This window comes from Oceanobacillus sp. FSL K6-0118 (assembly GCF_038006665.1).
In the GTDB taxonomy this organism is placed as follows: domain Bacteria; phylum Bacillota; class Bacilli; order Bacillales; family Amphibacillaceae; genus Oceanobacillus; species Oceanobacillus caeni.
In genome coordinates this window covers 1,581,544-1,639,214 of the sequence record NZ_JBBOVR010000001.1, presented here as the reverse complement: position 1 = coordinate 1,639,214, position 57,671 = coordinate 1,581,544, and the positions used below count along the sequence as shown (strand labels likewise).

The 57,671-nt window shown below is 36.8% G+C and carries 50 protein-coding genes, 18 tRNA genes, 3 rRNA genes, 2 pseudogenes and 1 riboswitch (2 of these 74 only partly in view); of the genes and pseudogenes, 12 read left to right on the top strand and 61 right to left on the bottom strand.

Going from position 1 to position 57,671, the window contains the following annotated elements; genetic code table 11:
* The 27 genes and pseudogenes from MHI02_RS08525 to MHI02_RS08395 all read right to left on the bottom strand — a co-directional run.
* On the bottom strand, positions 1-467 hold the 5' portion of the coding sequence (locus MHI02_RS08525; protein ID WP_047185744.1) for an SDR family NAD(P)-dependent oxidoreductase. The gene continues 325 nt to the left of window position 1, outside the view; the window shows 467 of its 792 coding nt (coding positions 1-467); the start codon lies at positions 465-467; its stop codon lies beyond the left edge, outside the window.
* Between the two features lie 143 nt (positions 468-610).
* Complete coding sequence (locus tag MHI02_RS08520; protein ID WP_047185743.1) at positions 611-901, bottom strand: HesB/YadR/YfhF family protein; 291 nt, start codon at positions 899-901, stop codon at positions 611-613.
* Between the two features lie 138 nt (positions 902-1,039).
* Positions 1,040-1,549, bottom strand: coding sequence for a peroxiredoxin family protein (locus tag MHI02_RS08515; RefSeq protein WP_047185742.1), 510 nt, complete (start codon positions 1,547-1,549; stop codon positions 1,040-1,042).
* A 535-nt stretch (positions 1,550-2,084) separates the two neighbouring features.
* Positions 2,085-2,199 (bottom strand): 5S ribosomal RNA (gene rrf / locus MHI02_RS08510).
* Between the two features lie 68 nt (positions 2,200-2,267).
* A 23S ribosomal RNA gene (locus MHI02_RS08505) occupies positions 2,268-5,184 on the bottom strand.
* Between the two features lie 313 nt (positions 5,185-5,497).
* Positions 5,498-7,063 (bottom strand): 16S ribosomal RNA (locus tag MHI02_RS08500).
* Together the 16S, 23S and 5S rRNA genes with 17 tRNA genes alongside form the textbook arrangement of a ribosomal RNA operon.
* Positions 7,064-7,302: 239 nt before the next feature.
* A tRNA-Ile gene (locus MHI02_RS08495) sits at positions 7,303-7,376 on the bottom strand.
* Positions 7,377-7,389: 13 nt separating this feature from the next.
* Positions 7,390-7,463, bottom strand: a tRNA-Gly gene (locus MHI02_RS08490).
* Positions 7,464-7,647: 184 nt separating this feature from the next.
* Positions 7,648-7,724: transfer RNA gene (locus tag MHI02_RS08485), tRNA-Ile, on the bottom strand.
* Between the two features lie 10 nt (positions 7,725-7,734).
* Positions 7,735-7,808, bottom strand: a tRNA-Met gene (locus MHI02_RS08480).
* 10 nt (positions 7,809-7,818) lie between these two features.
* A tRNA-Ala gene (locus MHI02_RS08475) sits at positions 7,819-7,891 on the bottom strand.
* 15 nt (positions 7,892-7,906) lie between these two features.
* A tRNA-Pro gene (locus MHI02_RS08470) sits at positions 7,907-7,983 on the bottom strand.
* A gap of 6 nt (positions 7,984-7,989) precedes the next feature.
* A tRNA-Gln gene (locus tag MHI02_RS08465) sits at positions 7,990-8,061 on the bottom strand.
* Positions 8,062-8,085: 24 nt separating this feature from the next.
* Positions 8,086-8,161, bottom strand: a tRNA-His gene (locus tag MHI02_RS08460).
* 10 nt (positions 8,162-8,171) lie between these two features.
* Positions 8,172-8,245 (bottom strand) — tRNA-Trp (locus tag MHI02_RS08455).
* Positions 8,246-8,262: 17 nt separating this feature from the next.
* Positions 8,263-8,335, bottom strand: a tRNA-Phe gene (locus MHI02_RS08450).
* A 12-nt stretch (positions 8,336-8,347) separates the two neighbouring features.
* A tRNA-Ser gene (locus MHI02_RS08445) sits at positions 8,348-8,440 on the bottom strand.
* A gap of 16 nt (positions 8,441-8,456) precedes the next feature.
* Positions 8,457-8,533 (bottom strand) — tRNA-Asp (locus MHI02_RS08440).
* A gap of 59 nt (positions 8,534-8,592) precedes the next feature.
* Positions 8,593-8,669: transfer RNA gene (locus tag MHI02_RS08435), tRNA-Met, on the bottom strand.
* 29 nt (positions 8,670-8,698) lie between these two features.
* Positions 8,699-8,774, bottom strand: a tRNA-Val gene (locus MHI02_RS08430).
* 74 nt (positions 8,775-8,848) lie between these two features.
* Positions 8,849-8,920: transfer RNA gene (locus MHI02_RS08425), tRNA-Glu, on the bottom strand.
* Between the two features lie 10 nt (positions 8,921-8,930).
* Positions 8,931-9,021, bottom strand: a tRNA-Ser gene (locus MHI02_RS08420).
* Positions 9,022-9,025: 4 nt separating this feature from the next.
* Positions 9,026-9,100 (bottom strand) — tRNA-Asn (locus tag MHI02_RS08415).
* Positions 9,101-9,347: 247 nt separating this feature from the next.
* Positions 9,348-9,668, bottom strand: coding sequence for a hypothetical protein (locus tag MHI02_RS08410; RefSeq protein WP_047184028.1), 321 nt, complete (start codon positions 9,666-9,668; stop codon positions 9,348-9,350).
* A gap of 128 nt (positions 9,669-9,796) precedes the next feature.
* Entirely contained in the window at positions 9,797-12,346 is a 2,550-nt protein-coding gene (locus MHI02_RS08405; RefSeq protein ID WP_341165847.1) for a tetratricopeptide repeat protein, read from the bottom strand.
* 122 nt (positions 12,347-12,468) lie between these two features.
* On the bottom strand, positions 12,469-12,609 hold the full coding sequence (locus MHI02_RS08400; protein ID WP_068677526.1) for a YpzI family protein: 141 nt from the start codon (positions 12,607-12,609) through the stop codon (positions 12,469-12,471).
* A 49-nt stretch (positions 12,610-12,658) separates the two neighbouring features.
* Positions 12,659-15,857 (bottom strand): annotated as a pseudogene (locus tag MHI02_RS08395) (DEAD/DEAH box helicase).
* 187 nt (positions 15,858-16,044) lie between these two features.
* Between MHI02_RS08395 and MHI02_RS08390 the strand changes: the two are divergent.
* Complete coding sequence (locus MHI02_RS08390) at positions 16,045-16,839, top strand: MBL fold metallo-hydrolase (RefSeq protein WP_341165846.1); 795 nt, start codon at positions 16,045-16,047, stop codon at positions 16,837-16,839.
* Here the strand turns inward: MHI02_RS08390 and MHI02_RS08385 are convergent.
* A complete protein-coding gene (locus tag MHI02_RS08385; RefSeq protein WP_047184025.1) occupies positions 16,807-17,496 on the bottom strand; it encodes an NUDIX hydrolase in 690 nt (229 codons plus the stop codon). The two genes, MHI02_RS08390 and MHI02_RS08385, sit on opposite strands and share 33 nt — an antisense overlap.
* A gap of 184 nt (positions 17,497-17,680) precedes the next feature.
* Between MHI02_RS08385 and MHI02_RS08380 the strand changes: the two genes are divergently transcribed.
* Complete coding sequence (locus MHI02_RS08380; protein WP_047184024.1) at positions 17,681-18,328, top strand: YjbE family putative metal transport protein; 648 nt, start codon at positions 17,681-17,683, stop codon at positions 18,326-18,328.
* 45 nt (positions 18,329-18,373) lie between these two features.
* Here MHI02_RS08380 and MHI02_RS08375 read toward each other — a convergent pair whose 3' ends face one another.
* The gene (locus MHI02_RS08375; protein WP_047184023.1) at positions 18,374-20,740 is read right to left on the bottom strand and encodes a polyprenyl synthetase family protein; all 2,367 of its coding nucleotides are present in this window, start codon (positions 20,738-20,740) and stop codon (positions 18,374-18,376) included.
* A 467-nt stretch (positions 20,741-21,207) separates the two neighbouring features.
* Here MHI02_RS08375 and MHI02_RS08370 point away from each other — a divergent pair, with 467 nt between their 5' ends.
* Complete coding sequence (locus MHI02_RS08370) at positions 21,208-21,744, top strand: HD domain-containing protein (RefSeq protein WP_047184030.1); 537 nt, start codon at positions 21,208-21,210, stop codon at positions 21,742-21,744.
* A gap of 132 nt (positions 21,745-21,876) precedes the next feature.
* Complete coding sequence (locus MHI02_RS08365) at positions 21,877-22,146, top strand: DUF1292 domain-containing protein (protein ID WP_047184022.1); 270 nt, start codon at positions 21,877-21,879, stop codon at positions 22,144-22,146.
* A gap of 60 nt (positions 22,147-22,206) precedes the next feature.
* On the opposite strand, the gene MHI02_RS08360 is transcribed toward MHI02_RS08365, so the two are convergent.
* On the bottom strand, positions 22,207-22,338 hold the full coding sequence (locus MHI02_RS08360; RefSeq protein WP_255449126.1) for a hypothetical protein: 132 nt from the start codon (positions 22,336-22,338) through the stop codon (positions 22,207-22,209).
* A gap of 150 nt (positions 22,339-22,488) precedes the next feature.
* Here MHI02_RS08360 and MHI02_RS08355 point away from each other — a divergent pair, with 150 nt between their 5' ends.
* Positions 22,489-22,944: a hypothetical protein gene (locus MHI02_RS08355; RefSeq protein ID WP_047184021.1), complete on the top strand. Its 456-nt coding sequence runs from the start codon at positions 22,489-22,491 to the stop codon at positions 22,942-22,944.
* A gap of 58 nt (positions 22,945-23,002) precedes the next feature.
* On the opposite strand, the gene hmpA is transcribed toward MHI02_RS08355, so the two are convergent.
* From hmpA to gdhA, 6 genes are all read right to left on the bottom strand, one after another.
* Positions 23,003-24,220 (bottom strand): NO-inducible flavohemoprotein, encoded by a 1,218-nt coding sequence (gene hmpA / locus MHI02_RS08350; protein WP_341165845.1) that lies wholly within the window; start codon positions 24,218-24,220, stop codon positions 23,003-23,005.
* 160 nt (positions 24,221-24,380) lie between these two features.
* The gene (gene mqo, locus MHI02_RS08345; protein WP_047183617.1) at positions 24,381-25,883 is read right to left on the bottom strand and encodes a malate dehydrogenase (quinone); all 1,503 of its coding nucleotides are present in this window, start codon (positions 25,881-25,883) and stop codon (positions 24,381-24,383) included.
* 371 nt (positions 25,884-26,254) lie between these two features.
* Positions 26,255-26,857 (bottom strand): DedA family protein, encoded by a 603-nt coding sequence (locus MHI02_RS08340; RefSeq protein ID WP_047183622.1) that lies wholly within the window; start codon positions 26,855-26,857, stop codon positions 26,255-26,257.
* 193 nt (positions 26,858-27,050) lie between these two features.
* Complete coding sequence (locus MHI02_RS08335; protein ID WP_047183616.1) at positions 27,051-27,440, bottom strand: RDD family protein; 390 nt, start codon at positions 27,438-27,440, stop codon at positions 27,051-27,053.
* A 72-nt stretch (positions 27,441-27,512) separates the two neighbouring features.
* Positions 27,513-28,040 (bottom strand): DUF1648 domain-containing protein, encoded by a 528-nt coding sequence (locus MHI02_RS08330; RefSeq protein ID WP_047183615.1) that lies wholly within the window; start codon positions 28,038-28,040, stop codon positions 27,513-27,515.
* A 105-nt stretch (positions 28,041-28,145) separates the two neighbouring features.
* Entirely contained in the window at positions 28,146-29,510 is a 1,365-nt protein-coding gene (gdhA, locus tag MHI02_RS08325; protein ID WP_445668987.1) for an NADP-specific glutamate dehydrogenase, read from the bottom strand.
* Between the two features lie 151 nt (positions 29,511-29,661).
* Here gdhA and MHI02_RS08320 point away from each other — a divergent pair, with 151 nt between their 5' ends.
* Complete coding sequence (locus MHI02_RS08320; RefSeq protein ID WP_047183614.1) at positions 29,662-30,570, top strand: LysR family transcriptional regulator; 909 nt, start codon at positions 29,662-29,664, stop codon at positions 30,568-30,570.
* Between the two features lie 68 nt (positions 30,571-30,638).
* On the opposite strand, the gene MHI02_RS08315 is transcribed toward MHI02_RS08320, so the two are convergent.
* Positions 30,639-30,845, bottom strand: coding sequence for a cysteine-rich CWC family protein (locus MHI02_RS08315; RefSeq protein ID WP_052771601.1), 207 nt, complete (start codon positions 30,843-30,845; stop codon positions 30,639-30,641).
* 130 nt (positions 30,846-30,975) lie between these two features.
* On the opposite strand from MHI02_RS08315, the gene MHI02_RS08310 reads away from it, so the two are divergent.
* Positions 30,976-32,208 carry an aminopeptidase gene (locus tag MHI02_RS08310; RefSeq protein WP_047183620.1) on the top strand — a complete coding sequence of 411 codons (1,233 nt, stop codon included), beginning with the start codon at positions 30,976-30,978 and terminating at the stop codon, positions 32,206-32,208.
* Positions 32,209-32,278: 70 nt separating this feature from the next.
* Here the strand turns inward: MHI02_RS08310 and MHI02_RS08305 are convergent, their stop codons facing one another.
* Entirely contained in the window at positions 32,279-33,064 is a 786-nt protein-coding gene (locus MHI02_RS08305; RefSeq protein ID WP_052771600.1) for a DUF4097 family beta strand repeat-containing protein, read from the bottom strand.
* A 250-nt stretch (positions 33,065-33,314) separates the two neighbouring features.
* Here MHI02_RS08305 and MHI02_RS08300 point away from each other — a divergent pair, with 250 nt between their 5' ends.
* Complete coding sequence (locus MHI02_RS08300; protein ID WP_204798602.1) at positions 33,315-34,199, top strand: DUF1002 domain-containing protein; 885 nt, start codon at positions 33,315-33,317, stop codon at positions 34,197-34,199.
* Between the two features lie 73 nt (positions 34,200-34,272).
* Here the strand turns inward: MHI02_RS08300 and MHI02_RS08295 are convergent, their stop codons facing one another.
* The 8 genes from MHI02_RS08295 to MHI02_RS08260 all read right to left on the bottom strand — a co-directional run bounded on the left by MHI02_RS08295 (position 34,273) and on the right by MHI02_RS08260 (position 39,883).
* Positions 34,273-34,815: a GNAT family N-acetyltransferase gene (locus MHI02_RS08295; RefSeq protein ID WP_047183611.1), complete on the bottom strand. Its 543-nt coding sequence runs from the start codon at positions 34,813-34,815 to the stop codon at positions 34,273-34,275.
* Between the two features lie 69 nt (positions 34,816-34,884).
* Positions 34,885-35,436 (bottom strand): 5' nucleotidase, NT5C type, encoded by a 552-nt coding sequence (locus MHI02_RS08290; protein WP_047183610.1) that lies wholly within the window; start codon positions 35,434-35,436, stop codon positions 34,885-34,887.
* A gap of 112 nt (positions 35,437-35,548) precedes the next feature.
* The gene (locus tag MHI02_RS08285; protein ID WP_052771599.1) at positions 35,549-36,421 is read right to left on the bottom strand and encodes an ABC transporter ATP-binding protein; all 873 of its coding nucleotides are present in this window, start codon (positions 36,419-36,421) and stop codon (positions 35,549-35,551) included.
* Between the two features lie 12 nt (positions 36,422-36,433).
* Complete coding sequence (locus tag MHI02_RS08280) at positions 36,434-36,820, bottom strand: GntR family transcriptional regulator (RefSeq protein WP_047183609.1); 387 nt, start codon at positions 36,818-36,820, stop codon at positions 36,434-36,436.
* 18 nt (positions 36,821-36,838) lie between these two features.
* Entirely contained in the window at positions 36,839-37,594 is a 756-nt protein-coding gene (locus MHI02_RS08275; protein ID WP_128715700.1) for a hypothetical protein, read from the bottom strand.
* A 10-nt stretch (positions 37,595-37,604) separates the two neighbouring features.
* The gene (locus tag MHI02_RS08270) at positions 37,605-38,090 is read right to left on the bottom strand and encodes a small multi-drug export protein (protein WP_047183607.1); all 486 of its coding nucleotides are present in this window, start codon (positions 38,088-38,090) and stop codon (positions 37,605-37,607) included.
* 168 nt (positions 38,091-38,258) lie between these two features.
* Positions 38,259-39,257 carry a biotin synthase BioB gene (gene bioB, locus MHI02_RS08265; RefSeq protein ID WP_047183606.1) on the bottom strand — a complete coding sequence of 333 codons (999 nt, stop codon included), beginning with the start codon at positions 39,255-39,257 and terminating at the stop codon, positions 38,259-38,261.
* 47 nt (positions 39,258-39,304) lie between these two features.
* Positions 39,305-39,883 carry a biotin transporter BioY gene (locus MHI02_RS08260; protein WP_047183605.1) on the bottom strand — a complete coding sequence of 193 codons (579 nt, stop codon included), beginning with the start codon at positions 39,881-39,883 and terminating at the stop codon, positions 39,305-39,307.
* Positions 39,884-40,287: 404 nt separating this feature from the next.
* Positions 40,288-40,389, top strand: a riboswitch (SAM riboswitch).
* 199 nt (positions 40,390-40,588) lie between these two features.
* Here MHI02_RS08260 and MHI02_RS08255 point away from each other — a divergent pair.
* Positions 40,589-41,704: a methionine biosynthesis PLP-dependent protein gene (locus tag MHI02_RS08255; RefSeq protein WP_047186622.1), complete on the top strand. Its 1,116-nt coding sequence runs from the start codon at positions 40,589-40,591 to the stop codon at positions 41,702-41,704.
* A gap of 191 nt (positions 41,705-41,895) precedes the next feature.
* Here MHI02_RS08255 and MHI02_RS08250 read toward each other — a convergent pair whose 3' ends face one another.
* The 6 genes from MHI02_RS08250 to MHI02_RS08225 all read right to left on the bottom strand — a co-directional run bounded on the left by MHI02_RS08250 (position 41,896) and on the right by MHI02_RS08225 (position 47,866).
* On the bottom strand, positions 41,896-42,084 hold the full coding sequence (locus MHI02_RS08250) for a hypothetical protein (protein ID WP_047186623.1): 189 nt from the start codon (positions 42,082-42,084) through the stop codon (positions 41,896-41,898).
* Positions 42,085-42,163: 79 nt separating this feature from the next.
* Positions 42,164-42,556, bottom strand: coding sequence for a hypothetical protein (locus MHI02_RS08245; protein ID WP_047186624.1), 393 nt, complete (start codon positions 42,554-42,556; stop codon positions 42,164-42,166).
* Between the two features lie 15 nt (positions 42,557-42,571).
* On the bottom strand, positions 42,572-43,729 hold the full coding sequence (locus MHI02_RS08240) for an MFS transporter (RefSeq protein WP_341165843.1): 1,158 nt from the start codon (positions 43,727-43,729) through the stop codon (positions 42,572-42,574).
* A 410-nt stretch (positions 43,730-44,139) separates the two neighbouring features.
* Positions 44,140-45,252: a transposase gene (locus MHI02_RS08235; protein WP_341165842.1), complete on the bottom strand. Its 1,113-nt coding sequence runs from the start codon at positions 45,250-45,252 to the stop codon at positions 44,140-44,142.
* Between the two features lie 11 nt (positions 45,253-45,263).
* Positions 45,264-45,662, bottom strand: coding sequence for an IS200/IS605 family transposase (tnpA, locus tag MHI02_RS08230; RefSeq protein WP_216883782.1), 399 nt, complete (start codon positions 45,660-45,662; stop codon positions 45,264-45,266).
* 164 nt (positions 45,663-45,826) lie between these two features.
* Positions 45,827-47,866, bottom strand: a complete 2,040-nt coding sequence (locus MHI02_RS08225; protein ID WP_047184240.1) for a catalase — start codon at positions 47,864-47,866, stop codon at positions 45,827-45,829.
* 178 nt (positions 47,867-48,044) lie between these two features.
* On the opposite strand from MHI02_RS08225, the gene MHI02_RS08220 reads away from it, so the two are divergent.
* Positions 48,045-49,454: an ISLre2 family transposase gene (locus MHI02_RS08220; protein WP_341165841.1), complete on the top strand. Its 1,410-nt coding sequence runs from the start codon at positions 48,045-48,047 to the stop codon at positions 49,452-49,454.
* A gap of 222 nt (positions 49,455-49,676) precedes the next feature.
* Positions 49,677-49,749: transfer RNA gene (locus tag MHI02_RS08215), tRNA-Val, on the top strand.
* Between the two features lie 178 nt (positions 49,750-49,927).
* On the opposite strand, the gene MHI02_RS08210 is transcribed toward MHI02_RS08215, so the two are convergent.
* The 9 genes and pseudogenes from MHI02_RS08210 to MHI02_RS08170 all read right to left on the bottom strand — a co-directional run bounded on the left by MHI02_RS08210 (position 49,928) and on the right by MHI02_RS08170 (position 56,606).
* The gene (locus MHI02_RS08210) at positions 49,928-50,362 is read right to left on the bottom strand and encodes a hypothetical protein (RefSeq protein ID WP_047186222.1); all 435 of its coding nucleotides are present in this window, start codon (positions 50,360-50,362) and stop codon (positions 49,928-49,930) included.
* Positions 50,363-50,878: 516 nt separating this feature from the next.
* Positions 50,879-51,061, bottom strand: coding sequence for a hypothetical protein (locus MHI02_RS08205; protein WP_047186223.1), 183 nt, complete (start codon positions 51,059-51,061; stop codon positions 50,879-50,881).
* Between the two features lie 629 nt (positions 51,062-51,690).
* A pseudogene (locus MHI02_RS18555) lies at positions 51,691-52,411 on the bottom strand (transposase).
* Positions 52,412-52,720: 309 nt separating this feature from the next.
* On the bottom strand, positions 52,721-52,984 hold the full coding sequence (locus MHI02_RS08195) for a hypothetical protein (RefSeq protein ID WP_047186225.1): 264 nt from the start codon (positions 52,982-52,984) through the stop codon (positions 52,721-52,723).
* Between the two features lie 121 nt (positions 52,985-53,105).
* Positions 53,106-53,378: a hypothetical protein gene (locus MHI02_RS08190; RefSeq protein ID WP_047186226.1), complete on the bottom strand. Its 273-nt coding sequence runs from the start codon at positions 53,376-53,378 to the stop codon at positions 53,106-53,108.
* Between the two features lie 200 nt (positions 53,379-53,578).
* Complete coding sequence (locus MHI02_RS08185; protein WP_047186227.1) at positions 53,579-54,271, bottom strand: amino acid ABC transporter permease; 693 nt, start codon at positions 54,269-54,271, stop codon at positions 53,579-53,581.
* Between the two features lie 4 nt (positions 54,272-54,275).
* Positions 54,276-54,980, bottom strand: coding sequence for an amino acid ABC transporter permease (locus MHI02_RS08180; protein WP_047186228.1), 705 nt, complete (start codon positions 54,978-54,980; stop codon positions 54,276-54,278).
* A 34-nt stretch (positions 54,981-55,014) separates the two neighbouring features.
* Entirely contained in the window at positions 55,015-55,839 is an 825-nt protein-coding gene (locus MHI02_RS08175) for a transporter substrate-binding domain-containing protein (protein WP_084824108.1), read from the bottom strand.
* A 23-nt stretch (positions 55,840-55,862) separates the two neighbouring features.
* The gene (locus tag MHI02_RS08170; protein WP_047186229.1) at positions 55,863-56,606 is read right to left on the bottom strand and encodes an amino acid ABC transporter ATP-binding protein; all 744 of its coding nucleotides are present in this window, start codon (positions 56,604-56,606) and stop codon (positions 55,863-55,865) included.
* A gap of 261 nt (positions 56,607-56,867) precedes the next feature.
* On the opposite strand from MHI02_RS08170, the gene MHI02_RS08165 reads away from it, so the two are divergent.
* Positions 56,868-57,671, top strand: partial view of an acyl-CoA dehydrogenase family protein gene (locus MHI02_RS08165; RefSeq protein WP_047186230.1) — the 5' portion only. Its footprint extends 354 nt past the window's final position; the window shows 804 of its 1,158 coding nt (coding positions 1-804); it begins with the start codon at positions 56,868-56,870; its stop codon lies off the right edge, out of view.

Below are 57,671 nucleotides of genomic sequence, written 5' to 3'. Positions count from 1 at the left end.
TATCCACTTGTTTTTGGCGTCGCTAGTTTACCTGCCTGAGACGCTATATTGACGATATGGCCCATGTTGCGTTCAATCATACTAGGAATTACTTGTTTTGTACAATTCATTAATCCAATGACATTAACATGAAACATCTTTTCCAAATCGTCTAAATTAGCCTCATGAAAAGCATCAAAAACACCAAATCCAGCATTATTTATTAACACATCGATGTTCCCAATATCTTTAATTATTTCAACAAATACCCTTTCTACTGCATCCCTATCACTAACATCAAGTTTAAAATAGTAAGGTTGTACCGAAGTTTCTTTTTTAATTTTCTCAGAGATTGTTTTTAATTTCACCTCAGATCTTGCCAATAAAATGGGATGCGCTCCTTTTTCAGCTACCTTTATAGCGAGTTTTTCTCCAATACCTGATGACGCCCCTGTAATCACTATTATTTTATCTTTTAATCTATTCATACCTCACCCCAAGACTTGCAAATCCATTTTTCTTAATCATACCAAATAAATCAAAATAAATGCCCAGGAAATATTTTAAAAAAAGAAAAAACCACAAACCCGTCCGTGGTTTTCTCACCTTATCATATTAATAACAAAAACTTTTATTTTTCTTCAAAATGATATTCAGGCTCTTCCTTTCCTAACTCCACTTTCATATTATATTCATCTAAAAACCAAGCGTCTTTTTCATTAATATAGAAAGTAATACCTTCTACTTCTGTTTTTATAGCAATTTTTCCATTTTCTCCAACTGATAATCCTAGAAAGAAATTCGAATGCACAGTAGGAATACCGCCATATATTTTTAAATAAAATTGAACCAATTCCCCTTTTTCTAATCCCATTTCATCTATGAACCATTTTGCTGCATCTTTAGATACTTGTAATGCCATTAAAGCCACTCCGTTCTATTTATAATGTCTTTTATATTTTTTGATTTTCTAATTTAATCCGTGCTATTTACAATAAACTAAATTGTTTCTCAAAGCAAAAAGGACGCTTTTATTTAGCGGGAAGGAAACCACCAGATTTTATTTAATTTTCTCAAATTCCTGAACCATCATTTCATAATTCATTGCTCCTAGGGCTACTTTCCTTATCACTCCATCAGAATCAATAAGATAAGAAGTTGGATAAGCATTTACTTTATACATTTGTTCTACCTTTCCCTTTTCATCCTTTAAAATCGGGAAAGTCAAACCAAGCTCATCAACAAATTTCTGTACATCATCAACACTCTTTTCAGTTGATGTTAAATTAACTGCCAAAATTTTAACATCTTCATCGTTATCAAATTTCTGTATGTCTGGCATTTCTGCACGGCATGGTGGACACCACGTAGCCCAAAAATTAACAAATACCTTATTTCCACGATAATCAGATAATTTCACCGTTTCTCCGTTTAACGTTGTCAATTCGATATCTGGAGCCATATCTCCTACAGATGTACCGACTTCCGTTGAATCACGATTTATAACAAAGTCATAAACAGCCCATCCTAGCATCCCTACAATAATAATTACCAATATAATTTTTTTCATTTAATCCCCCCTGAAACCGTACTTATGTAAAATCATTCAATGTTTTCTTTTTTTATATAACTAGAATGATTCCAGGAAACCGTGGATGTATGGGATATCCAAAGATTACGTTTTAATTTTGTATGGTCGAAAAAACAAGTAATCCTAGAGATCATCCTATTAATATTATAACTAAAAAAAGGAAGTTATTTACTTGGTCATGTGTCAAAAGAAGGACAATAATTAACAAGCCTAGCACTAAACTATACCTAAAATAAAAAGAGTTATTTGTCCAAATTAATTTTATAAAGAAGACTTCCATCCGTTTAAGTGGGATAAATAACACCATCTTTTTTCTTCTTATAATTCTCTTTTAATATAACATAACCATATCTTAATATTTAACAAACTTGCATTTATTGAGTTCGTATTTCTATAAAGAAGACTTCCAGCAGTGGGATTCCTTCATCCCCGAATAATGGTTAGTCGATTTATCGGATCTTTCTTTATGGAACAAAAAAACATCTAGGTGGATTATCCTAGATGTTTTTTATTTGCCTGGCGGCGTCCTACTCTCGCAGGGGGAACCCCCAACTACCATCGGCGCTGGAGAGCTTAACTTCTGTGTTCGGTATGGGAACAGGTGTGACCTCTCCGCCATCGCTACCAGACAATTGATATTCAATTAGGATTTGTATCCTGAAAACTAAATAAGAGTAAATCAAGACATGAAAAGAATTTAGTTAAGTCCTCGATCGATTAGTATTTGTCAGCTCCACGTGTCGCCACGCTTCCACCTCAAACCTATTAACCTCATCGTCTCTGAGGGATCTTACTCATTTAAAATGATGGGAAGTCTCATCTTGAGGGGGGCTTCATGCTTAGATGCTTTCAGCACTTATCCTTTCCATACGTAGCTACCCAGCTATGCTCCTGGCGGAACAACTGGTACACCAGCGGTATGTCCATCCCGGTCCTCTCGTACTAAGGACAGCTCCTCTCAAACTTCCAACGCCCACGACGGATAGGGACCGAACTGTCTCACGACGTTCTGAACCCAGCTCGCGTACCGCTTTAATGGGCGAACAGCCCAACCCTTGGGACCGACTACAGCCCCAGGATGCGATGAGCCGACATCGAGGTGCCAAACCTCCCCGTCGATGTGAACTCTTGGGGGAGATAAGCCTGTTATCCCCGGGGTAGCTTTTATCCGTTGAGCGATGGCCCTTCCATGCGGAACCACCGGATCACTAAGCCCGACTTTCGTCCCTGCTCGACTTGTAGGTCTCGCAGTCAAGCTCCCTTCTGCCTTTACACTCTGCGAATGATTTCCAACCATTCTGAGGGAACCTTTGGGCGCCTCCGTTACCTTTTGGGAGGCGACCGCCCCAGTCAAACTGCCCGCCTGACACTGTCTCCGAACCGGATCACGGTCCTGGGTTAGAAGGTCCATACAGCCAGGGTGGTATCCCACGGATGCCTCCACGTAAGCTGGCGCTCACGTTTCTAAGGCTCCCACCTATCCTGTACAAGCTGCACAGACATTCAATATCAGGCTACAGTAAAGCTCCACGGGGTCTTTCCGTCCTGTCGCGGGTAATGCGCATCTTCACGCATCGTATAATTTCACCGGGTCTCTCGTTGAGACAGTGCCCAAGTCGTTGCACCTTTCGTGCGGGTCGGAACTTACCCGACAAGGAATTTCGCTACCTTAGGACCGTTATAGTTACGGCCGCCGTTTACTGGGGCTTCGGTTCTAAGCTTCGGGCAAAAGCCCTAACTCTTCCCCTTAACCTTCCAGCACCGGGCAGGTGTCAGCCCCTATACTTCGCCTTTCGGCTTCGCAGAGACCTGTGTTTTTGCTAAACAGTCGCTTGGGCCTATTCACTGCGGCTCTACTCCGTAGAGCACCCCTTCTCCCTAAGTTACGGGGTCATTTTGCCGAGTTCCTTAACGAGAGTTCTCCCGCTCACCTTAGGATTCTCTCCTCGCCTACCTGTGTCGGTTTGCGGTACGGGCACCTGTGACCTTGCTAGAGGCTTTTCTCGGCAGTGTGAAATCAGGAACTTCGGCCAGAAGGCCTCCCCATCACAGCTTGAAATGGCCAGGCGGATTTGCCTACCTGACTTTCTCACTGCTTGGGCGCACACATCCATCCGTGCGCATTCCTTATCCTACTGCGTCCCCCCATCGCTCAAACGGTCATGAGGTGGTACAGGAATATCTGCCTGTTGTCCATCGCCTACGCCTTTCGGCCTCGGCTTAGGTCCCGACTAACCCTGAGAGGACGAGCCTTCCTCAGGAAACCTTAGGCATTCGGTGAAAGAGATTCTCACTCTTTTTTCGCTACTCATACCGGCATTCTCACTTCTAAGCGCTCCACCAGTCCTCACGGTCTGACTTCACAGCACTTAGAACGCTCTCCTACCATTGTTCGTAAGAACAATCCACAGCTTCGGTGATACGTTTAGCCCCGGTACATTTTCGGCGCAGAGTCACTCGACCAGTGAGCTATTACGCACTCTTTAAATGGTGGCTGCTTCTAAGCCAACATCCTGGTTGTCTAAGCAACTCCACATCCTTTTCCACTTAACGTATACTTTGGGACCTTAGCTGGTGGTCTGGGCTGTTTCCCTTTCGACTATGAACCTTATCACCCATAGTCTGACTCCCAAGTTTAAGTATCTGGCATTCGGAGTTTGACTGAATTCGGTAACCCGATGAGGGCCCCTAGTCCAATCAGTGCTCTACCTCCAGTACTCATCATCTTGAGGCTAGCCCTAAAGCTATTTCGGAGAGAACCAGCTATCTCCGTGTTCGATTGGCATTTCACCCCTACCCACACCTCATCCCCGCATTTTTCAACATACGTGGGTTCGGGCCTCCAGTCAGTGTTACCTGACCTTCACCCTGGACATGGGTAGATCACACGGTTTCGGGTCTACGACCGCATACTAAATCGCCCTATTCAGACTCGCTTTCGCTACGGCTCCGTGTCTTCCACTTAACCTTGCATACAATCGTAACTCGCCGGTCCATTCTACAAAAGGTACGCCGTTACGCATGAACGCGCTTCGACTACTTGTAGGCACACGGTTTCAGGTACTCTTTCACTCCCCTCCCGGGGTGCTTTTCACCTTTCCCTCACGGTACTGGTTCACTATCGGTCACTAGGGAGTATTTAGCCTTGGGAGATGGTCCTCCCGGATTCCGACGGAATTCCACGTGTTCCGCCGTACTCAGGATCCACTCCGGAGGAAATTCTTTTTCGATTACAGGGCTGTTACCCTCTTTGGCTAACCTTTCCAGGTTGATTCATCTAAAGAATTTCTTTGTAACTCCTTGTGGAGTGTCCTACAACCCCAGAGAGCAAGCTCTCTGGTTTGGGCTGTTTCCGTTTCGCTCGCCGCTACTTGGGAAATCGCATTTGCTTTCTCTTCCTCCAGGTACTGAGATGTTTCAGTTCCCTGGGTGTGCCTCTTATGCCCTATGTATTCAGACATAAGTCCTGTTCCATTACGAACAGTGGGTTTCCCCATTCGGAAATCCTCGGATCTATGTTTACTTACAACTCCCCGAGGCATATCGGTGTTAGTCCCGTCCTTCATCGGCTCCTAGTGCCAAGGCATCCACCGTGCGCCCTTATTCACTTAACTAAGTTTACAATGAATAAGCGTTTTATCGCTTTAAAATTTGATGTCTTGTTTACTCTTATTTAGTTTTCAAGGTACAAAGTTTCAGAGAGATTTGCTCTCTCAAAACTGAACCAAACAACACAGTATGCTTCATCCAAATTAGGATGTTCCGTAATGTCCAGCTGCAGCACCCAGCGACTAGCAAACTTCCTTCACCTCCGCACGATAAGTCAACATCGATTCACTTACGTTCATCGTGTTTCCTTTATCTCCTTCGGCTCAGTCTAGTTTGTACGTCGCTAACCGGGTACTTCCGCTTTTCGTATATCCTTAGAAAGGAGGTGATCCAGCCGCACCTTCCGATACGGCTACCTTGTTACGACTTCACCCCAATCATTGGTCCCACCTTCGGCGGCTGGCTCCAAAAGGTTACCTCACCGACTTCGGGTGTTACCAACTCTCGTGGTGTGACGGGCGGTGTGTACAAGACCCGGGAACGTATTCACCGCGGCATGCTGATCCGCGATTACTAGCGATTCCGGCTTCATGTAGGCGAGTTGCAGCCTACAATCCGAACTGAGAATGGTTTTATGGGATTTGCTTGACCTTGCGGTTTCGCTGCCCTTTGTACCATCCATTGTAGCACGTGTGTAGCCCAGGTCATAAGGGGCATGATGATTTGACGTCATCCCCACCTTCCTCCGGTTTGTCACCGGCAGTCACCTTAGAGTGCCCAACTTAATGCTGGCAACTAAGATCAAGGGTTGCGCTCGTTGCGGGACTTAACCCAACATCTCACGACACGAGCTGACGACAACCATGCACCACCTGTCACTTTCGTCCCCGAAGGGAAATCCCTATCTCTAGGGAGGTCGAAAGGATGTCAAGACCTGGTAAGGTTCTTCGCGTTGCTTCGAATTAAACCACATGCTCCACCGCTTGTGCGGGTCCCCGTCAATTCTTTTGAGTTTCAGCCTTGCGGCCGTACTCCCCAGGCGGAGTGCTTAATGCGTTAACTTCAGCACTAAGGGGCGGAAACCCCCTAACACCTAGCACTCATCGTTTACGGCGTGGACTACCAGGGTATCTAATCCTGTTCGCTACCCACGCTTTCGCTCCTCAGCGTCAGTTACAGACCAGAGAGTCGCCTTCGCCACTGGTGTTCCTCCATATCTCTACGCATTTCACCGCTACACATGGAATTCCACTCTCCTCTTCTGCACTCAAGTCCTCCAGTTTCCAATGACCCTCCACGGTTAAGCCGTGGGCTTTCACATCAGACTTAAAAGACCGCCTGCGAGCGCTTTACGCCCAATAAATCCGGACAACGCTTGCCACCTACGTATTACCGCGGCTGCTGGCACGTAGTTAGCCGTGGCTTTCTGGTTAGGTACCGTCAAGGTCAGGTCAGTTACTACCTGACTTGTTCTTCCCTAACAACAGAGTTTTACGATCCGAAAACCTTCTTCACTCACGCGGCGTTGCTCCGTCAGACTTTCGTCCATTGCGGAAGATTCCCTACTGCTGCCTCCCGTAGGAGTCTGGGCCGTGTCTCAGTCCCAGTGTGGCCGATCACCCTCTCAGGTCGGCTACGCATCGTTGCCTTGGTGAGCCTTTACCTCACCAACTAGCTAATGCGCCGCGGGCCCATCTATAAGTGACAGCTTACGCCGCCTTTCAAACTTCTTATTATGCAATAAAAAGTATTATCCGGTATTAGCTCACGTTTCCGCGAGTTATCCCAGTCTTATAGGTAGGTTGCCCACGTGTTACTCACCCGTCCGCCGCTCTTTCCACTAATTTCATCCCGAAGGGATGAAATTAGCTTCCAGCGCTCGACTTGCATGTATTAGGCACGCCGCCAGCGTTCGTCCTGAGCCAAGATCAAACTCTCCAAAAAAGTTTGTTTAGAATTAACATAATTAATTCTATCTCTTAGCTTTTAGAAGTGTTACCTTCTATTTTAAAAGAAAACGAGTTTCTTTTATCTTAACATACTGGTTGTTTTGTTCAGTTTTCAAAGAGCAAATTTTATTATCGCTTCAAATAAGCAACTTTAATAATATATCATAATCGCTATATCTTTGTCAACAACTTCTTAAAAGATATTTTAGGATCATCCAACTTAAATTCATTGGATGGGCCTGAGTGGACTCGAACCACCGACCTCACGCTTATCAGGCGTGCGCTCTAACCAGCTGAGCTACAGGCCCATTTTAAAAGTAATGGAGCGGGTGATGGGAATCGAACCCACGACATCAGCTTGGAAGGCTGAGGTTATACCATTTAACTACACCCGCAAAATTTAATTAAATTTGTACTTTAGATTCAATCCCGACCAACATGCCTCTCCATCTACAAGCCTATTCAAAGAAGTCAATGCTTCGAGGTAACTCGTAGATTATTCGGTAGAAGTGTCGCTCGTGGCTGAGGTTATACCATTTAACTACACCCACAAAACTATAAAAGATATATTAATAGAAATGGTGGACCCTGCAGGACTCGAACCTGCGACCGATCGGTTATGAGCCGATAGCTCTAACCAACTGAGCTAAGGGTCCTTAATATGAATAGCGGCGGAGGGGATCGAACCCACGACCTCACGGGTATGAACCGTACGCTCTCGCCAGCTGAGCTACGCCGCCATATTAAAGATGGAGCCTAGCGGGATCGAACCGCTGACCTCCTGCGTGCAAAGCAGGCGCTCTCCCAGCTGAGCTAAGGCCCCAAAACATATATTTAGTGGTCGGGAAGACAGGATTCGAACCTGCGACCCCATGGTCCCAAACCATGTGCTCTACCAAGCTGAGCTACTTCCCGAATAAGCTGGGCTACTAGGATTCGAACCTAGGATACACGGGATCAAAACCCGATGCCTTACCGCTTGGCTATAGCCCAATCATTAAAATTATATTAAAATTATGGGGCGATCGGTGGGAATTGAACCCACGAGTGCCGGAGCCACAATCCGGTGCGTTAACCCCTTCGCCACGACCGCCATTAGAATATGGCAGGGGTAGTAGGAATCGAACCCACATTGACGGTTTTGGAGACCGTAGTTTTACCATTAAACTATACCCCTTTAATATTCATTTGAGATGGCTCGGGACGGAATCGAACCGCCGACACACGGATTTTCAGTCCGTTGCTCTACCGACTGAGCTACCGAGCCATTTCTTATAAGTGGAGGAGGTAGAGGGATTCGAACCCCCGCGCGGTTTGACCCGCCTGTCGGTTTTCAAGACCGATCCCTTCAGCCAGACTTGGGTATACCTCCAATATAAATTTATAAATGGCGGTCCGGACGGGACTCGAACCCGCGACCTCCTGCGTGACAGGCAGGCATTCTAACCAACTGAACTACCGGACCATTCCTGAAATTTAAAAACTAACCGTATTGCTATTTTCATAAATATATAAATAAACTTTTGGTTGCGGGGGCAGGATTTGAACCTACGACCTTCGGGTTATGAGCCCGACGAGCTACCAGACTGCTCCACCCCGCGATGTGAAAAATATTGAATTTAGATGTTAATGGTGGAGGATACAGGGCTCGAACCTGTGACCCCCTGCTTGTAAGGCAGGTGCTCTCCCAGCTGAGCTAATCCTCCGAAGTACAGGATGTGCTAATGCATGAGTTACGATGGGACGTCACGAACTTAACATGTCTTTTTTAATAAAATAGTGACCCGTACGGGATTCGAACCCGTGTTACCGCCGTGAAAGGGCGGTGTCTTAACCGCTTGACCAACGGGCCATAGGAACTATGGCGGAGAAGGAGGGATTTGAACCCTCGCGCCGCTATCGCGACCTACACCCTTAGCAGGGGCGCCTCTTCAGCCTCTTGAGTACTTCTCCGTAATGGCTCCACAGGTAGGATTCGAACCTACGACCGATCGGTTAACAGCCGATTGCTCTACCACTGAGCTACTGTGGAATAATTAGACTGTAATCTTTCATGAATCATCACTAGAAAACCAAATGTGACATTTATAAACATTAGCATAAACAGATTTAACAGTCAACACTTTTTATTATTATATTTTCGTTTAGCTTATGTAAAGTTTTTTTCAACAGCAAAATCTATGATAAAACGACTTTTGAAATAAGTCAATACATTTCATTAAAAAATGTAAAAATATTTAAATATCCTATGATTACCCTTTAAACTTTCGACCTGAGAATCATGTTTTATCCTCCCTATCCCTTCTGGCTATTTTCCGCAGTAAACGAAGTAGATATGGAGTGTCCCGAAGAATAAATAAACTAATTTCTCCTCCCTTGGTTTTATATAACGGATTCGTTGTTACTAATTGTAATAAAAATAAATGATGTAAATTTTCTTTTGTACCCCGATATACAGTAACACCTTCTATATTCGTATTTCGAATTAATTCCCACATCAAATGTTTTTCCTTTATGTTTAGCTTTGTTAATCGATAATAGGTTTCTTTTTCTCTATTAGGAATTGATTGGAGAATATGTTCTTTATCCGATGTCCCCATACACGCACCCCTATTAACCGTTTCGCTAGGCATTTATTTATGCTTTAATTGTAACATAGGTAAAGACACATTAGAAAACGAACACATCTGCTCGTCATTTAGCGAATGTGTTCGTTTCGCTCATTCTATTAATATCCATGTACTGGTTCAATAACCCCGTACAAAATATGAAATTGACGAACGTTGAAATCAAACATTGCAATTGGATCTCGATAAATTTCTGGATTATTGCTCATTTCATATAATAATTGTTTTTCTTCAGTCAGGTCCTTTTCCACTTCTTTTAAAACTGCCTCCAAACTATTAAAGGCGTTGTTAAAAAACATTTCTACGTCACGTTGGATGGATTTTTCAAAAAGATCAACTTGTAACATAAACCGATCCGTTATCGACTTGGCTATGTCACTATAATCTTTCGTTTCTATAAATTCCCTATATTTCTTAAAAATGAGATGTTTATTTTTTTGTGGAATGGATCCAAAAACTTTTCCTGCCCCTTTTATTAAAAACTGTGAAGAGCCTGACCGCATGATTATATTGGCTTCTTCCAATTGTATATTTCCGTGGCAAATTCGGTCTACATCACGAGCCCAGTCATCTAGTACACGTAAATCGCAATCAAATACTACTTTCTCTTTCCCAAACATTTGATTAAAATTAGTCCTTATTTCATCTAAACTGCTTTTCGAATCCTTAAGCTCCCTTTCACTCTCTTTAATCCATTCATCCATTGCTAAATGAAACACTTGGAGAATATCTTCATTCACATAATCATTTACCCTTCGATTCATTTCCTCATTCAATTTTACATGAATTTGTTCAAAGTCACTATCTTTTGAAACTAAATCCGCACATCCCCTTAATATTTCAGAAACTCCTTTTAACATATTTTCTCTTATTTCATGTTTGATAAAACGATAATTATTTTTTAATATATCTATCTTTTCATTTTGCAATTCATTCAATTGGCGAATCGCTTCATATAAATTATCCACGATTTCTTCGTTTCTCCCAATTGTATCTAGAAAGTTATCCTCTAATTCCTTCTGTTTATCTAATAAAAATCGAAGAAACCTTTTCAGAAACGACAATGTTTTAGTTGCCCTTTCTTCTTCTACCCTTAAATCTTGTAATTTTATAGATGACATAATTTCCGCCCATTGATCATTGTTTTTTTGAGGGAGACTCACAACACTAGAATTTGAAAACTTTATTTTTATCTTTTGTGTTAAATCCGCGTCTTTGAATCCATTATTTATTAAAAATTGAAAATTGATTTCTGGCACTTGTTTTCGTATATGCATAGCCTCATCAATATCCGTTTCATTTTCGACAATGTATATTGCAAAATCGGCTAAGGATTGTTCTAAAAGACCAGCTGATTCCAATATATTTATCTCATTATTTTTCAACATGGACATTTGACAAAGAATAAGTCCATTATTCGTTTTCTTTGTTTCTATTGGCGGTAACGAACTAGATGTTTTGTTTAATTTCCATTTACTTAGTAAAGACGATTTATTTCCACCTAAAAGAACAAAATAATGTTGTAAATCCAATTGTCGCTTCATTTTCTCCGTTAAGTGTGAATCTAAAACAATCCCCTTTTCTTTTGCCCATCTAACCATTAATTCGAATAGTTTCACTGCTTTATATAAGATTTGGGTTGAATCGGCAGAATGATGGAGCAATAAATTCTTAGCCTTTTCAACGCCCATTCTATCCATATGAAAAGGATACATTTCATCCCATGCTATTACAGCTGATGCAGCAAGCTTTGCATCCTCACCTTTAGCAATTCGAAACCAAGTAAGGATTAAGCTAGGAACGATTTCAGATATTTCTTTAACGGTATAGTCACCACTCGTTATATCTGTAATTGTTTCTTTATAAAGGTTTGGTAAATGCCTCCACTCATATTCCACTCCCGGATCAATGTTTGGAGATAGTTTACTCATTTCAAGCAGCCATGATAAATATTGCTTTGTTTGTTTATAATGCGTCCAAAGCGCAACAACCAACTGTTCATAGCACTCTTTATCAACCGTATAAACTTCAGCTAATATAGGATGAAAATAATTTGGTTCCTTATCCTTTACGAGCCCTTTTTCCACGTAAGTCTTCAATACACGAAACCAATGTAGAGACTTTGTACGAATGGCTTCTTTTTCTGCTAGATATAACGCATCCTGCCAACTTTCCTCTTTCTCATAAAATGCTCTTGCTCTTTTGGTTACTCCTGGATAATCAGGATCTGTATCCAAGGCCTTTCGAATCGTATTTTTTGCCTCAAGCAGCCGGCCACGCTTAACATAAAGTAGAAACAATTGCAATAAGATTTCCATTTGCAATACCTTAGAATCGGTTTGAATTTCCTTATAATATTCTTCCGCAATAGCTAAAAAATCTAATTGCAAATGAGCGTCCGCTATATTTTTTTGGGCCCAAGGAAGTAACTCATTAAACACGTTCTCCCACTTAAAAATCGCTGCTTCATAATCCTTGTTTAAATAATATACTTCCCCTTGAGCAAAACGAATTTCCGATAGATCAAAAACTTCCTTTTGCCTTTCTGCTACATATTTTTCCCCTAAAACTAGTAAAGCATGTTTCCCATCATTTTTTTCCAAATAAGTTTTGTAGTAGGACTTCGTCTTTAATTGCTGATCGAATGACATCTTCATCCCTCACTATAACGATATAATTTAAACGTATGAACTCCTTTTCCATATGTATTCAGTGAAACTAAAATTATGAATAGAAAAAAGTCTCCCATGTGTTCATGAGAGACTTACCCTTTTTACTTATGCCCATCATTTAATCTTCTTGCTTCTTCAGGACTAGACATTTTTGTTGCACCTTTATAACGAAGTCCCACATCACGGTCCGATTCTACTCTACCGCTTTGCTTTAGCTTTTTTTCTTGACGATCTCTACCCATATGAACAACACCTCCTCATGTTAACATGAGTTTTTCAAGGATAATTTATTCATATTTTCAGTAAGTCACGAATATCTTCATCGGTTAAAGTTTGCAACATACGATCTTCTGGATCAATTACTTCTTCGATCAAATGACGCTTTCTTTCCTGTAGGTCGTTCATCTTTTCTTCAATGGTTCCTTTGGCTATTATTTTCAAGACTTGAACCGTATGCTGTTGACCCATACGATGTGCTCGGTCAGCAGCTTGTTCCTCTACAGCAGGATTCCACCAACTATCATAAAAAATAACCGTATCCGCACCTGTTAAATTTAATCCCGTTCCACCCGCTTTTAACGAAATTAGAAAAAAGTCTCGCTCCCCCTTGTTAAAATGATTACATAAGTCTACTCTTTCGCTTGAGGGAGTGTGACCATCTAAGTAAAAATAAGGAATTTCTTGAGTAACGAACTCTTTACCAATAAGCTCTAACATCTTTGTATATTGAGAAAAAATTAAAACCCTTCTTCCAGATTGTTTTGCATCTGCTACAATTTCCATAAGCAGATCAAATTTAGCAGAATTCCCCTCATATCTATGAACAAATAATCCTGGATGACAGCAAATTTGCCGTAATCTAGTAATTCCAGCAAGAATTTTAATCCTATTTTTTCGAATCGTATCTTTATCTAAATGCTTAAATGTATCATGTCGTAATTTTGCTAAATATGCTGCATATAATGATTTTTGTTCCGGGTATAACTCACAAAACTGTACAGATTCCTTTTTCTCAGGTAATTCGTCTAACACATCTTCTTTTACCCTTCGTAACATAAATGGTCGAATCCTTCTTGCTATCTGTTTTGTTGTTAATTTACTATAATCCTTTAACCCTAAAAACAAATCCGGAAAAACAACATGAAAAATCGCCCACAGTTCCTCAAGTGCATTCTCCATTGGGGTTCCTGTTAATGCAAAACGATGGTCAGCTTCTAGTTTTTTTACAGAACGAGCGGTTTGTGTTAGGGGATTTTTAAACATTTGTGCTTCATCAAAAAAGATGGTATGGAACTTTTCCTTCTCATACATTCGGATATCACTACGCAATAATGGATAACTCGTTATGAGGACATCTACTTGATCTCTTTTATGAAAAATTTCCATTCGATCTGATTTCTTTCCATCAACGACAATTGCTTCTAGTTCGAGGGAAAACTTCATTATTTCAGAAAGCCAGTTATACGTAACAGAGGATGGACAAACAATTAGTACAGGAAACTTCCTTTTTCGAATGTCCGGGAGTTCCGATAAAATGTATGCAATGCTTTGTACCGTTTTTCCAAGTCCCATATCATCAGCCAAAATACCACCAAAACCGAAATTCGCCATCGTTTTCATCCACTTAAATCCTTGTTTCTGATAATTTCTCAATGTTCCCGCGAGATTCTCTGGCACGTTATATTCATTTAGATCCGGATTACTAATTCTCTGTAAAAAATCACGAAACGAGTCTTCGTAGGAAAAGGTATCATCACTTTCTACCGTATCTAAAAGTCGCAAACCTTGAACGATTGGAACGTCAAGTCCTTTTTCTAATTGATCATCATCTTGAATCGGAGCTTGCCGTAAAAAGCGTTGGATTTCCTCCATTTCCTTCGTTTCTAAAGAAAACAAGGTACCGTCTTTTAATCGGTAGTATTTTCGTTTGTCTTCCAATGCTTCTAATACATCTTTTATTTCACTCTGTGGAATTCCATCCATATCAAAAGTAAAATGAAGCCAATTCGTCCTTTCTTTACGATGTTTAACTTTAATTTTTGGCTTCCAGTTTTTACGAAAAATTCGATTTCTTACTGCTGTAGTTGCATAAACTTGGGTTAGTTTTTGTAATTTCGGTAATACATGGTACAAAAATTGATATTCTAATTCTTCATTATGAAGATAATATCCGCTCTCTGTTTGATTTAATCGGCCTTCCTCTTCCAGGAGCTGAAGTATTTCTTGTTCTTTCTCCGTGTCCCTTATAATGACCGTACCAATTTGCTTCTCATGTTTCTCTAATGGATTAATGACAACATGATTATAATGAAATTCTAACCCCACCAATAATCGGTTTTTTAAACGATCTAAATACAATTTTGCTTTTAGTGGATTCTTTTCAATGTGGTCTGTAATGGACCCAGATAAGTGAACTTCACCTAATTTCCTTAAAACAGGAACCAACTTTTCCATATAGTATGAGATTTTGTTAGGGCCAATGAGGATTTTATCCGTATTAGAGTACTCTAGCATTCTCTCAAGCTCTGCCAACCGTTCCATATCTATGGAATTTATTCGAATAACCCTTCCTTGATATAAAACCGTATTATATTTTGTCATGAGTTTCACTTTCTGTAACCCACTAATTTTTTAAGGAAAATCCATTTACTTCATCACCAAATTCAAATACGAGTGGAGGCAATTCATCAGATTGATGTAACCCAAGAAAATGTTGCTGATTGTATTCCAATGTGACATGATTCAAACTGTCCAATAGTGGGACAAGGGTATCCCATAAGGAGACTGGAATGAAAATTTGGTGTTTGGGAAGATTACTCTCGTTATTACTCGGTAATGCACGCCGATATATTTTTTCGTCATCCATCACCCGAATGAGATGTTGCAAAATCATGTCCGAATCTTTATCAAAACAATATTTTGTCGGATTGTAAGTAAATTGTTGTGAAACGAAATAGGACTCCCCTCTTTTCATTTTGTCCAGAAATTCACGAATATCTTTAATTTTTGTAGATTCAATGGAAATCTCCATTGCGAACATGTCATAATTAAGATCTCCTCGAACAGCTTTACAAAAAAACGTCGGGAAGATTTCAATTCTATTTTCAAAATAGTTCTGAGTACCACTCTTCATTTTTGGATTATCTTGAAATATTTTTATTATTTCATCTGAAATGTCTGACTGTATTTCATTCTTTTGCGATTCTTTATGGTTTTCATTATATTGCAAAGCAATCAACACTGCCGCAATGTGTTGACAATCTTTCTGGAAAGAAGATAAGGTAGGGCAGCTACAAGTCGCATGGATTTGTCCATTTTCTTTACGAACAATAACGTGAAAATCCTCTACACCCTCTACTGTAGCTTTAACCTCGTTTTTCGATTCTTCGTCGATCAATACTTTTCGGTTCCGAAAAAACGCCTCCCCTTTTCTAAAGGACACTGTACCACATCGCTCTTTGATTTTCCTTGATTGTAATTTTAGTTGCATGTGGTTGCTCCTTTCTGAAGGTTTTTATACCAATGTATCATGAACGAAAAATTACTGCTAGTATTAGAAATACGATTCATCTTATCAAGCTTAAAGCTACACTTTAAAAAAAAGTCTTAAAATTCCACACACATCATATTATACTGAAATAGAAAGATGTATTGAATTTGTTGAAAGGACGGATCTAGTGAAAAGAAAAAGCAATATCAAAGTAATCCGCATTCCGATTCCAACCCCGACTTTATTGCCGCATACTACAACGAACTCCTATCTCATTGGAAATGAAGAAGAATCTATTTTAGTGGATGCGGGTTACGATACAGAGGATACGAGAAAATTATTAGAATGGGAAATCAATAAACATGGACTTGCGAGACCAAAACGAATTGTTCTAACTCATGCTCACCAAGACCATGCACCGGGAGTACGCATGTTAATTCATTGGATGCCAACTATACTTTGTCATGAAAAAGAAGAGGAACAAGTATTATCCGCCATTTCTCCATGGGAAGAAATCATCGTGATGCATACACCAGGTCACACGTTAGGGCATGTGAGTCTTTATATACCATCAGAACAAATTCTTATTGCTGGAGATAATATTGTTGCAGAAGGAACCACATGGATTGGAGCACCCGATGGAGATATGAAAGATTATTTGCAAACCCTTCAGCGATTAAGGAATTTAAAAATAGAAAAAATTGGTCCAGGTCATGGTAAATGGGTACACCAACCACATGAACATATTGATTTTGTCATCCAGCGTAGGTTACACCGTGAACAACAATTATTAACTTTATTGGAAAAACATCAACAAATCACTTCAAAAGAATTGACAGAGATAATTTATCAAGATCGTATTCATCCTAGTGTTTTCCCAGTTGCACAGAAAACGATAGAAGCACATCTGGATAAACTTTTAAAAGAGGATTTGATTCAATATGATGAATCAAAATCCAGTTATGTTTCTCCTCATTTTTAATAAATCAATTTCGGAAGCAGATATATGAAGTTTCTCACCATTTAGGTATTTTATTACGGCTTCAAGCGTTAGAATGGTTGGTGCGGATAGTTTTAATTTTTTATTTTCAAATAAGTCAAGTGCTTCTTCAGGGGCAATCCAAAATGCATCATCTATTTCGGAACGGTCCGGATGAGGCTGTTGTCCTTGAGGAAGCATCACTAAGAAGAAGCGAGTATCAAAGCGGATATGACTTTGACTAGGGGTAACCAATTGACCAATATACGATAAACATTTTAAATGAAAAAATATTTCTTCCCTCTCTAAAATCTCACCAAATGTTATTTCTCTGTTTACTAATTGATTTCGATAAATTAGTTCCTTTTTCTTTGGTAAAATTACAGGGGATCCATCTTCTTTATTCCCTAACAAAATCCCGACTTCTTCAAACAGCTCTCTAGCAGCGGCTATGTAATGACCCATAGTAAGAGAATCATTTTTAGATTCACTCTTCACATATTTCTCATTTACAAGTTGATCCGCATCGTCCATTCCACCACCAGGAAACACATAAAATCCGCCCATAAACTTCATCGTCTTCGGTCTTTTCGTTAAATAGATCCTCGATTCATTATCCATTAAAACTACCGTAGATGCTGGTTTTGGTATTGCAACCATAAACGTCCTCCTTAAAAGATATACCTAGTTAATACATTCCACATATTATGTGAAATCCCTTTTTAGTTTTTTTCAAGATATCAATCAAAAAAAGTTCTTTTCAAATTAATCTACTCATAATTTTTAATTATAGACCAATGGACAAGCTTCGTCTTGTTAAGCTTGAAATCAAGGGGGGCAAAACATGGAATTTATTCAACCAATCTTAGAAATTCTGTTTATTAATATCCTTCTAAGCGGAGATAATGCCCTCGTCATTGCGATGGCTAGTCGAAATCTTCCCAAAGAACTTCAAGGGAGAGCCATTCAATGGGGTACATTAGGTGCCATTTCTTTAAGGACATTATTTGTTTTCTTAATGATACACTTATTGGAGATGCCATTTATTCAATTGATTGGTGGAATACTTTTACTTTTTATTGCCTATAAACTAATGGTAGATTCACATGAAACCGATCAAATAAAAAGCGGAAATTCCTTGCAGGAGGCCATCTCGATTATCATTTTTGTAGATGTTATCATGAGTTTAGATAATGTACTAGCTATTGCTGCAATTGCTGACAGTAATTTACTACTAATTATTGCTGGAATTATTCTAAGCATTCCTATCATACTAACAGCGAGCGAACTTATTTTAAAGCTTATTCAAAAGTTCCCCATTGTAGTATTCATTGGAGCTGCCCTACTCGCTTGGACTGGCGGAGAAATGATTATAAAAGAAGAAATGGTACGGGCCATCTTTCAAACCAATAACGTCCTTTCCCTTTTCTTTTTAATTGGTCTTACGGTCATCGTGATCATCATAGGGGCAATCAAGCGAAAACAAGTCTAAACAAAATCCACTCCTCTGTTCTAAAGGGGTGGATTTCTTAGTCCTTTAATTATCCCTATTCACCACATAACTTAAGAAATGCTTTAAAAAAGCTTTATTTCCAGGAATTTCTTGTAAAGCATCTAATCCTAAACAATAATGTTCCCACATAGCTCTTTTTGCTTCTTCCTTACCAAGAACGGTAACAAATGTTGATTTATTATTTTTTACATCAAGGTTCGTTGGTTTACCAAGTGATATGGTATTTCCTTGATGGTCTAATAAGTCATCTTTAACTTGAAAAGCAATGCCAGTATGATAAGCAAATTTTTTCAATGCTTTCTTTTCTTCTTCGTCTACCCCAGCAAGTATAGCTGGCATGATGAGTGAGGCCTCAAATCCTATACCCGTTTTATAAAAACACATCTTATTTAATTGTTCTAACGATATTTTATCTTTTTCCTCTAAATCCATTGCCTGACCCCTACACATATCTGTTATAACACCAGACGAATAATGAATCATTTCGAGCACTTTTTCCGAATTAAAACGTTGTAACGTTGTCTGTTCTTCTACAGCCTTTTGAGTCAAAAAAAGCCCGGATAATTCTGCGGTAGCAACATTATATACTTCATGCAACGTCTGCTTCCCTCGCCTAAGAGAGGCATTATCTTGGGAAGGTAAATCATCAAAAATTAAAGATGCCGTGTGCAAATACTCCAATGACCGTAACAATGGAAAAATATCCGCTTCATCCATATGGTAGCAATGAACCGCCATCATCCAAGTTATAATAGGTCTTAACCTTTTACCACCATCGCCTAAACTGTAATTTACCGCGTCCAGAATATGATCATTCGATAAAAATACTTGTTTATGAGATTTTAGTTGTAAGCAATTATTGATTTTTTCACGAATGCTTCGCGTCATTTCGATAAAATCTTCTCGCTCTTTCCGCTCTTTCCGAAAATGATTAATCATATGATCGCGTAAAAGTTTATCAAAGAAATCAACATCATCGGCTTTTTTAACCATTTTTTGTATAAGACCATTAAAAGACTGAATTTCAGAAGTAAGGATGCCCATTATTTCTTCGTATTTTTGAGTCCCCCATTTTCTCTTAAACCGTTTTAACCCATTAATGGCACGATTTAAAATCACTTCGCATGTTTTTGGATCAGACTGGTAAACCTCGTGGATTAAAAAGGAAATGACTGTCCAATACAATTCAAATGGATTTATAAGATCTCCACGCGTACGATAATATTTCAAATAATACGTATATGGGGTAACGGATCCCGTCTTTTCATCTTCAAACATATCGGCAAAGTCATCGGCTAATTGATTATATAATCCATAATAAAAGGTCCGGCTTTCAAACCCTTCATCCTCTGGGGCACTAATAATCGAACGTACAATAAGACGGGAAGCCGCAGATTTTAAAATAACTGGAATGTAAATCTCCTCATTTGTAAGTTTTTGATTTTCCATAGATTTATTACGATCCACTTCCTGTGATTGAAAAAAAACGTAGGAATCTTTATAAAAAACTTCGGTTGTTTCAAGTCGTTGATGGGACTTTATATATTCGAATGCATCTCGAAGTTCTGCATGGACAAACTGAATGAATTCCTTATTCTCCCCACTCCAATCATCCAAATCCGGTACAACACCAGTAGTTAAAGCGGAACGGATTAAATTGGTATAACGGATTTTTTCATTTGGAGACAAAATATTGGAATCTAGAAGGTCATCGATAAAAGGGTAAGTAAGGCCATAAGAATAGCCGAGTCTTATAGCCTCATCCAGTCTTACCGATTTGTCCTTAGGTGAAATTTCATCATCCATTTCTTCTAAAACATGCATAACGACACCAACAATTATTTTGATTAGCTTTCGTTGGGCCTCATCTGAATTTAAGCCTTCTGGAATTTGATCTCGTACTGTCTTTAATTTATCCGTCAACCAAATAAAACTGGATTCTACCCCTTCATTTTGTGACCAGCGAAATAACCCAGCAAGGTTATATGATTCCATTTTCGTTTCTGTAAGGGAGTTTACTAGATGGTTTTTCAGTTGATTAACAGATTTTTGTATACGATTTTGTGTTTTTGTAGAATCAAGTGCTTTACCCAAATCACGCATATAAATATAGGAAATACTCCGGTAAAGATAATTTTCTAGCTTACCAGTATGATGCAGATATTTTATATATCGATGGTAATCCCTTGAATAACGTTCTCTTTTTCTATTGAAAAAAAGGGACGGAAATGAATGGACATGATTCTTTTTCCATAAATGGATATCGTTCGTTAATTGATTTATATATGTCTTTTCTCTAAGCTGTTCAGAAAGCGTTTCGAAATATGCATGAGCCTTCTCTTCCATCTGTCGATAACATGCATCTGTGTCAATCAATAATTCCGATGTCATCATTTTGATCCCTACTTCTTTGAATAGTTATTTAAATATATTTTACTATACTTCAAACAATACCAATTAATAACAAGCTAGAGTTATGCTAATCGTATAATGTTAGTTTTTTGTAGGATAAAAAATGTTGGATTCCCCAACGAACCTTTTTGAATTTTTTTCGATTTATGTTCACCATCATAATACGATGAGTGACCGTCCAAGTTTAACTTAGTCCATAATAACCGCTCTCATGGACATTTGCTTGAAAAATGAATGAGACTTTGGCCGTGATATCCGCTGCCACGGACATTTGCCTGTAAAATGAACGAGACTTTGGCCGTGATTCATTAATTACAAAAAATCAATCCATTATTTTTACAAATCCACCAATAGCCATTGAAATTCGCCGAAAATCGTGGTAATGTATTTAACAATATACATTTCTGAGAAACGTAAATTATTAGATGAAAAGGGGGAGTATCATGATACGAAATGTGACGTTAGAAACGCTTTATATCCACCCTATTGTTCAAAAATATGTTGGTCGTTCTGGAATGGCACATGCAGTTTCTGTTGCTGAAAAAGCCTTTGAAATTGCTCGTGAATCCGGTGTAAACCCAGATCTCGCTACGAAAGCTGGCTTACTTCACGATATCGGTCATTACGAATGGTATCAAGACGGTGAGTGGGATTATCAATTGTATAAGGAAAATGATATTCATGCCATAAAAGGTGCTGCTCGTGCTCATAAACTTCTCGTACGTTGTGGAGAAGACCTTCAAAATGCGAAAGCCATTGCCCTGGCGGTACTCCTTCACACAGACTCGTATTTGCCAGAAGGGGAATTACAACTTACCCCTCTACAAAAAGTGGTCGCACTGGCCGATGAAGCAGATGAAGAACCTGGTGGCAATCACCATTACCGCCAAATTGATCACGACACTGCGCTCCGTCGAATTCAAATTCTAGATAAAAAAATCAATAAATATATAGCATCTCTTCGTTTCGAACAAACAAGTTAAAGTATATGACCACGTTTCACTTGATGAAACATGGTGTTTACATAATTGTGAATGTTTATATATAACTTCTCTTTTATGGTATGTTTTTCCTTTTTTAATGGTAAACTAGACTTAGAAAGAGGAGGTTGTATGATGGAAGAAGTTACGGTTGGAGAAATCTTTACAATTGTGGACGAATCAGAAGAAGAAAATTCTGTCGAAGTTTTAGCGAAAGTGACCATTGAAGGAACTAACTATGTTGCAGTTAGTTTTTTAGATGATGTACAAGAAGAAACGGAAGAAGACATCGATATTTTCTTCCTTAAGATTGACGAAGATGGGGATATAGCAGCCATTGAGTCAGACGAAGAATTTGAAAAAGTATCCGAAGCCTTTGATGCTCTTTTAGATGATGAAGAATAACATTAAAAAACCATCTCCTGTATGTATACCTACATAAGAGATGGTTTTATTTGGGATTGGCTATGAAAGTTTTACCGGAGTACATACCGCATAAAGATTTTCATTCGTATCAGACATATTTACTTCAATAACCTGATATCCCCCATTATTAATCTCGTTCTTCCCTAGGATTACTTTTTCTTCTTTATTCATTTCTCTCTTCCTTCCATTGAATTCTCACACAATAACCAATATATGTTTCAGACAAAAATATGTGCACCCATTTTACTCGTTTTGCAAATTTCTTTCATTTACTTTTTGATTCCACTATACTAAGGAAAGATGGATTAGGAGGAAAGAAAAATGTCATTAAAACAGTTTAATTTAGCTAGAACTTCTCTACTTACTTTTATACAAGATTTAGATGAAGACATCATAGATAAAACTTCCGAGTACTTCGACAAAACCATTCGCTGGCATATCGGCAATATCTTATATATGGATGAAAAATTATTATTCGTAAGTCAAAAGAAATCTCAAAAAATACCAAAAGAATATGCAGAATTATTTAGCTCGGATGTTCAGGTAAAGGATTGGGAAATAGAACCGCCTAGCTTATCACAATTAATAGAAGATTTAATACAGCAACAAGAAAGAATCAATAAGTACGATGATTTATTTTGGAAATCTAACGTTAAATTCAAATCCCCACACGGATATATTGAAACACATGGTGACCTATTAATCATGCTTGCCCAACGAGAGGCTGAAACACTTGGTTTGATAAGAGCAATGAAGAAAGTCCTTGAAGTTAAATAATAAAAAAACGTAAAAATACTCACACGTTTTTTCTTCTGAAAACGCGTGAGTATTTAAATTAATCTCCTAATATTGCTACAGGATTAAATACCTCAAAATGAATTTGATCCTTAGGTACACCCCATTGATTTAGTAATCGAACCATTGCTTGTAAAAATGGTAATGGTCCACAAAGATAAAAATCAACATCATTAGATGGTAAGACCTTTTTAAGCCAGTCCAAATCAACGTGACCTTCCTTATCATAACGTTTTTCTTGTTTATCCTCTTCCGTTGGTGAATCATAAACAACGTAAGAATGGACACGATGATTATTTTTAGCTAACTTCGACAAATGTTCTCTGAAGGCATGAACTTTACTGTTTTGAGTAGCATGAATAAACGTAATATCACGATTTGGCTCTTTTTCTACCGTAGTATTTAACATACTAAGAAGCGGAGTAACCCCAATTCCTCCACTTAATAAAACCATGGGCTTATTAGACGGGCTTATAATAAAGTCTCCTGCAGGTACGGAAAACTGTAAAATGTCCCCAACTTGGATGTTATTGTGTAAATAATTAGAAACAATCCCTTCAGGTTGACCGTTGACTGAATCTTCTCGTTTGACACTTATTCGATAATAATCTTTCCCAGGAGCATCAGATAAACTGTAATGGCGGATATGGGTGTATTTTTCTCCCTCTATTTCCGCTTTTGTCGTTAGATATTGACCTGCCTGATAATCAGCAATTGGTTTGCCATCTTTTGGTTTTAAGTAGAATGAAGTAATAATATCACTTTCATCCACTTTCTTATCTACTACAAATTCCCGGTAACCTTCCCAACCACCAGGAGCACTTTCAGCTTTTTCATAAAGCTCTTTTTCAATACTTATAAAAGCATCGGCAATATAATTATACGCTTTACCCCAAGCAATTAAAATTTCTTCTGTTGCTGTTTCTCCAAGTACATCTTTCACCGCTTCAAGTAAGGTTTCTCCTACAACTGGATATTGCTCAGGTTTAATTCCTATGGCACGATGTTTTTCCGTCACTCTTGTAATAACTGGTTTTATGGCATCTAAATTATCTATATGCTCACCGGCTGCATAAACAGAGTAAGCTAAAGCTTCCTGTTGAATACCCCTTTTTTGGTTTGTCTGGTTAAAAAGGTTATATAAGTCGGGAACTTTTGTAAATAATAATTTATAAAATCTTTTACCGATTTCTGTACTGTGTTCCTTTAGAACCGGTGCAGTCGATTTTACTATTTCAATCGTCTTTTGATCCAGCATGTTTTTAATTTCCCCTTTACGTTTAAATTTTAGAGATGATGATAAACTTATTTTTGGGTATTATGAGTTATTTATGCTGGATATATTTGGAGCCGATGCTAAAAAGGGTAAAAAAAAGAACCTTTAATTCTTGATTAAAGATTCTTTAACTTATGAAAAATTAACTCAATACTAATTCTTTTTTATCTAATCCAAGCGCTTTCTCGGAGGATTGGCGAATTTCTTGTAAAAGTTCTGGATAGTCCATTAAAGACATTCCAAATGAAGGAATCATTTTTTTAATTTTCACTTCCCACTCATTCATATGTTCAGGAAAGCATCTACTTAAGACTTCAAGCATGACGTGAACAGCTGTTGAAGCTCCAGGTGATGCACCTAATAATGCCGCAACAGAACCATCCGAAGAAGTAATAACTTCAGTTCCAAATTGTAATGTTCCCTTGCCGCCTGCTTCCGTGTCTTTAATAACTTGAACACGTTGACCTGCAACAACTAAATCCCAATCTTCTGATTTAGCAGTAGGAATAAATTCACGTAATTCTTCCATTCGTTTTTCCTTAGATAACAAGACTTGTTGAATTAAATATTTGGTTAATGCCATCTCTTTAACACCTGCAGATAACATCGTTAACACATTATTAGGTTTAACAGATAATATTAAATCGAACATGGATCCTGTTTTTAAGAACTTCGGTGAGAACCCCGCAAAAGGGCCAAATAATAATGATTTTTTATTATCGATAAATCTTGTATCAAGATGCGGAACTGACATTGGTGGCGCACCAACTTTTGCCTTTCCATAAACTTTCGCATGATGTTTTTCAACCACTTCGGGATTATTACATACCATAAATAGTCCACTTACAGGAAATCCACCAATATGTTTACTTTCAGGTATTCGTGTTTTTTGTAGAAGAGGTAAGCTTCCTCCACCTCCACCGATAAAGATAAATTTTGCTTTATGGTGCTCTACGTTACCGCTATCAAGATTTTTTACTTTAAGTTCCCATAACCCGTCACTAGTACGTTTCATGTTGTTAACACGATGTCTATATTGAATATTCACATTTTGAGCACTTAGATGTTCAAAGAGTAAACGTGTTAATGCTCCAAAGTTAACATCCGTTCCATATTCAACTTTAGTTGCAGCAATTGGTTCATTAGTCTGACGTTCCTTCATAATGAGAGGAATCCATTCACTAAGTTTTTCTGGATTATCAGAGAATTCCATTCCTTCAAATAAAGGATTTTTTGACATCGCTTCATAACGTTTCTTTAAAAAAGTTACATTTTCTTCCCCTTGCACCATACTCATGTGAGGCAATGGCATAATAAATTCTTGTGGATTACGAATTAGGTTGTTCTTCACTAGATAAGACCAAAATTGCATCGAAACTTGAAATTGCTCGTTAATTTTAATCGCTTTACTAATATCTAAAGAACCATCTGGTTTTTCTACTGTGTAGTTGAGTTCGCATAAAGCGGCATGCCCTGTCCCTGCATTATTCCATTCATTTGAACTCTCTTCCCCAGGTTTAGATAGACTTTCGAACACTGTAATGTCCCATTCCGGAACTAATTCTTTCAAAAATGTCCCCAAAGTCGCACTCATAATTCCTGCGCCAATTAAAATGACGTCAGTTTTATTATCTCTGTTGCCCATACTTATCAACCTTTTCCCCTAATTTTTTCAATTTTAGATGTATAGCGGAATTTTTCATTAAACTCGTAAACACCTAATCTTCTACAGTACTATCATATCATAACTTATATAATTATTTATAGATTTTAAATTTCTACTATTAGAGTTTTTTCAAAAAGTCCGATGAAAATGAAATGCCCTTGTGCTAGGGGTAGCGTCGTAGCAGATCATTACGGTGGGACGAGTAATTGGAGTCTCAGGACGCCGCGAGTTAGCCAACACGTTCCTTTTCATCCTCCTTTTTGAATACGTACTATTATATATGAATAATTACGGTACTTTGTTAAATAAAAAACGTAGTGAAAGACTATTTATCTCCCACTACGTTTCTATTATCTTCTTTTTTTCACAAAGACAAACACAAAAATAATAAAAAGTAATAATAGAATTGCGTAAATTATATTAGAATAAATATCCATATAATACACGATTACATCCCATGAGTTCCCAAGAGATGCACCTAAATTAACTAATACAATATTCCAAATAAACGTACCTATCGTTGTAAAGATAAGAAATATACCAACATTCATATTTGACATTCCGGCCGGGATTGAAATTAAGCTTCGTATTAGCGGAATGAATCGGCATAGAAACACTGCCCATGGGCCATACTTATCAAACCATGCATCAGCTTTATGAATGTCACTTTTTTTAAGACGGAGTATATGCCCCCATCTATCAACTATCTTTTCTAGCCTTTCTACATCTAATTGTAAACCGATCATATATAAAACGATAGCCCCTACGACGGAGCCAGCAGTTGCGGATAGAACAACCTTGAATATAGTTAGGTTCGTAGTAGTTGTCATAAAACCACCAAATGTTAATATTACTTCTGATGGTATCGGAGGAAAGATATTTTCTAAAGCAATTAGAAACATTACTCCCATATAACCAAATTCATTCATAATTTCCGTTATCCAATTTTCCATTTCATTTTGCACCTACGTCTCTCTATGTGTATTCTATTACGATTCTTCTATCATTTTATTTCGAATAAATTCACTTTATCACTATAAAACGGAAGGAATAACTTATCTTATCATAATTTGCTCAAGGTTAATGTTAAGTTTTTATTAAGAAAAAAGAGTCAGTCCCCCATATTAGGAAGCTGACTCATTCGAATTATTTTTCTTTTACAATAGTTCCAACGTAACGATCATGTGGTAGAATTTTTCCCTCTTCTTCCTCAAATGCTTTTGGACCTTTTAAATAATCAATCGTACTCCAAAAGTCTCTGTAAGCCATACGTTTCATAATTTGATTGCAATTTAGCTCGGAACCATCTTTATTCTCAAGTTCCAATCCCATCTTCTTATACCCATATGTTTGTCCATTTTTACGAAGTTGTGCGTATTCAAGCGACCATAATACTACTGTGGGTGTCACTAAAGCATGAAACGCTTCGTTTTTAATCTTTTTACGTAAAACATACTCCACTCCCGCAGTTACTGTACTGGAAATGGCCAGATCAATTAAAAAAGCTTTCATACGTTTTTTCGTGATTGGTTTCATAATTTTCCCCCTTATTAATCTAACATTCATCCTTACGTAATATTGTATAATATGTTTCAAAACTATTAAATATTATTTAACTTCTCGGTACATCTTCCAAATATAATAGATCGAAACACCAACTAACAACACGACTACAATTATAATTATCGATCCGAGCCCATTTCGATTGCCAATGGCTGTCTGAATCATCCCATAGAGTATGAACGCAAATAATATACTGATACACAAATTCATTACAGCTAACATTCTTGAAGAATATTTAACTACTCTATCTAATTGTGTTTCCGTTAATTTTTCCTTTTTCACAAAAGGAAGATTGATAAAATGCAGTGCTTCTTTTGGATCTTCTTGTTTAATAAATAAAAAATAGTTTAAACCAAAACATTGAAACAATAAAAAAACATATAGAACCAGGAAACCAATGAGGGTTCCTTTCCCATTCCACGCATCCGGTTCACCAGCTAAATTAAAATGCGTAGGAATCTCATCAGGAAGCTGTGTATAATAGTAAATGGAATAAAATACCGTAATAATGAGAATTAAGAAAGAACAAACATCAATCCATGGTGAATAAAAATTTTTAACCTTCCCCCACATGAACGATCCCCTCCTCTAGATTCCATTATATACCAAAAAACAGGTTGTATGGACGTTTTTCGTTCCATACAACCTGCTATCATAAATGTGCTTTTCCGTTTTAAATTAAATGACGCCTTGAGAAATCATTGCATCTGCAACTTTAACGAAACCAACTATATTTGCACCGACTACTAGGTTACCAGATGTACCGTATTCTTTAGATGCCTCCATACTTTGGCTGTAGATGTTTTTCATAATATCTTGTAATTTTTCATCTACTTCTTCTTTTGTCCAAGAGATTCGTGAACTGTTTTGTGCCATCTCTAAAGCAGATACTGCAACTCCACCAGCATTTGCTGCTTTTGCAGGAGCAAATAATACATTGTTTTCTAAGAATGCGTCAATGGCATCTAACGTAGATGGCATGTTTGCACCCTCACCTACCGCTTTTACACCATTTGCGATTAATAGTTCCGCGGCTTCTTTGTCAATTTCATTTTGAGTTGCACAAGGTAACGCAATATCGCAAGGAATGGTCCAAATACCCGCACATCCCACTTGGAACGTAGCTTCTGGGTGCTCTTTAACATATTCAAAAATTCGTTTGTTTTCTACTTCTTTCAAGCGTTTTACTGTATCAAGATTAATTCCATTTGGATCATAAATATACCCACTTGAATCACTACATGCAACAACTTTTGCACCTAACTCCATTGCTTTTTCAATGGCATAGATAGAAACATTACCAGACCCAGATACCACAACGGTACTTCCATTAAAGCTTAATCCTTGATCCTTTAACATCTCTTCTACAAAATAAACGGCACCATATCCTGTTGCTTCTTTACGACCTAAACTTCCGCCGTAACCGACACCTTTACCTGTTAAAATTCCGGCTTCATATGCGCCTTTTAATTTTTTATATTGACCAAACATATATCCAATTTCTCTAGCACCAACACCGATATCTCCAGCCGGAACATCTGTATCAGGACCTATATGCTTACTTAATTCCGTCATAAAACTTTGACAGAAACGCATGATTTCCATGTCAGATTTTCCTTTAGGATCAAAATCTGATCCACCTTTTCCGCCGCCAATTGGTTGCCCTGTTAAAGCATTTTTAAATATTTGTTCGAATCCTAAGAATTTGATAATACTTGCATTTACAGATGAATGGAACCGTAATCCACCTTTATAAGGACCAATCGCACTATTAAATTGAACACGGAAACCACGATTAACTTGTACATTGCCCTTATCGTCTACCCATGGTACTCTAAAGGAAATTAAACGTTCAGGTTCCACAATACGTTCAAGGATAGATTGTTTCATATATGTCGGATTTTTCACAAGCACAGGAATTAAAGATTCAAGGACTTCTTTAACTGCTTGATGAAATTCTTCCTCATGAGGGTTACGCTGTTTAACCATTTCAAAAACATGTTCAACATATTTTTTAACGTTCTGGGTTTGTGGTTCTTTCATATCTTCTAGTACTTTCACTTGCAATCAGCCCCTAAATATAAGTTAAGTTTTTAACATAGTTATATTTTATAATATGACCATTAATAGATACAATATAAATTTTCGATTAAATTAATGCATATAACGCATGAATAGACGGAGTGATGAAAAAATGGAGTTTAGACAAATCCAATATTTCCTTGAAGTTGCCAAACGCGAACATGTTACAGAGGCTGCTAATGCCTTACATGTTGCACAATCCTCTGTTAGCAGACAGATTTTTAATTTAGAAGAAGAACTTGGTATAGAACTTTTCATTCGAGAAGGTAGGAATGTAAAATTAACGACAATTGGTAAAATTTTCTATGACAGGATGCATTTAGTAATGAACATGATGGACGAAGCAAAAAGAGAAGTCAAGGAATATTTAAGCCCTGACAAAGGAACTGTTAGAATTGCCTTTCCTATGAGTATGGCCGCCCATACAATCCCAACCATCATTCATTCCTTTCGTATGCGTTATCCTGAAGTGAAATTTCAAATGATTAGTGCTGCCCATAAAGATCTCGTTAAAGGCGTTCAAAAAGGGGATTACAATTTAGCGATGGTTGCACCGATGCCCAAAAATAGAGGCGGAAAAATTAAAGGAACCGCTCTTTTCGTGGAAAAAATTGTTGCATTATTACCAAGTCATCATCCTTTGGCAGAGCGGGACTCCATCATGTTGCGAGAATTGAAGGATGACTCTTTCGTTGTTTTATCTGAATCATTTGTATTTCGTGATCAAGTGATACAAGCTTGTAATAATGCAGGATTTTCTCCGAAGATTGCATTTGAAGGAGAAGACATACATGCATTAAAAGGATTAGTTTCCGCAAGCCTCGGCGTTGCATTAATACCAGAAATGACTTTAATCGATAATACACCACGTCCTACTGTCATGATACCCATTTCTGATGCAAATTTAACTAGAACCGTTGGGGTCATTTTCTCAAACGAACGAAAATTGTCACCTACTGAGGAAGTATTTTACCAATTCCTATTAGAAACATTTGAACGATTAAACGATTTTAAAAATTAATTACTTTTTTAGAAAAAAGAATAGGTGTCCTAAACATCACCTTTCTTTTTTCAACCTTCTTAACACATTTATGTAGTTTTATCCCTCATGATACTGGTTTTCTCTTTATACGCTTCTAAACAATTTTTACAGATGCAATGCTTTCTCCAACTTTCTTCAGGTACTAAATCAAATATTCCTTTTGGAAACTTTTCCGAAGTGCACCAGCAATCCTCTGACGTACGTGCCATACATTTATTTTCTTCTCCACATAGCGGGCAGTAAATATTAGCCAAACCCATCACTCCTTTCAATACCTTAACTAACCTTATTTTAGCATAAGAGTATGTTTGTTACAGATGTGATATTTTCTAGTGAATTTGGTAACATATATCTATACTTATAAAAATGGAGGAATTGAAAATGATGTCTACGTTTAATGAGAATTTAGAGAAATACGCCTCCCTTGCAATTGAAGTAGGTGCTAATGTTCAACAAGGGCAAACATTGGTTATCTCAGCACCAATTTCGGCTATTGATTTTGTTCGTATGTTAACGAAGAAAGCGTATGAAAAAGGGGCTGCTAATGTACTTCACGAATGGTCTGATGATGTATTGACTCGAACAAAGTTTGAATTGGCACCAGATGAAACATTTGAAACCTATCCAAAATACTTAGCTAAACATCGTATCGATCTAGCGGAAAACGATGCCGCATTCCTTTTTGTTTTATCTAGCAATCCAGATTTACTGAATGGAATCGATCCAAAACGAATTCAAACCAACTCTAAAACAGTTTCTACAGCCCTTGCTACCTTTACGAAATACGAAATGAGTGACAAAATAAGCTGGTCCATTGTATCTGTTCCAAATGAAGCATGGGCCAAAAAGGTATTTCCGGAGTTAGATGGTGAAAAAGCTGTCCATGCATTGTGGGACGCTATATTCAATGCGACACGCGCTAATCTCTCAGAACCTGTTAACGCATGGAAAGAACACATTGATACGTTGGAATCCAAAGCTACCTATTTAAATGAACAAAAATTCAAAGCCCTACACTATCAAGCTGATGGAACGGACTTAACTATCGAATTACCTGAGAAACATATTTGGATAAGTGCGGAAAGTATAAATGAGAAAGGAACTCCTTTTGTCGCGAACATACCTACGGAAGAAGTATTTACCGCTCCTTTGAAAACAGGAGTAAATGGAACCGTCTCAGCAACAAAACCTTTAAGTTATTCCGGAAATTTGATTGAAAACTTCTCCTTAACATTTAAAGATGGAAAAATTGTAGACTATCAAGCGGAAAAAGGATATGACACATTAAAGCATCTAATTGAAACAGATGAGGGCTCACATTTTACCGGTGAAGTGGCGCTCGTTCCCCATCACTCTCCTATTTCCGATACGGATTTAATTTTCTTTGAAACCCTTTTTGATGAGAATGCATCCAATCATATCGCAATTGGAAAGGGCTATGCTTTCTGTTTAGAAGGTGGAAAAGAAATGAGTGAAGAAGAGTTAAAAGATAATGGTCTGAATGATAGCTTAACCCACGTTGATTTCATGATTGGTTCAGAGAAAATGGATATTGATGGTATCTTACCAGACGGAACAAGAAAACCTATCTTTAGGAAAGGAAATTGGGCGTTTTAAGAATAAAAAGTCGGATGATTGCTCTGATTAAGAGTACATCCGACTTTTTCAGTATTCAAGCAGTTTTAACTTATCTCTTCTCCACAGTAATACTTCCATTATCTGTTTTTAATTTAACTAGATTCTCACCGTCTCCAATGACTGTATCATAGTTACTATTCCCGAAAACCGAAATTTTTCCATTATCTGTATTAATGTTAAATGTGGTATTCGTCGGATCATTTTCTGTATACACTTTAATTGCTCCATTATCTGTTTCCAAATTAATCATTTGATCCAAGGTATCGGTATTAAAAATAATTTTACCGTTATCCGTAGTACCTGAAATTTCTCCTACCACATGATCCAAATCAATCGTACCATTGTCTGTCTCGGCTGAAAGATATGAGCTCTCTATATTTCTTAAATCTATTTTTCCATTGTCTGTTTCTACATAAATATCATTCGCATTTATATTTTCCAATTTAACAAGACCATTATCGGTTTCTGCTTTAATCATTTCATACATATTCCGAGGTAAATAAAGGGTAAGTGTGGAAGTTTTAAAAGTGTTAAACCAGTCAAATGTAAACCACGAAAAAAACCGCTTATCTTTTAATTCGACCATTAACGTATCATTCTTCACCTTTGCTTCAAGCTTATCATGTTTATTTTTCCCCGAAACTGCTATTTCTGCTGACTTACTATCAGATGGAAAAATCTCTACCGCAGCATTGTGTGCTTTGACATGAACACCAACAAAGTTCTCCGATACTTCTAATTGTTCTGGACCTGATCCATTTCTTGAAAAAAATTGAGTAATACTAACCGCCATAACTCCGATTAACACAATCGCAATAACCGTTACTTTTTTCAAATCAATCAACTACCTCTCTGCAATTTTTTGACCTTGATTCAAGAATATATGAAAAAGCATTCAAAAAGAATACCCCTGAAATGTATTTTACTATACGTCTAAAGTTGTATGGGGACTACGCGTTGGAAAACCTGTCGAACGAAACGTGATTTAAATTTTCCTTTTTATTGGGTTACATTTATAATTTATATGATACGATAGCTTTTAAGAAATACTTAAAAGAAAGGATGCTATTCTTTTGAAAAAAACAATACACAAAATAGGGATATCATTTCTAGCAATGGTTATGTTGTTCTCGGTTTTTATAACAACTGTACATGCGGATGCAGTTCCAGGAGATGTTATCGTTACATTAGGTGAAGATTTAACAGCTGACCAAAAGCAAACGGTTCTTAAAGACATGGGAATAGAAAACGAAAATGATGTTGAAATCGTTTATGTCACCAATAAGGAAGAACACCAATATTTAGGCAGTTATATTCCTGCAAGCCAAATTGGATCTAGAGCTATCTCCTCTGCAAGAATTACATTAGGACAATCCGATTCAGGCTTAGCAGTGGAAACAAAGAATATTAATTATATTACAGAAGAAATGTATATCAATCCTCTTGCAACTGCAGGAGTTACAGATGCACAAATCTATGTTACCGCACCATTCTCTGTTTCAGGTACAGGTGCATTAACAGGAATTCTTAAAGCATATGAAGTGTCCACTGGTGAAAAAATTGACGAAGATGTAAAGCAAGCTGCTAATGAAGAAATGGTAGTGACTTCTGAGCTTTCCAAGGATGAAAATATCGGTGAAGACAAAGCATTAGAATTGATGAACTTAATTAAGGAAGAAATGGCTGAAAAAAATCCTCAAACAGAAGCTGAAATTCGTGATATGATTAAACGTCTAGCAGCAGAATTAGGTATCAACCTTACAGACGCACAATTGGATCAGCTGGTTTCTTTATTCAATAAGTTAAAAGGTTTAAATATTGACTGGGATAAGGTGAGCGACACAATCAATACAGCAAAAAATAAGGTGGAAGAATTTGCCCAAACAGAAGAAGGACAGAACATGATCAATTCTTTCATTACCTTTATAAAGTCTATTTGGAACTCCCTAATTTCAATCTTCTCTAAATAAAAACCAATTAGAAATAGTATCCCCCCATTCCGAACTTCGTGAATGAGGGGATTTTGTTATTGAAACCTAGCCATCATTTCTGAAAATGTAAAACTTCAGAAACAGGTTTTGGCGTTACCCCATATATATTTTCTACTTTATAAATATGAATTTGGTTATAAACTTCCTTCATATTCTCATAGACTGTCATTTCTGAAGTAGTATCATTCGTCCAATATAAAATTTCCATCATAATTTCTTCGTTTGATACAAAGGAATGAAATTGATAGGTGATTGCTTTCGCATATTGAAAACCTTCTCTTTTATAAAACCGGAGCCTCTTTTCCGTATCCGGTTCTTCTTCATTTATTGGCTCCACCTCTAGAATGATCGTTTTATTTTTGGCTTTAAGTTTCTCCATTAATTGATGACCAATCCCTTTACCCCTTGCTTTTTCTGAAACCCATAAAAAATCTATAAATATAAAAGTATCAAATTCTGCATACATGACAATGTGGTATTTTCCTTCATCTTTAATGTAATGCTCACCTTTTTCTAACAATAAGGCGTCTAATTGTACTTTTGATTTCATTTCACTGACAGGAAAATACGTATTTAATTTTTCATACCAATCCATTCGATTATACTCCTTTTTTCTTGCTAAGTAATAAATGACACAAACCATTTGATTTGCGCCTTTTGTTTACTAGTTTTGTGACTCTCTTAGCTTTTTAAAATACTCACGCACATCGTTCCATCCACTAACATGGACATGTTTTGTTTTCATATCTTCATTGTGATAGGCTTCAAATAATATTCCGGTTCCCGTGAAATTATCTAGTTGCGTAACTGTATCATCAATTAAATAATCCGCATGGACAACCTTTTTGTTTCCACAGAAAATAAAATAATTATGATCTAAAAATGGAAAATGCTCTTTTAACCATTCATATTTATCCATAAAGGAAAATGGGACCTCCATTGCAGCTGTTGCAATATATATATCATAATGCTCGGATAATTCTTTTACAACCGGAATGGCCGAATCAATCACTTCCAAATCACGGAAAAATCCAGCTGTATTAATTGCTTGACCAAGCACCGTTAACTGTTCTTCTGTTAATGATGCCCAAATACTTTTCCCCCGCAACCCTTCTTCACTTACTGGAAGACCTAGTTTCTTTGCAGTTTGAAAAACCTTTTTGGCAGTATCTGCAAGTACTTCATCCATATCTATGGCAATACTGATTCTCTCCACAAAAACACTCCTCTACCTTATCTTCTCCTTTCATTCTATCTGTTTTGCTGTAAAACTTCTATCTAAATCCCTCTAAATTCACCTTATCTTAAGAATAGGAGATAATAAGCGGTTATTCTTGTTCAATCAAATATTCTAAAACTTCTTCCATGGAAAGACGCTGGGTTTGATTAATGGTTATTTGTTCAGCCTGCAAGACATCTTCTACATTACTTACATGATTCGTAACAATTTGGGCTGGGTTAACTTCAAACCGAATGACGTTAGGATGGTTTTTCACATTATTTGTTATATGAGAAACCCATACCCTTCCCCAATGATCATGAATTTCATCTTTGTAAAAGGACTGTGTAATTCGTCCTTGATCCATCACCATGATTTGATCACAAAGCTGGTTAATTTCATCGACCGTATGAGTCGCAAGAACAATACTTCTTTCTCCTTCTTCCATAAACCGAATAAGATCTTCTTTCATTTTCTTTTGAGAAACAATATCCACTCCTGACGTTGGTTCATCAAGCAGAAGCAATTGGGGTTCATGTGCCATTGCAAAAATAAAATCAATCTTTTTCTTGGTTCCCTTAGAGCATTTACTAAATTTTTCATCTATATCAATACGATAACGTTCCACCAACCTTGTAAACTTTTCTTCATTCCAAGTCGGGAAAAAATGGGAAATAAAAAACTTTATATCTTTTATAGTTGTAGAATCAAAAGACTCTAATAATTCCCCAGCATAACCAATTTTCTTTTTATATATTACTTCTTCCTCCTCTTCCTTCCAATTCATTCCTAAAATTTTAACTACTCCACCGTCTTCTCTCATTAGTTTCATCAATAAACGTAGGAATGTACTTTTTCCCGAACCATTTGCCCCTACTAATCCAACGATCATTCCTTGCTCCAGTTCGAAATCCATTGGACCTAAATGGAATTTTTTAAAACGTTTCTCTAAGCCTGTAACTTCTAAAACTTTGGTTTGCATATTTATCCCTCATTACTTAAAGTTTTTCTTCATAACATCTGAAAAAATATGATTAATTTCCTCTTCCGAACAGCCTACTTGTATACCTTGTTCTACAGCTTTTTCAAATGCATCATGTACAACCTTTTGTTTCGTCTCTTCCATATGTTCATTTTTCACTTCACGAACGAACGTCCCTTTTCCCTGTACTGTCTTAATGAAACCAGCTACCTCTAAATTTTGGTACGCTCTTCTTGTTGTAATCACACTACAGCCTAGATCACTTGCTAAGGCTCTTATCGAAGGAAGTGGTGTCTCAGGATGCAGTTGACCACTAACGATTAGTGTTTTAATTTGGGTTTCGACTTGATGATAGATTGGCTCTCTACTTTCATCAGAGACATGGATTGGTATCTTCATGCGAAAATCCACTCCCTTCTATATATAATCACGTTTTTCTAAACGCCTTTTGAGTATTTTATTCCATTCATAACAACTTACGATTCCAATAAGGATGGAAACGATAGCTACAATGAATCCGTAACTTTTGATAAGTTGTAATATAGCTTCTATAACACTTTGATTAAAGAACGTGAAAAAGATGATTTCTATAATAATAACAAAGCCCATGTAGATGAAAGGTATAAAATGCAACATTTTACCCTTCATCCCATATTCGACATAAGGGTTAAGCCCACCAATTGTTAACATAAATCCAAACCAAACGAAAACAAAGATAACATAGTCACCAATCGTCATCCATTCTAAAATGTTATTTGAAAATATAAGAATAATGATGCTCATTGCTCCGAAAAACGCAAACGACATGATGACAAGAGTACATAGCATAAACAATGTCCGACTCAAAGCTAAAACAGAGACGGAAATAGGTAAAGAGCGAAGTACTGCCATTCGTTTTCCATAAGGATTATGCTTCGCTACTCGATAACTTAAATATGGTTTGGCCATAGATAAAGTTGCAAATGAAGGTGCTAAACCTAAAAACAAAAAGTCAAGGAAATATGAATCAAAAGAAGTAGAGTTCACTTCAAAGTGGAAACTAGTAAATCCCGAAAGAAATGTTCCCATAAAAAGACCAACAATTAAACACATGATAAACGTTGAAATAACCGCTATCCATTGTTGCTTATACTCCATCTTAACCAACCAAAATGCATCTTTAAACAATTTCATTCACCCCTTCTTAATTTCCATTAAAGTAATTAATAATGCCTTTGTCCTTTAAACCAATAAAGTCGATACCGAAATATAATAAAACAGTAAAAACGATACTCCAGGTCGTAATACTAATCGTTATCCAAATGAATGTTTTCTTTTTCGTTCCACCAAATGTCATACTAGCTAAGGCGGTTAAATGGCTTCCGGCAACTAATGGACCGAACATTGCTAAACCGGGCAACCCATATTTCTTCCACAAGTTTTGTGCTCTAGCGGATCGTTTACTTTCTTTTGGCTTCTTATCTTTTCTACGTTTACTTCTCCAAGCTTTAAACTGATTGACGAACATAATAAGAAGTAATACGGTTAACAAATTTCCAACCAACCCAATAATCATTACGGGTACGATGGACAATCCCGAAATAATGGCAATTGGAATCACTCCATATGCTTCAAAAAATGGTGCCGCTGCTAAAATAAAAACTAATACATATCCCCAAAGTGCTTTCATAAAAAATTCCTCCCAATGTATTTAAGTGTTAAGGTGTGTATATCTATATAAACACTATAACACTGTTTTATTGAAAAGCAAGCCTATTTTCTAAAAATTGCTTTATTTAGGTTATCAAGAGTTTAGGGAATTAAAAAACCCGTCTATCCAGACAGGTTTGATCACTGTTTATATTTGTTTTTCAGGTACTTCATTATAATCAATTTCAAAACCTAGATCTTCAATCATCTTATGATCAGCAGTGCTTTCTTGGCCTTCTGTTGTTAAATAATCACCAACAAAAATAGAGTTAGCTGCATATAACCCTAATGGCTGCAAGCTCCTTAAGTTTACTTCTCTACCACCAGAAATACGAATTTCCTTCATTGGATTCATATAACGAAACAATGCTAATACTTTTAAGCAATATCTTGGATCCAGTTCTTCTGTTCCTTCTAATGGAGTTCCATCAATTGCATGTAAGAAGTTAACCGGAATGGAATCCGCATCGATAATCTTTAGACTTCTTGCCATATCAATGACATCTTCTTTTGATTCCTTCATCCCTACAATAATACCAGAGCAAGGAGAAATTCCTGCACTTTTCGCAGTTTCAACTGTATCTACACGATCGTCATACGTATGAGAAGTTGTAATGTTTGGATGATGCGCTTTAGATGTATTGATATTATGATTATAACGGTCCACACCAGCTTCTTTTAATTTCTCTGCTTGTTCAGGCTTCAATATACCCATGCAAGCACAAACTTTTAAATCATATCTTTGCTTAATTTCTTTAACTGCAGAAGCTACAGTATCCACTTCACGATTACTCGGTCCCCTACCACTTGCAACGATACAATATGTTCCAGCATTTAATTTAGTTGCTTGATCTGCACCACTTAGTAATGATAATTCATTTACAAAAGTGTATTTGTCTACAGGTGCTTCCGAAACAGAAGACTGGGCACAATACCCACAGTTTTCTGGACAAAGCCCAGATTTTGCGTTAATAATCATGTTCAATTTTACTTTATTTCCATAATAATGATGTCTTATTTTATAAGCGCCTTGTAATAATAACAAAAGTTCCTCGTCTCGACTATCTAAAATGGACAATGCTTCCTCGTCTGTAATTTCCTCCCCCATAATGACACGTTCTGCCATTCCAAACCAATCATTTACCATTCCCCATACCCCTTTCTCTTATAAAATATCTCTCTACAAATAAACCATTAAGCAGTCTTTGTACTACTTAAATTTCTAGATTTATAAACTTTCCCATAAATCCGGTATGCTAATCCGCCAGCCAATATAGTTAAAATAATATCTTTTGGAAGTGGTGCTAACATCCATAACCACGCCACCGCATAGCTAAATCCTTCAGGTGCACCAAACCATAATTGATATGCAAAGTACATCCAGGTCGTTCCAAATACATAGTTAATTGCCATACCAACTATGGAAGCAAATACGAAATTTGCTTTTGTAGCTCTCTTCTCCGTTATTTTCCCTACTAAATACGCAACAATGATATAAGATACTACAAATCCAAACGTAGGGGATATAACCGAAGATGGCCCTCCCGAGAATTGTGCTAAAACAGGGGCCCCTGCTAACCCAACCAAGGCATATACCGTCATCGAAATAGCTCCTAACCTACTTCCAAGCAATAGACCTGACAAAATACAAAAGAAAGTAGTTAACGTAATAGGAACTCCTCCAATAACGATAAATGCAGTAATATTAGCGCCAATAGCCATAAGAGCAGCGAACAGACCCGCAAGCGTAATATCGACAGCTTTTAATTTCATAAAAATCTCCTCCCTAGACCTATAAAAATGGACTCTATTAAATTTATATTCTGAAAATATGATATTTTATTTTCTTCTAATTGTCAACCGTTAACTATATAGGGTTGACGAACGAGATATACTTCCTTTGCTAACATTTATAGATATTGAAATGTGATTTGGTCCATGATAGCTTTTTCACGGACATTTTTACTGCGCTGGGTGCTAACTTTGTCCGTGAGAACTCTTGTCACGGACTTTTCCTCCCTACTAAATGATGACTTTGTCCGTGTAATAGGGAAATTATGTTTATGAAGAATGATTCTATGTAAAAACCTTCTATGTAAAAAACAAAAAATTACCAAAATTCTTATTGACAATTAATACGAATACGTGTAGTCTAATATTTAACTGAATATCCAAATTTCTTATCCAGAGAGGTGGAGGGACTGGCCCTTTGAAGCCTCGGCAACAGACTTTACAGAGAACTGTGCCAATTCCAGGAGCATCATGCTTGTAGATAAGAAGAGAAAATAGCCATTGTGCATCAACCCTCTTCTTATCTATAGGAAGAGGGTTTTATTTTAGCATTTGATTCATGTGAAAAATAAGATCAGGAAATAGTAATTAGCAAACGAATATTAACGTAATATTACTATTGATTATCCTACGATGAAACAATAGGGCTTCCTTGCAGGGTCCACTCATTTATAAGGAGATGAAAAAATGTCAGACAAAAGTATAGAAACGAGATTGGTTCAATTAGGCAATAAGAGTGATCAATCAACGGGGGCTGTCAATCCACCTATTTATTTATCGACGGCATACCAACATCAAGGACTAGGCCAATCAACTGGATTCGATTACAGCCGAACAAAAAATCCTACAAGAACCATATTGGAAGAGGGCTTTGCTGATCTAGAAAATGGAGATAGCGGATTTGCATGTAGTTCTGGCATGGCAGCAATCGAGCTCGTTCTTTCTTTGTTTAAACCTGGGGATCAGTTGATTGTTCCTAAAGATATTTACGGTGGTACCTATCGCTTGCTTCAACATTACGCAGATACATACCATATTCAAACGACATACACCGATTTTGAAAACAATCAGCAAATCGAGCAATTAATCACCGAAAATACAAAAGCCATATTTCTCGAAACGCCAACGAATCCATTAATGCAAGAAATTGACCTTGCCCAGATTGCAGCTATCACCAAAAAACACAATCTTTTACTGATTGTAGACAATACGTTTATGACCCCCTACTTACAGCGACCTCTTGACTTAGGTGCAGACATTGTTGTTCACAGTGCGACAAAATATATCGGGGGACATAACGATGTATTAGCTGGTTTAGTTGTTGCAAAAGGCAATGAAATTTGTGAAAAATTATCCTTCATCCATAATGCATCTGGTGCTGTCCTTTCACCTTTTGATTGTTGGCTCTTAATAAGAGGATTAAAAACACTTTCATTACGGATGGATAAACATGTAGAAAATGCAAAAAGCATTGTTTCTTATTTAAAGAACGAAGCCTTGGTTAGTGACGTATATTATCCAGGTAAAGGCGGTATGCTTTCCTTCAAATTACAAGAAAGCCAATGGGTGGATACATTTTTACAAAATCTTCAAGTTATTACATTCGCGGAAAGTCTTGGTGGCGTCGAAAGCTTTATTACTTATCCAGCAACTCAAACTCATGCTGATATCCCACTGGAAGAACGCATAGAACGAGGAGTAGATAATCGACTATTACGTTTTTCAGTTGGAGTTGAGAAAGCAGAAGATTTAATTCAAGACTTAAAACAGGTATTTTCCATTTTAGCTAAGGTGGAAGTATAAAGAAGACTAACCATCGGTGTGGGGTTTCTTTCATCCCCCACTGATGATTTCCCACCTTTCCCAAAAGCTTAAGATCGGAGTCTTACTGCCCGTTTAGGTGGATAAATAAAACAAGGTAATTCATACCTACTGAAAGGAAGCCAACAAACGCTAATGCATGTATCGGCTCCCTTTCTATCACTTATTCTTTTTTAATCAGAGTTCAATTTCTTTTTAATTTCCTCTACATCCGTATTACTGTAAACGGATGTTTCTAGACCTCCTGTTGATGCTAGTAATGCCTTTACCTCATTATAGGATAGTCCAGATTCCGCATTCTTTCTTTTTACTTCTTCAATATCAGTTCCTGCAACCGTATATTTTTCTTTATTTTCTTCCACTTTAGTCACCTTCTTTTTTATAGTTTATGCTATTTCTTCTTTTCTAACCAAAAAACTGGCCAATCTATCTTAGCCAGTTTTAATTATGTGTTCCCATAGACTCACTCGATTCGTCTATTTTATATTTTAAAAATTCATAGTTTGAAGTCGGTTCTTTTTTCACAATAACACCATCATCATTTCTATACACCTCATATTTCCGATATTTTTCAACCATATAGCCATCCTCTTCATAAGTATCTACCAATTCAAGCTCCACACTTGACATGGCAGGAGTACTTTCTTGTTCCAAGTGAGCATAAGCTTCAATGGATTCCTCCTCAATTTCCTTTTCGATTTCTTCGCGAATGGTAGGTGTTGAATCGACGTGTAAATCAGGAACGAAACCATGGTAGTTATTTTCAGGTTTTTCTAAATAAGCAACAAATCCAAGAATTGCTATAACCCCAATAGCTAGAAGTATTTTTTTCATTTTCCCTTCCCCTTCCTAATAAGACTTCGTTGGACTTGGAGATTGCAGTTTTGAATAACCAATCAGTGTCAAAACAACCATTCCTATCAAAAATGCAATAAAATAAGGTGAAATAAAGCTACGAATAATACCTGTAAAAAAGGTACTGAAAATCATCCCTAACGAATAAACTGCTGACATAACGCCAAAAGCTCTCCCATGCCCTTCACTTGAAACAACATCCGTTAATGCAGTAGCCATCGCCGGCATCATAATTCCAAAAAAGACACCAATAAGGAAAACCAATATGCTTAATGATAGAAGAGAATTAAATAGTGCAAACAAACTTATACACATTCCAAATAACCCGAGGATCAACCGCTTCACAGGGTCGAACCTATTAATAAAAAGCAATGATAAGGATATAAACGTTCCAATACCAAAATAACTAAATAATTGTCCAGTAACCGCAGTAGATAAACCTTTTTCTACCGTTAAGTAAGGAATTTCATAAATAAGGACCCCATGAATATACATCACCGCAAATCCAGTCAAAAATACAACCTGAAGACCCGGTGTAGTTAAAACATCCCACAGACTCAAAACTGTTTTTGAGTTCCTTTTCATCATAACAATTTGTCTTTCATTTATAAATTTCATCGTATAGATAGAGGTTAAAATTAATCCAGAACCTATTACGAAATACGTATTGGCATACCCTATCGACACACCTAGTTGTCCTCCGATTACAGGAGCTACGATACTAGCAATCGTTCCTAGTATTCCATTAATTGCCATGTTTTTTCCTTGCTGTACACTATTTTTGGCATATCCCGAAAGTAATGCCATTGCTGCTGGAATTAAAAACGCTAACGAAAATCCATTCATGGCCCTAAGCATTAACAAGCTAACCGTATCACCAACAACACCATGGGCGATGAACAAAATGCCAGACACAAGTAAAGGCAGAGTAATAAAAATTCGCTTTCCAAACCGATCAACCAAAGGACCAGCAATCAAATTTCCAGTTAAATTTGCCAACTGTGAAACACTAAGCATAATACCAATTAATACACCTGACGCACCTACCATCGCTGCATAAGGAGTGAAAATTGGAGATTGGATACTCATGATTAAACTAATGAAGAACATCACTAATAAGATATGTAATTTGTCTACCTGCGCTTCTCTCAATTTTTTCACCTCAAAATATTGTATGCGGGTGATAAAAAATTAGACGAGCTTTTCAGAATCTAACATTTCATTTTTTTGAAAAACTGGTATTTGCCAAGCTTTATAGACATATACCTTAAATGCACTTATTCAAATCTTTACGGTAGAACGAGTAATCGAAGCTCTAGACGGGAAAGATTTCCTTCCCGCTAAATAGAAAATGCACCACCCATAGTTGGATTGAATCCAACAATGATGGTGCCTTCTCCTTAAACGTTTATGATTAACATATAATTCTAAACTCAGTGAACTACCCCCTCTTACCATCCTTACGGGTTGCTTGAAGTGGGGGCTTCTTGGGTAATCGCCACTTTTGGTAGCTGACGAATTTGACCAAGCTAACCCTCTTGTTCCAAGAGTTTATTTTTTTATCAGGCACTTTCTAACAATCGAATGCCTTCTTTTTTGATATTGAGTGCTGAATTGTAATCCCTATCAAGGTTTAGTCCACATGCACATTGATAAGTGCGTTCTGATAATTTGATTTCTTTTACTGCCCCACATTTCGAGCAGGTTTTTGTAGAGGGGAACCATTTATCTATTTTGACAAGTCGTTTCCCTTGTTCTTTTAATTTGTAGTGTAAGAAAGAAGTAAACATCCCCCACCCATTATCAGCGACACTTTTACCAAACTTTAGTGCTTGTGACATCCCCTTCATGTCTAAATCTTCAATCACAACAGCATCATAGTTAGTTACTAGTTCTTTCGACTTATGATGAAGAAAGTTCTTCCGTTGATTGGCGACCTTCTCCCCGATTTTAGCTACTTGAATACGTTGTTTATTCCAATTAGAAGAGCCTTTCTTTTTACGCGAAAGTTTACGTTGTTCCATTGCTAATTTATCAAGCATTTGTCGATAAAACTTAGGGTAATTGGCTTTCTCACCCTCGCTATCGACAAACAACCCATCCATCACAAAATCTAACCCGACTACTTTTTCAATTTCTTTGCTTTCTATCTCCTTCTCGTACTCTGTAAGAATAGAAATATAGTATTTTCCTGATGAGGTCATAGATAGGGTACAAGATTTGATTTTGTATTCTGATGGTATCTTTCTATGTTGCTTGATTTTGACCATTTTTAGTTTAGGTAATTTGATATGACTATCCAATAACTGAATATTACCGTTTACAACATTTGTTGTGTAGCTTTGCCTGTGTCGTTTACTTTTGAATTTCGGGAATTTGGCATTTCCCTTGAAGAATGCTTTATATGCCTTATCCAAATTTAGTTGTGCGTTCGCTAACGCTAATGAATCTACCTCCTTTAGCCATTCGTACTCTTTCTTGTATTTGGCAGGAGTAGGGTTCTTCACCTTTTTTAAGGCATCTTTATCCTCTTTTAATAACTCATAAGTCTCTTTACGTTCAGCTAACATCTTGTTGTAGACAAAACGGACACATCCAAACGTTTTGCGTATGATCAAAGCCTGTTCATCTGTTGGATACAATCTAAACTTGTACGCTTTATTTTGTTTAGCCATATCAAATCACCTCACTTTATCCCTTGATTTTCAATATATTTTTTCACCACTTCAATTGGTGAACCACCAGTCGTCAACAAACAAAAACTTCTTGACCAAAACATTTCTTTCCATAATTTTTTACGAACATGAGGAAAATCCTTCTTGATAAGTCTTGAACTGGCACTTTTATAGGCATTGATGAATTTCGATAATTCACTGTTAGGTTGTGCTTTGAACAAAATATGAATATGGTCCATATCGTGGTTCCATTCAACTAATGTAATATTATACCTTTCACTCAATGTCACAAATTTATCTTTGGCATAATCTGAAATGGTATCATCTATTACTTTTCTACGATACTTCACGACTAACACAAGATGATAATACATCGAGAACACTGAATGGTTATTACTATCTAATTTCATTTTTATATCAATCCTTATGTTTTATAAGACTGATTATACCTTAATGAACAATAAAGGCAAAAGAAAAAGCCTTGGGGCTGTCGCCCAACCGAAATTCATCTCCCCCTTATCATTGGGCTACGCCCTTCACACGCTTGAAGAGGGAGACTTCTTTCGGAAGTGCGTTAAACAACAGAACGATTCCAATGACGGTGAGCCGCTATTGCCTCTTTAAATTCCTTTGAAAACTTTCTCATATCATTCCCTACCACGACACCAGGATTTCCAACAAAGTGATTTACCTCAAACCATTTAATACCTTCGTGAGTTGCCCCAATCGGCTTATAATGAGAAAAAGCTTTATCAATAAAATATGCTGCATCTTTATTAAACTTTTTGCTTGTTTTACTTCCATTTATCATATATACCGCATCAAATAATACTGAATTCGTCGTTTCAAACGTATTATCTACTTCAAGTTCGGTACCTTTATTACCTACTACTTTCCCAAAGTTTTCGCTAATGATTTCAGGTTGAATTCCAGATGACTTTAATGCATCTAATACAAACAACACATCCGATTCAGGAAATCCATCTGTCAGAATTACAGCTACTTTTCTTGTTTCTACTGTTTTCTTCGTATTTTCCAAGCTCAAAGCTGGGGATGTTTTTGTTATGTTCGAAATCCCGCTTTTAGGCGGTGTTAACCCCAAATACGTGGCAATTTCCGTAGCTAATTGCAAATTAACATTGCCAAACATATCAACAACCTGCTGCTTCACAGATTCACTATGCACCTTACCTAATTCAAACTGAAACGCGTTTATAATATGTTTTTTCTCCGCATCGCTCATGCTATTCCAAAACAATGTGGCTTGAGAAAAGTGATCGGCAAAACTTTCACTTCTCGCCTGAACTTTTCGTCCTTCTACTTTTTCTTCATAATGTTTAAATCCACCTTCTGCCACACTTGCTTCAGCAGGTGTATTTCCCCACAACGTATTTTTATGATAGCTTACTTTCCCAACATTTATCGTTTGGCGATGATACCCATCACGCTGATTATTATGGAATGGACAAACCGGCCTATTAATCGGGATTTCATGAAAATTAGGACCACCAAGGCGGATTAGTTGTGTATCGGTATAAGAAAAAAGACGTCCCTGTAATAATGGATCATTGGTGAAATCAATTCCTGGAACGACATGACCGGGATGAAAGGCCACTTGCTCTGTTTCAGCAAATACATTATCGACATTACGATTCAATGTCATTTTACCTATGATTTTCACCGGTACATCTTCTTCTGGCCAAAGTTTCGTTGAATCTAAAATGTCAAAATCAAATTTAAATTCATCTTTTTCTTCAATAATTTGAACCCCTAATTCGTATTCAGGATAATTTCCCCTTTCAATATTTTCCCATAAATCACGACGATGGAAATCAGGATCCCTACCCGCTATTTCCTGCGCTTCATCCCAGATTAAAGAATGTGCACCTAATGTAGGCTTCCAATGGAACTTAACAAAGTGTGCTTTCCCTTCATCATTCACAAAACGAAAAGTATGAACGCCGAAACCTTCCATCATCCTGAAACTTCTAGGGATAGCACGATCAGACATAAGCCACATCGTCATATGGGCCGACTCTTGATTCGCGACGACAAAATCCCAATACGTATCATGTGCAGAACTAGCCTGTGGCATTTCATTATGTGGCTCCGGTTTAATGGCGTGGACAATATCAGGAAATTTGATTCCATCTTGAATAAAGAAGACGGGCATATTATTCGCAACTAAATCATAATTTCCTTCTTCCGTATAAAACTTCGTTGCAAACCCACGCACATCCCGAAACGTATCCGACGATCCACGATTTCCAACTACCGTTGAGAAACGGACAAAAACCGGCGTCTTCACAGTTGGATCCTGTAAAAACTTTGCTCTTGTATACTGCTTCATACTCTCATAAACTTGAAACTCTCCGTGCGCTGCATACCCACGTGCATGTACTACTCGTTCAGGAATTCTTTCATGATCAAAATGCGTCATTTTTTCACGAAAATGAAAGTCCTCCATCAAAGTCGGTCCACGTACACCTGCTTTTAACGAAAATTCATCCTCAGACACCTTTAGTCCTTGATTTGTTGTTAATTTTTCCCCTTTATCATGGACACGAAAAATTTCCAATTGTTCATCCTTCTTATTTTTTCGATCATTAGTCATTAATCACAATCCTCCTCCCAGTAAATAGTATGAACGCCTATGATAAAGGGTGATAAAACAACAGTGCTATGTGTAAAATAGTTCTCGGGGATTTGAAACAAAATTCTAGAAAAAAAAGAAAAGGCGCTCTATCATAAATGTATGCTGACCGGCAAATACATTTGAAAGAGGCCTTTTCATGAATACAATTATATCAAAAATCAGCGAATTATTAAAGGATACAAATGATTTAATTGACTTTGAGGAACATGTTCAAATTTATGTATATGATCTCCTTACTAAACTGATGGGGAGCGTATTTACACAACTTAATCAAACGATAAAAAGAAGAATGCAAAGTAAGGGTTGGACGGTTGAACGAGAAGATGAAAAGACAATTCAGTTTATCTTTGGGGCAGTTCGTTTTACGCATACATTAATGCACGATATCAATGGGAAAGCGCATTATCCTTTTGATGAGTGGGTTGGATTTAGAAAATATCAGCGACATAGTCCTTTAGTTGAAGTAAAAGTGGCAGAGTTGGCTAGTGAGAGTACGTACCGAGAAACGGCACGCATATTAGGTGAATGGACCGCAGTAACTCTTAGTCATACAACTGTGGGAAGTATTGTGAAACGTGTTGGGAAGGCACAAGCGCGAGCTGATGAAGAAATGTTAGCGGAATTAGAGGAAGCTGCTTATTTACCAAAGGGAGATGAGTTGGATTTTTTATTTGCCGAGGCAGATGGTGTATTTGTGCGTGGAACAAAGAAAAAGACAAGTCATGAAGTCCATCATGCGATCATTCATGAAGGTTGGAGTAAAAATGGGAAGCGTATTTCCCTAAAGAATCCACAGGTCATCATGACAACCAAACCAACGAATGATTTTTGGAAAGAAGTCCAGGCGTATACAGCTAATCATTATTCCTTAGAAAACACTCAAGTTGTCACCAATAGTGATGGTGGTCCCGGTTATACGGCAGAACGTTTTCAAGAGGCTTTCTCACAGTCTAGTTATCCTGTTTTAAATCAATTGGATTCCTTTCACATTTCTAAAGCACTGAATCGAACTTTTGGAGTTAAAAAGAGCGAGTTTAAAGAAGGTGTACAAAAGGCAATCAAAGAACACGAACTGGATGATTTCATACGTTGGATGGATACATTGGAGAGCACTTTAGAAACGGATAAGCAGTTAGAAAAGGCCGAGGATTTTCGTAGATATATTGGCGGTAATTGGGATCGAATTTTTGATTGGAGAGAAAAAGTTGAGAATCCACCAAAAGAGGCAAGGGGCATGGGTGCAATGGAATCCAACCAACGACATATTTCATTCCGAATGAAAAAGCGTGGAATGCATTGGAGTTTAGAAGGTAGTGAGGCAATGGTGAAGATCAAACAAGGGATTCTAAATAAAACATTACGATCCGTCTATTTGAGAGACCAAAGGCGAAGTGTAAGAAAACAACGAGACGTGAAAAAAGTGGTTCGTATGACTGAATTTCTACGCCAGGAAACCCAGCCGTCAATTGGAGCAAAACAAGGTAAAATAAGCCTAAATACAGCTCATTCATCAGCTATTGGACAGTTAATAAAAAGTTTTAGATAACACCCTGATTTTTAGGTAAGGTTCTTGGTTTTTAGAACGTTACCTAAAAATTGGGGACAGCAAGCGACAAGGGTCGCGCGGTAGCCGAAAAAGTGTACAAAAATAGAGTGCCGGAAATATTGGTGTGAAAGACACACCGAGAAAAACTTGACACATACACAACAGTGTAAAAGATTGACAGATTGCTAAAAACAGATTATATTGAATATATTGGTTAACAACGATTCCATAGCTCAGCTGGGAGAGCACTACCTTGACAGGGTAGGGGTCGCTGGTTCGAGTCCAGTTGGAATCATCTGAAACAAAAGCCTGAATCTCTTGTGAATCAAGGGGTACGGGCTTTTTTTATAGTCCAAAAATAGTATTAGTTTTTTGAAATAGAAAAAGACGATCCAGCTTAGATCGCCTTGTTTTACTTGCAGCATATAGTGAATTATGTTTCAACAATTGCACCGATAGTTGAATACCGAGTATTATTTCATTCTTTCCAAAATTAAATAGTCCTTCGTTTTAAATATCATTATATCGTGTTTCTCTGCAAATCCAATTAAATGTTCATACGCTTCTTGAGGTTCAAGTACAGATAATCTAATGTTGATTCCTTTTTTCACCTTTATAATTGCAGACTTTTTAGCCCACCCGACACGTATCAATTTCAGTTGATTTACTTGGCCTGGGTAAATTTCCTTTTGAATGATAGGTTTATTAAATAATAATATTTCATATATTAAATGGTCGGTGTGGATGGTAAATTTAAAACGAAAAGAAGCTAACCCTATTGCGATTAATAAAATGAATAAGAATAGCGATAAAGAGCGTCCGTAATAAGTTGACAATACATCCCACAATATAATAATAAATATAGTACTAAAAATTGATATCCTTTGCGAATTTATATTATACTCCACCGGAATCCCCCTCTCCCAAAGAAAGAATCAATTTACTAAACTATCCCACTGTCTTAGTAAAAATAGAACGCCACAGGAACATTGTTAAATTAAAAAACTATTTTTTCTAACAAGACCCTCTTAAAAATTACTGCAATACTATTAAGTTTTTTCTTCACCTGTTGGAAATCTAAAATCAAGAATATAATAAATAGAATAAGCTGAATAAGTCCATAAAAACCTAAAAATCAAGAGAAAACAGCTACATCTTAAGCTAATATCTTAGAAAGAAACATCGCCAATGAATGTGCCACCATAATATATGTATATAAGTTCTAAATCTATATTTTTCAATAAAGCCATAGACCATTATACAGATTGCTATTTTTTAATAATACTTCGCTATTACTTAAATCCTTCTCTCCAATAATATTTTGTGTTCATTTTAACACCTCTTATCCTATTAACCTGCCATTTAGCACAATAGAAGCTGTCTAATCGATAACTCATTCGTTCTTTAAGGCACCAGTACCGGAACTAAAACAGCAGGCTTTGAAAATGCATAATGATTATAACTAATGTAGATAAAGATCCTGCAAACAATAAAGTTATCATTTTTCGCCAGTTTATCTCTTTTGAAGATTTTACAGATTCTCGAGACACCGTAACCCATATTGCCATAGATACTATAACTAAGATGAAAATAACTTCTTTGGACATCTTTGACACCTCCATCATTTTTATTAATCAACGTACCTTATGTACGAATTAGAAAAATTAAAGTTTCACTATTATGGAATGTTGCCAGTAGATTATTTAAGAAACCAGATTCATTTTATTCAATTAGATCGTGTAATAATAGTGATTGTTGTGTTTTTTATTAGCTTTTCAGTTTTTAATCAGAAACAATAAGAGGTTTCTTGCATTCGGTCAAACGTGGGTAGATTGAAGCGGTGCAATCTTTAGGATATATTTTTCTTCCATACGTTAAGGAAGGTAATTGTACCTCAAGCCCTTGTTGAAGCCCTCCCTGATATAATGAGCCTGTTTTTAGTTATTATAAAAGCTTTATCCTTTGCGAACTTTATTATTAAAGAAAATAATACAAAATGATGATACAGTAACACATACGTCAATGAGTGCCGGAATACAAGGAGAAAATCAATATTCCGCAACTCATACAGCCAATACATACACTATGCCTGAAAAGTAAGTATCAAATTGTTCAATTAAAAAAATTAGATGATCAAATTAGGCATTTACTAGATGCTTTTCTCGTTTAAAGAGTTCATACTGTGATAATGTTTTAAATTAAATAGAAAGTCTAATCAAAATTAAAATGATACATGCTAAAAACAATGAGACTGGGACATAACTAGCCAAAAAAAGTAAAATAAAAAGGTTCCAAGCAATAAAAAATTTACTTGGAACCTTTTTTGTGTTTTTTTCCATCTTCCGCCACTATTTTACCGTCCATGGCGGCGTTTTTTCTCAAGTTAACCGCCACCCATGCAAATGCTAATTCATTTTTCACCATCTGTTTTCCCCTAAAGGAAAAACGGGTAAAACCCAAATTAGCCTTCAGAAAACCAAACACTGGTTCTGCGTCAATTTACGTTTTCCGTAAATTTCACCAGTTTTCTCGTCTGAAAGCTTCGTGCGTACATATTCTTTTTGGAACTCCCACTTTTCATTCATGTAGACCGTTCGGTTGTTCCCTTCTTTTGCTTTCGTGCATAAATCGCGGAGTGGACAGCCCAAATAGTCCTCACATTTTTACACTTTAAATTCACTGGTGAATCCGTACCTGTCTGTTCGTTTGGAATGATGGCTAAACCGTACTTTTTTACGACCAGAAAACGCGGATTGCGTATACCCACACAAAATGATTTTCAACATCATACGAGGATGGTACGCAGGACGCCCGGTTTGTCGTACGAAGTCCTCGAAAGCCTCTTCCGGAATACTCTCGACAAGATCATGGATCGCAAAGGCAATATCGTTTTCTTTCAATTTAATTTCTAAATCTAGTGGCAAAACTACTTGGTTCATGGTATAATGTTTAAACATAAGGACACCTCCAAAATTATTGTTTGCTCACTTTAATTTTATCAAAAGGTGTCCTTTTTGGTTACTAAAATAACGTTAAAAAAAGGCGTGGGGTCTACACTTTTTTAGTGTAAACTCCAACGCCTTAATTTTTATTTACTGGAGTTTTTTCCCAGCTTCTTCTAATACACCTTCCTTAAACGGAGTTCAAATTATTAATAAACAAGGTAAAAATAGACCACATAATCTAATAGACTAAGCCACTCTACTAAACTGCCAATTTATGACTCCTTATCTAAGGATTACACCAAATAATTAAATAAGGAATAACTAGTAATATAAAAAATATGAAAAGGAAAAAAATAAAATTAGGGATATAATAACCCTAATCCAGGTCAATTTTTTACTTATCCCTGCTTTATTTTCCAAGTAATTAATATACCCAATCGTTAATATAAAGCCAAAAATTATAAGTGCGTATCCTGTATTATCATTTTCTTTAATCAGATACCTTATTGCAGCTAAAATAATCAGTATGGTTCCAATTGTCCCCAAAACCATATTGAAATACAAAATTCGTTTATCTTCTTTCAATATTGATACCTCCTTCTTCCAATAAAATTTTCTAGTATTATATTTCAATAATATTGTGAAATAGAAACAAACGGCCCGGTTCGGATTACCTTGCTTTACTTGCACCAATTGTGAATTAGTGTTATTCCCTATTATTTATATTTAGCGACTTATAAAAGGAAAAAACCACAGTAGAAAGTCCAATTCCAAAAAGAATGCTACCAGTCACTAAAAAATTATTTGTCTTCGCCTTTACCTTAAATTCATAATCCATTGTGTCAATGTTATCTAAAGTAGCCAACAAACCATTAGTTAAGGTTGTTCCAAAATCATCACTAAAAAAAATAAGTATCAGTCCAATAACTCCTAGCAACGCACCTAAAATCATTAAACCTTTTATTTTATCCTTCCTCATATTCTTGCTCCTCCTTGATACTTCTTTTTTAACGCCACGCCATTTAGCTAGAATTCTTTGTAATGTAATATTAGCATGATATTTCAATTACTTATTAAAAATATTAGTTACTAATTTGACAGATTACCTTAGCAAGCTGCACAAATTATCTCCGTTAATAACAAAAGTCCGAATCTCTTATACAGAGCTTCAGACTTTGCTTAATACCCCTTCCTCAATCGAAGTTCAAATTTATTAATAAACAAGGTGAAAATAGAACACAAAATCCAATAGACGAAAGCCGCAGCAACAAATGCCTCGATGTAGCTAAAATTATAAGCACCTAACAATTTTGCTTGTCCAAAAATATCTACAACCGATATTAAATACGCCAAGGATAAAGCTTTTATAATAACTAAAAACGAGTTCATAATATCAGGGAGCGCCTCAACAAGGGCTTGTGGTATAATTACCTTCCATAGCGTATGGAAGAAACCATATCCAAAAGATTGCGCTGCTTCAATCTGCCCGCGTTCGACCGAATGCAAGGAACCTCTTATTGTTTCTGATTGGAAAACTGAAAAACTAATAGAAAATACGACAATAACTGTTATGACAGGATCTAACTGATGAGGATTAAAATCTATACCCATCAACGATACAATATATTGAACGATAAAAGGTAAAGAATAATATCCTAAGTATAATAAAACAACATTAGGCGTACCCCTTAAAAAAGATTGGACTACTGTAATAATAGTAAAAAGGATTGGTATTTTCTTTCGTTGGATAAGAGCCAGACATCCCCCCATAAATAGGGATAGTATTAGGATAATAACTGCCAATAGCAACGTTTGAGGTACAACCTTTAAAATGCTGAAAAAGTCTTCAATTAAAACATCTAATTGAAACATTTAATTAGGCTACCTCCTTCGTTGACCCATTATATGGAAGTCTTTGTTTTCTTCTCTCTAAATATTTAATCATTTGTTCGGATAACATGGAAACGATCCAATAAATAATTGCAATTAATAAATAAATTTCAATTTGGTTCATTCCATAATTACTGGAAATTATAATATTAGCAAGCCCCATTATATCCACTACACCGATTGCAAAAATCAAAGAGGTATCATGGATTAAATAAATAATAGCATTACCTAACCCCGGGAGCGCTATTGGGGCTACTTGTGGAATAATAATACGGTATAATTTCTTAAAAGGCGAAAATCCCAAGCTATCTGCTGCCTCATGTTGACCACGCTCTACCGCTAAATAAGCAGGGCGAACAACCTCCGACATATAGGCACCATTATAAATAATTAGAGTAATTATAGAAGCAGTCGTTGGGTTCATATCATTAATATGAATTCCCATTAATGCTAATACTACTGGTAAACCATAATAAATTAAAAATAATTGTAACAAGATTGGGGTACTTCTTGTGAAAGAGATGTACATTCCCATTATGGGGTTAAGCAACCTGACTTTCTTAATTCGAATTGCTACGACCAAAACGCTTAACAGAAAACCACATATGGTTGAAACAACAATAATTAATAATGTTATCGGAAGGACGCTTAAAAATTGGGGGAGTATCTCCAACATAAAGGTAATATCCATTTTAGTAACTCCTCCTCCCTTCCATTAATTCGCATCATTCATATTGAAATACATCTTCCCCATAGTATTTTACGGATAGCTCAGATAGTGTGCCATCTTCTTTCAATTCCGCTAGCGCTTTACTAATTTCCTCATTCAACGCTTCATTCTCTTCGGATTTATGAATCAGAAAATAAGTTGGAAATATTTTTACTGGCTCTGTTGTATGAATTTTTAACCCAGCCTGTTCAATAATTTCATTTTGACCTAAATTGGACGGTAAAACTAAAGCATCATATTTTCCAGATTCAACTTCCTTCAATCGATCCGCATAGGAAATACCACTGTCTGAAGTTTTAAATTCAATTTGGTTATCCGGATTTTCTTCATTATATTCAGTTAAAAAGTTAAAAACCCCTCCAGATGGGTTAGGCGGAGAAATATTCTTTCCAACTAAGTCTTCAAGTGTTTCAATATCTTTATTTTCTTCGTTTGTATAGATCTTCATCAAACTTGCCCCATTACTTTCGGAAGGTATTAAATATTTTTCTTCACGTTCCTCACTTAAGAACAAGCCTTGTGCGATTAAATCATATTTCCCTGTGTCTAATCCTACCTCTGCGGCACTATCCCCAACTCCTACAATATGAAACTCATAATCTTGTAATTTTTCATCTACTTTACGCAATATCTCAACTTCATAACCAGTTAGTTCACCATTCTCCGTATAACTTAACGGCTTTGCTGCAGGTGGTACGGCCACCTCAATTGTTCTAACTCCCGCTTCAGAACCTCCGTCTCCTGAAGCACCATCACTTCCACAAGCACCAAGTAGAAAAATTAAGCTCACCAATCCTATAAAAACAAATACCTTTTTCATAAAACCCACTTCTCCTTCCCTTTTTAGTTCTTTCTAGTATAAAATTGATTTAAAAATTCCCTTGTTCTCTCATTTGATGATTGGTTAAAAATTTCTGTTGGAGTCCCCTCTTCTACTATCTTTCCTTTATCCATAAAAACAACTTTTGTTGATATATTTTGCGCAAAGGACATCTCATGTGTAACTAGCACAATGGTTATTCCTGATTTGGCAACGGCTTCAATTACTTTTAAAACTTCCCCAACTAATTCGGGATCAAGAGCCGATGTTGGTTCATCAAATAGGATGACTTCGGGTTCTACAGCTAATGCCCTTGCAATACTAACTCTTTGCTGCTGGCCACCCGATAGTTGAGAAGGATAAGCATTTATTTTATCTATTAAACCAACCTTCTCCAATTCCTCCATACTTTTCTCATAGGCAGCTTTTTTTGATTTTTTTTGCACGACCATTTGCGCTTCCATCACATTCTCAATCACTGTTTTATGCTTAAAAAGATTGTACTGTTGAAATACCATCGCCGTTTTCCGACGGATTTTTAAAATATCTTTTTTCCGAATGGATTTATAGTCTAGGTGAACATCTCCTAATGTTATTTCTCCATCATCGGGTTTTTCCAAATAATTAATACATCTTAATAATGTTGTTTTACCTGTACCACTAGGACCAATTAATGTAACAACATCACCTTTGTTTACGGTTAAATTAATCCCCTTTAAAACTTGCTCATCATTAAAAGATATTTGCAGATTTTTTAATAATAGCATTTTATGTGTACTCACCTCCATAAACATTTAGTGACCCACTCAAGTTATCTTAATATGTATTCTTTACATATATTTCAATATTGTAATTTATTCTAAACACATAATTACTATCTGTCAACTTGGTTTTGATTTTTGATTAAAATATTCGCTATTATACAATTTATTGTATTAGACAAAAAGTTTGAGATTTCTTCAAAGTGGTGAAATAATAAACTATAATTCCAACTAAATTGATTAATTAACACAAAATGGAGGGATATGATGAATTTATTAAAACTAAGCAGTATGGACGAAAGAATAAATTTATTATCCAAAACAGTGAAACCTTTTAAGGAACGGGCAAAAGAACATGATGAAAATGCCAGTTTCCCTTTTGATAACTTTAATGACCTGAAATCAATTGGTTATCCAGCACTAACATTACCTAAGCAATATGGTGGGTTAGGAATCTCATTATATGAAATGCTAAGATATCAAGAAATAATTGGAAAAGCAGACGGTTCGACAGCCCTTTCCATCGGTTGGCATATGGGCATTATGAAACACCTTGGTGAAACCCAAGCATGGGATGAAAATAAGTATGCTTCGGTAGCTCAAGATGTGCTTAAGTCAGGTGCATTACTTAATAATGCTGCATCTGAACCAGCTACCGGAAGTCCTACACGCGGTGGCCAACCCGAAACGTATGCAAAAAAAGATAGTTCAGGATGGACAATTAACGGTCGTAAAACATTCACAACACTATCTCCAATTTTAAGTTATTTTGTTGTTAGTGCTTCAATTGATGGTACGGATGAGGTAGGGAATTTCTTAATCAAACGAGAGAGAAAAGGAGTGAAAGTAGATGAAACCTGGGACTCTATCGCAATGCGTGGTTCAGGAAGTCATGACTTAGTATTAGAGAACGTTCATGTAGACGAAGATGATCTTGTACAAAAGTTAACTCCAGGTAAGAAAAAACCTGCTGGATGGCTATTACATATACCTGCATGCTATCTTGGAATCGCACAAGCTGCACAAGAGTCTGCCATTACATTTGCTACAACATATTCACCGAATAGCATT

What these genes read in the sequence shown, in the direction of transcription:
- MHI02_RS08520 (WP_047185743.1), bottom strand. Translation starts at nt 901, where the DNA reads ATGGCATTACAAGTATCTAAAGATGCAGCAAAATGGTTCATAGATGAA.
- MHI02_RS08515 (WP_047185742.1), bottom strand. Translation starts at nt 1,549, where the DNA reads ATGAAAAAAATTATATTGGTAATTATTATTGTAGGGATGCTAGGATGG.
- MHI02_RS08410 (WP_047184028.1), bottom strand. Translation starts at nt 9,668, where the DNA reads ATGGGGACATCGGATAAAGAACATATTCTCCAATCAATTCCTAATAGA.
- MHI02_RS08405 (WP_341165847.1), bottom strand. Translation starts at nt 12,346, where the DNA reads ATGTCATTCGATCAGCAATTAAAGACGAAGTCCTACTACAAAACTTAT.
- MHI02_RS08400 (WP_068677526.1), bottom strand. Translation starts at nt 12,609, where the DNA reads ATGGGTAGAGATCGTCAAGAAAAAAAGCTAAAGCAAAGCGGTAGAGTA.
- MHI02_RS08385 (WP_047184025.1), bottom strand. Translation starts at nt 17,496, where the DNA reads ATGGTTGCAATACCAAAACCAGCATCTACGGTAGTTTTAATGGATAAT.
- MHI02_RS08380 (WP_047184024.1), top strand. Translation starts at nt 17,681, where the DNA reads ATGGAATTTATTCAACCAATCTTAGAAATTCTGTTTATTAATATCCTT.
- MHI02_RS08375 (WP_047184023.1), bottom strand. Translation starts at nt 20,740, where the DNA reads ATGACATCGGAATTATTGATTGACACAGATGCATGTTATCGACAGATG.
- MHI02_RS08365 (WP_047184022.1), top strand. Translation starts at nt 21,877, where the DNA reads ATGGAAGAAGTTACGGTTGGAGAAATCTTTACAATTGTGGACGAATCA.
- MHI02_RS08360 (WP_255449126.1), bottom strand. Translation starts at nt 22,338, where the DNA reads ATGAATAAAGAAGAAAAAGTAATCCTAGGGAAGAACGAGATTAATAAT.
- MHI02_RS08355 (WP_047184021.1), top strand. Translation starts at nt 22,489, where the DNA reads ATGTCATTAAAACAGTTTAATTTAGCTAGAACTTCTCTACTTACTTTT.
- hmpA (WP_341165845.1), bottom strand. Translation starts at nt 24,220, where the DNA reads ATGCTGGATCAAAAGACGATTGAAATAGTAAAATCGACTGCACCGGTT.
- mqo (WP_047183617.1), bottom strand. Translation starts at nt 25,883, where the DNA reads ATGGGCAACAGAGATAATAAAACTGACGTCATTTTAATTGGCGCAGGA.
- MHI02_RS08340 (WP_047183622.1), bottom strand. Translation starts at nt 26,857, where the DNA reads ATGGAAAATTGGATAACGGAAATTATGAATGAATTTGGTTATATGGGA.
- MHI02_RS08335 (WP_047183616.1), bottom strand. Translation starts at nt 27,440, where the DNA reads ATGAAACCAATCACGAAAAAACGTATGAAAGCTTTTTTAATTGATCTG.
- MHI02_RS08330 (WP_047183615.1), bottom strand. Translation starts at nt 28,040, where the DNA reads ATGTGGGGGAAGGTTAAAAATTTTTATTCACCATGGATTGATGTTTGT.
- gdhA (WP_445668987.1), bottom strand. Translation starts at nt 29,510, where the DNA reads ATGAAAGAACCACAAACCCAGAACGTTAAAAAATATGTTGAACATGTT.
- MHI02_RS08320 (WP_047183614.1), top strand. Translation starts at nt 29,662, where the DNA reads ATGGAGTTTAGACAAATCCAATATTTCCTTGAAGTTGCCAAACGCGAA.
- MHI02_RS08310 (WP_047183620.1), top strand. Translation starts at nt 30,976, where the DNA reads ATGTCTACGTTTAATGAGAATTTAGAGAAATACGCCTCCCTTGCAATT.
- MHI02_RS08295 (WP_047183611.1), bottom strand. Translation starts at nt 34,815, where the DNA reads ATGGATTGGTATGAAAAATTAAATACGTATTTTCCTGTCAGTGAAATG.
- MHI02_RS08285 (WP_052771599.1), bottom strand. Translation starts at nt 36,421, where the DNA reads ATGCAAACCAAAGTTTTAGAAGTTACAGGCTTAGAGAAACGTTTTAAA.
- MHI02_RS08280 (WP_047183609.1), bottom strand. Translation starts at nt 36,820, where the DNA reads ATGAAGATACCAATCCATGTCTCTGATGAAAGTAGAGAGCCAATCTAT.
- MHI02_RS08275 (WP_128715700.1), bottom strand. Translation starts at nt 37,594, where the DNA reads ATGAAATTGTTTAAAGATGCATTTTGGTTGGTTAAGATGGAGTATAAG.
- MHI02_RS08270 (WP_047183607.1), bottom strand. Translation starts at nt 38,090, where the DNA reads ATGAAAGCACTTTGGGGATATGTATTAGTTTTTATTTTAGCAGCGGCA.
- bioB (WP_047183606.1), bottom strand. Translation starts at nt 39,257, where the DNA reads ATGGTAAATGATTGGTTTGGAATGGCAGAACGTGTCATTATGGGGGAG.
- MHI02_RS08260 (WP_047183605.1), bottom strand. Translation starts at nt 39,883, where the DNA reads ATGAAATTAAAAGCTGTCGATATTACGCTTGCGGGTCTGTTCGCTGCT.
- MHI02_RS08255 (WP_047186622.1), top strand. Translation starts at nt 40,589, where the DNA reads ATGTCAGACAAAAGTATAGAAACGAGATTGGTTCAATTAGGCAATAAG.
- MHI02_RS08245 (WP_047186624.1), bottom strand. Translation starts at nt 42,556, where the DNA reads ATGAAAAAAATACTTCTAGCTATTGGGGTTATAGCAATTCTTGGATTT.
- MHI02_RS08235 (WP_341165842.1), bottom strand. Translation starts at nt 45,252, where the DNA reads ATGGCTAAACAAAATAAAGCGTACAAGTTTAGATTGTATCCAACAGAT.
- tnpA (WP_216883782.1), bottom strand. Translation starts at nt 45,662, where the DNA reads ATGAAATTAGATAGTAATAACCATTCAGTGTTCTCGATGTATTATCAT.
- MHI02_RS08225 (WP_047184240.1), bottom strand. Translation starts at nt 47,866, where the DNA reads ATGACTAATGATCGAAAAAATAAGAAGGATGAACAATTGGAAATTTTT.
- MHI02_RS08220 (WP_341165841.1), top strand. Translation starts at nt 48,045, where the DNA reads ATGAATACAATTATATCAAAAATCAGCGAATTATTAAAGGATACAAAT.
- MHI02_RS08205 (WP_047186223.1), bottom strand. Translation starts at nt 51,061, where the DNA reads ATGTCCAAAGAAGTTATTTTCATCTTAGTTATAGTATCTATGGCAATA.
- MHI02_RS08190 (WP_047186226.1), bottom strand. Translation starts at nt 53,378, where the DNA reads ATGAGGAAGGATAAAATAAAAGGTTTAATGATTTTAGGTGCGTTGCTA.
- MHI02_RS08185 (WP_047186227.1), bottom strand. Translation starts at nt 54,271, where the DNA reads ATGTTTCAATTAGATGTTTTAATTGAAGACTTTTTCAGCATTTTAAAG.
- MHI02_RS08180 (WP_047186228.1), bottom strand. Translation starts at nt 54,980, where the DNA reads ATGGATATTACCTTTATGTTGGAGATACTCCCCCAATTTTTAAGCGTC.
- MHI02_RS08175 (WP_084824108.1), bottom strand. Translation starts at nt 55,839, where the DNA reads ATGAAAAAGGTATTTGTTTTTATAGGATTGGTGAGCTTAATTTTTCTA.
- MHI02_RS08170 (WP_047186229.1), bottom strand. Translation starts at nt 56,606, where the DNA reads ATGCTATTATTAAAAAATCTGCAAATATCTTTTAATGATGAGCAAGTT.